This window comes from Proteus penneri, assembly GCF_003144535.1.
GTDB lineage: Bacteria > Pseudomonadota > Gammaproteobacteria > Enterobacterales > Enterobacteriaceae > Proteus > Proteus penneri.
The window spans coordinates 1-57671 of record NZ_PHFJ01000009.1 but is presented as its reverse complement, the minus strand read 5'-3'; the positions used below and the strand labels follow the sequence as shown (position 1 = coordinate 57671).

The 57671-nt window shown below is 38.5% G+C and carries 48 protein-coding genes, 1 tRNA gene and 1 pseudogene (1 of these 50 running past the window's edge); 22 read left to right on the top strand and 28 right to left on the bottom strand.

The window, feature by feature from the left end:
• The 3 genes from CUB63_RS11440 to aes form a co-directional block, all read left to right on the top strand.
• On the top strand, positions 1 to 48 hold the 3' portion of the coding sequence (locus CUB63_RS11440; protein WP_109848069.1) for a PP2C family serine/threonine-protein phosphatase. The gene continues 1449 nt to the left of window position 1, outside the view; 48 of the gene's 1497 nt are visible here — the last part of the coding sequence; its start codon lies off the left edge, out of view; its stop codon occupies positions 46 to 48.
• Positions 49 to 75: 27 nt separating this feature from the next.
• Positions 76 to 1575, top strand: coding sequence for a helix-hairpin-helix domain-containing protein (locus CUB63_RS11435; RefSeq protein WP_109848068.1), 1500 nt, complete (start codon positions 76 to 78; stop codon positions 1573 to 1575).
• A gap of 320 nt (positions 1576 to 1895) precedes the next feature.
• Positions 1896 to 2864, top strand: a complete 969-nt coding sequence (aes, locus tag CUB63_RS11430; RefSeq protein ID WP_109848067.1) for an acetyl esterase — start codon at positions 1896 to 1898, stop codon at positions 2862 to 2864.
• Here the strand turns inward: aes and CUB63_RS11425 are convergent.
• Positions 2861 to 3574 (bottom strand): NUDIX hydrolase, encoded by a 714-nt coding sequence (locus tag CUB63_RS11425; RefSeq protein ID WP_006536068.1) that lies wholly within the window; start codon positions 3572 to 3574, stop codon positions 2861 to 2863. The genes aes and CUB63_RS11425 overlap by 4 nt on opposite strands.
• Positions 3575 to 3727: 153 nt before the next feature.
• On the opposite strand from CUB63_RS11425, the gene CUB63_RS11420 reads away from it, so the two are divergent.
• Entirely contained in the window at positions 3728 to 4747 is a 1020-nt protein-coding gene (locus tag CUB63_RS11420) for an SPFH domain-containing protein (RefSeq protein ID WP_109400006.1), read from the top strand.
• Positions 4747 to 5691 (top strand): diacylglycerol kinase catalytic domain-containing protein, encoded by a 945-nt coding sequence (locus tag CUB63_RS11415; RefSeq protein ID WP_109848066.1) that lies wholly within the window; start codon positions 4747 to 4749, stop codon positions 5689 to 5691. Before CUB63_RS11420 ends, CUB63_RS11415 begins: the two co-directional genes overlap by 1 nt.
• On the opposite strand, the gene CUB63_RS11410 is transcribed toward CUB63_RS11415, so the two are convergent.
• The gene (locus CUB63_RS11410) at positions 5663 to 5872 is read right to left on the bottom strand and encodes a hypothetical protein (RefSeq protein ID WP_109848065.1); all 210 of its coding nucleotides are present in this window, start codon (positions 5870 to 5872) and stop codon (positions 5663 to 5665) included. The genes CUB63_RS11415 and CUB63_RS11410 overlap by 29 nt on opposite strands.
• Positions 5873 to 5944: 72 nt before the next feature.
• Positions 5945 to 6247 (bottom strand): phage holin family protein, encoded by a 303-nt coding sequence (locus CUB63_RS11405; RefSeq protein ID WP_072064343.1) that lies wholly within the window; start codon positions 6245 to 6247, stop codon positions 5945 to 5947.
• Between the two features lie 357 nt (positions 6248 to 6604).
• On the opposite strand from CUB63_RS11405, the gene CUB63_RS11400 reads away from it, so the two are divergent.
• The 4 genes from CUB63_RS11400 (at position 6605) to dhaM (ending at position 10338) form a co-directional block, all read left to right on the top strand.
• The gene (locus tag CUB63_RS11400) at positions 6605 to 6865 is read left to right on the top strand and encodes an Ogr/Delta-like zinc finger protein (protein WP_109848064.1); all 261 of its coding nucleotides are present in this window, start codon (positions 6605 to 6607) and stop codon (positions 6863 to 6865) included.
• Positions 6866 to 7134: 269 nt separating this feature from the next.
• Positions 7135 to 8199: a dihydroxyacetone kinase subunit DhaK gene (gene dhaK, locus CUB63_RS11395; RefSeq protein WP_109400008.1), complete on the top strand. Its 1065-nt coding sequence runs from the start codon at positions 7135 to 7137 to the stop codon at positions 8197 to 8199.
• A 29-nt stretch (positions 8200 to 8228) separates the two neighbouring features.
• A complete protein-coding gene (gene dhaL / locus CUB63_RS11390) occupies positions 8229 to 8861 on the top strand; it encodes a dihydroxyacetone kinase subunit DhaL (RefSeq protein WP_006536081.1) in 633 nt (210 codons plus the stop codon).
• Between the two features lie 28 nt (positions 8862 to 8889).
• The gene (gene dhaM, locus CUB63_RS11385) at positions 8890 to 10338 is read left to right on the top strand and encodes a dihydroxyacetone kinase phosphoryl donor subunit DhaM (protein WP_109848063.1); all 1449 of its coding nucleotides are present in this window, start codon (positions 8890 to 8892) and stop codon (positions 10336 to 10338) included.
• A gap of 185 nt (positions 10339 to 10523) precedes the next feature.
• Here dhaM and CUB63_RS11380 read toward each other — a convergent pair whose 3' ends face one another.
• The 3 genes from CUB63_RS11380 to CUB63_RS11370 are packed head-to-tail and all read right to left on the bottom strand — an operon-like array spanning position 10524 to position 15501.
• A complete protein-coding gene (locus tag CUB63_RS11380) occupies positions 10524 to 11801 on the bottom strand; it encodes a sigma-54-dependent transcriptional regulator (protein ID WP_109848062.1) in 1278 nt (425 codons plus the stop codon).
• The gene (locus CUB63_RS11375) at positions 11779 to 14154 is read right to left on the bottom strand and encodes an ATP-binding protein (RefSeq protein WP_109848061.1); all 2376 of its coding nucleotides are present in this window, start codon (positions 14152 to 14154) and stop codon (positions 11779 to 11781) included. The genes CUB63_RS11380 and CUB63_RS11375 overlap by 23 nt, the downstream gene beginning before the upstream one ends.
• Before the next feature lie 57 nt (positions 14155 to 14211).
• Positions 14212 to 15501 (bottom strand): ABC transporter substrate-binding protein, encoded by a 1290-nt coding sequence (locus tag CUB63_RS11370; protein ID WP_109848060.1) that lies wholly within the window; start codon positions 15499 to 15501, stop codon positions 14212 to 14214.
• A 312-nt stretch (positions 15502 to 15813) separates the two neighbouring features.
• Between CUB63_RS11370 and CUB63_RS11365 the strand changes: the two genes are divergently transcribed.
• Complete coding sequence (locus CUB63_RS11365) at positions 15814 to 17151, top strand: MFS transporter (RefSeq protein ID WP_072064350.1); 1338 nt, start codon at positions 15814 to 15816, stop codon at positions 17149 to 17151.
• A 65-nt stretch (positions 17152 to 17216) separates the two neighbouring features.
• Positions 17217 to 18668 (top strand): pyruvate kinase, encoded by a 1452-nt coding sequence (pyk, locus tag CUB63_RS11360; RefSeq protein WP_109848059.1) that lies wholly within the window; start codon positions 17217 to 17219, stop codon positions 18666 to 18668.
• A 105-nt stretch (positions 18669 to 18773) separates the two neighbouring features.
• On the opposite strand, the gene CUB63_RS11355 is transcribed toward pyk, so the two are convergent.
• Positions 18774 to 19190, bottom strand: coding sequence for a Rap1a family protein (locus CUB63_RS11355; protein WP_109400016.1), 417 nt, complete (start codon positions 19188 to 19190; stop codon positions 18774 to 18776).
• Between the two features lie 285 nt (positions 19191 to 19475).
• Here CUB63_RS11355 and CUB63_RS11350 point away from each other — a divergent pair, with 285 nt between their 5' ends.
• The 4 genes from CUB63_RS11350 to CUB63_RS11335 all read left to right on the top strand — a co-directional run bounded on the left by CUB63_RS11350 (position 19476) and on the right by CUB63_RS11335 (position 23612).
• Positions 19476 to 20663: an ROK family transcriptional regulator gene (locus tag CUB63_RS11350; protein ID WP_232240013.1), complete on the top strand. Its 1188-nt coding sequence runs from the start codon at positions 19476 to 19478 to the stop codon at positions 20661 to 20663.
• Positions 20664 to 20702: 39 nt separating this feature from the next.
• On the top strand, positions 20703 to 22001 hold the full coding sequence (locus CUB63_RS11345) for a hypothetical protein (protein ID WP_109848058.1): 1299 nt from the start codon (positions 20703 to 20705) through the stop codon (positions 21999 to 22001).
• A 27-nt stretch (positions 22002 to 22028) separates the two neighbouring features.
• Positions 22029 to 23189, top strand: a complete 1161-nt coding sequence (locus CUB63_RS11340; protein ID WP_072064354.1) for an MFS transporter — start codon at positions 22029 to 22031, stop codon at positions 23187 to 23189.
• A gap of 156 nt (positions 23190 to 23345) precedes the next feature.
• Entirely contained in the window at positions 23346 to 23612 is a 267-nt protein-coding gene (locus tag CUB63_RS11335) for a DksA/TraR family C4-type zinc finger protein (protein WP_109400018.1), read from the top strand.
• Between the two features lie 96 nt (positions 23613 to 23708).
• Here CUB63_RS11335 and CUB63_RS11330 read toward each other — a convergent pair whose 3' ends face one another.
• Complete coding sequence (locus tag CUB63_RS11330; RefSeq protein ID WP_109848057.1) at positions 23709 to 25445, bottom strand: pyridoxal phosphate-dependent decarboxylase family protein; 1737 nt, start codon at positions 25443 to 25445, stop codon at positions 23709 to 23711.
• Between the two features lie 694 nt (positions 25446 to 26139).
• On the opposite strand from CUB63_RS11330, the gene CUB63_RS11325 reads away from it, so the two are divergent.
• Positions 26140 to 26589 (top strand): hypothetical protein, encoded by a 450-nt coding sequence (locus CUB63_RS11325; RefSeq protein ID WP_109848056.1) that lies wholly within the window; start codon positions 26140 to 26142, stop codon positions 26587 to 26589.
• A gap of 86 nt (positions 26590 to 26675) precedes the next feature.
• On the opposite strand, the gene deoD is transcribed toward CUB63_RS11325, so the two are convergent.
• From deoD to CUB63_RS11270, 11 genes are all read right to left on the bottom strand, one after another.
• Complete coding sequence (gene deoD, locus CUB63_RS11320; protein WP_006536106.1) at positions 26676 to 27392, bottom strand: purine-nucleoside phosphorylase; 717 nt, start codon at positions 27390 to 27392, stop codon at positions 26676 to 26678.
• A gap of 77 nt (positions 27393 to 27469) precedes the next feature.
• Positions 27470 to 28696, bottom strand: a complete 1227-nt coding sequence (gene deoB, locus CUB63_RS11315) for a phosphopentomutase (RefSeq protein ID WP_072064358.1) — start codon at positions 28694 to 28696, stop codon at positions 27470 to 27472.
• Positions 28697 to 28762: 66 nt separating this feature from the next.
• The gene (deoA, locus tag CUB63_RS11310; protein ID WP_109400020.1) at positions 28763 to 30085 is read right to left on the bottom strand and encodes a thymidine phosphorylase; all 1323 of its coding nucleotides are present in this window, start codon (positions 30083 to 30085) and stop codon (positions 28763 to 28765) included.
• Between the two features lie 67 nt (positions 30086 to 30152).
• On the bottom strand, positions 30153 to 30932 hold the full coding sequence (deoC, locus tag CUB63_RS11305; RefSeq protein WP_006536109.1) for a deoxyribose-phosphate aldolase: 780 nt from the start codon (positions 30930 to 30932) through the stop codon (positions 30153 to 30155).
• 520 nt (positions 30933 to 31452) lie between these two features.
• Positions 31453 to 32751, bottom strand: coding sequence for a NupC/NupG family nucleoside CNT transporter (locus CUB63_RS11300; RefSeq protein WP_072064361.1), 1299 nt, complete (start codon positions 32749 to 32751; stop codon positions 31453 to 31455).
• 289 nt (positions 32752 to 33040) lie between these two features.
• Positions 33041 to 33823, bottom strand: a complete 783-nt coding sequence (locus CUB63_RS11295; RefSeq protein WP_109848055.1) for a TatD family hydrolase — start codon at positions 33821 to 33823, stop codon at positions 33041 to 33043.
• A 2-nt stretch (positions 33824 to 33825) separates the two neighbouring features.
• Complete coding sequence (locus CUB63_RS11290) at positions 33826 to 34881, bottom strand: patatin-like phospholipase family protein (RefSeq protein WP_109848054.1); 1056 nt, start codon at positions 34879 to 34881, stop codon at positions 33826 to 33828.
• Positions 34882 to 35010: 129 nt separating this feature from the next.
• Positions 35011 to 35355 carry a BON domain-containing protein gene (locus tag CUB63_RS11285; protein WP_006536117.1) on the bottom strand — a complete coding sequence of 115 codons (345 nt, stop codon included), beginning with the start codon at positions 35353 to 35355 and terminating at the stop codon, positions 35011 to 35013.
• A gap of 732 nt (positions 35356 to 36087) precedes the next feature.
• Positions 36088 to 37677 carry a peptide chain release factor 3 gene (prfC, locus tag CUB63_RS11280; RefSeq protein ID WP_109848053.1) on the bottom strand — a complete coding sequence of 530 codons (1590 nt, stop codon included), beginning with the start codon at positions 37675 to 37677 and terminating at the stop codon, positions 36088 to 36090.
• A gap of 665 nt (positions 37678 to 38342) precedes the next feature.
• Positions 38343 to 38789: a ribosomal protein S18-alanine N-acetyltransferase gene (gene rimI, locus CUB63_RS11275; protein ID WP_072064366.1), complete on the bottom strand. Its 447-nt coding sequence runs from the start codon at positions 38787 to 38789 to the stop codon at positions 38343 to 38345.
• Positions 38758 to 39168, bottom strand: coding sequence for a DNA polymerase III subunit psi (locus tag CUB63_RS11270; protein ID WP_072064367.1), 411 nt, complete (start codon positions 39166 to 39168; stop codon positions 38758 to 38760). Before CUB63_RS11270 ends, rimI begins: the two co-directional genes overlap by 32 nt.
• 129 nt (positions 39169 to 39297) lie before the next feature.
• Between CUB63_RS11270 and rsmC the strand changes: the two genes are divergently transcribed.
• Together rsmC and CUB63_RS11260 are read left to right on the top strand one after the other, a co-directional pair.
• A complete protein-coding gene (gene rsmC / locus CUB63_RS11265; protein WP_109848052.1) occupies positions 39298 to 40314 on the top strand; it encodes a 16S rRNA (guanine(1207)-N(2))-methyltransferase RsmC in 1017 nt (338 codons plus the stop codon).
• 113 nt (positions 40315 to 40427) lie between these two features.
• Positions 40428 to 40514, top strand: a tRNA-Leu gene (locus tag CUB63_RS11260).
• A gap of 63 nt (positions 40515 to 40577) precedes the next feature.
• Here the strand turns inward: CUB63_RS11260 and CUB63_RS11255 are convergent.
• From CUB63_RS11255 to serB, 9 genes and pseudogenes are all read right to left on the bottom strand, one after another.
• On the bottom strand, positions 40578 to 40841 hold the full coding sequence (locus tag CUB63_RS11255) for a DUF1435 family protein (protein ID WP_072064369.1): 264 nt from the start codon (positions 40839 to 40841) through the stop codon (positions 40578 to 40580).
• A 191-nt stretch (positions 40842 to 41032) separates the two neighbouring features.
• The gene (locus CUB63_RS11250) at positions 41033 to 41581 is read right to left on the bottom strand and encodes a GNAT family N-acetyltransferase (protein ID WP_109848051.1); all 549 of its coding nucleotides are present in this window, start codon (positions 41579 to 41581) and stop codon (positions 41033 to 41035) included.
• Positions 41582 to 41583: 2 nt separating this feature from the next.
• Positions 41584 to 43215 carry a Na/Pi cotransporter family protein gene (locus CUB63_RS11245; RefSeq protein WP_109848050.1) on the bottom strand — a complete coding sequence of 544 codons (1632 nt, stop codon included), beginning with the start codon at positions 43213 to 43215 and terminating at the stop codon, positions 41584 to 41586.
• Between the two features lie 417 nt (positions 43216 to 43632).
• A pseudogene (gene phoA, locus CUB63_RS11240) lies at positions 43633 to 45073 on the bottom strand (alkaline phosphatase).
• Positions 45074 to 45264: 191 nt separating this feature from the next.
• Positions 45265 to 46812 (bottom strand): alpha/beta hydrolase-fold protein, encoded by a 1548-nt coding sequence (locus tag CUB63_RS11235; protein WP_232240012.1) that lies wholly within the window; start codon positions 46810 to 46812, stop codon positions 45265 to 45267.
• A 196-nt stretch (positions 46813 to 47008) separates the two neighbouring features.
• Complete coding sequence (locus tag CUB63_RS11230) at positions 47009 to 48148, bottom strand: ElyC/SanA/YdcF family protein (protein ID WP_006536133.1); 1140 nt, start codon at positions 48146 to 48148, stop codon at positions 47009 to 47011.
• Between the two features lie 372 nt (positions 48149 to 48520).
• Complete coding sequence (gene nadR / locus CUB63_RS11225; protein WP_072064375.1) at positions 48521 to 49765, bottom strand: multifunctional transcriptional regulator/nicotinamide-nucleotide adenylyltransferase/ribosylnicotinamide kinase NadR; 1245 nt, start codon at positions 49763 to 49765, stop codon at positions 48521 to 48523.
• An 11-nt stretch (positions 49766 to 49776) separates the two neighbouring features.
• Complete coding sequence (radA, locus tag CUB63_RS11220; protein ID WP_109400030.1) at positions 49777 to 51168, bottom strand: DNA repair protein RadA; 1392 nt, start codon at positions 51166 to 51168, stop codon at positions 49777 to 49779.
• A gap of 38 nt (positions 51169 to 51206) precedes the next feature.
• Positions 51207 to 52184: a phosphoserine phosphatase gene (serB, locus tag CUB63_RS11215; protein ID WP_109400031.1), complete on the bottom strand. Its 978-nt coding sequence runs from the start codon at positions 52182 to 52184 to the stop codon at positions 51207 to 51209.
• Positions 52185 to 52293: 109 nt separating this feature from the next.
• On the opposite strand from serB, the gene CUB63_RS11210 reads away from it, so the two are divergent.
• The 4 genes from CUB63_RS11210 to CUB63_RS11195 all read left to right on the top strand — a co-directional run.
• Complete coding sequence (locus tag CUB63_RS11210) at positions 52294 to 53028, top strand: YtjB family periplasmic protein (RefSeq protein ID WP_109848048.1); 735 nt, start codon at positions 52294 to 52296, stop codon at positions 53026 to 53028.
• 225 nt (positions 53029 to 53253) lie between these two features.
• Entirely contained in the window at positions 53254 to 54795 is a 1542-nt protein-coding gene (locus CUB63_RS11205) for a YjjI family glycine radical enzyme (RefSeq protein ID WP_109848047.1), read from the top strand.
• Positions 54767 to 55633, top strand: coding sequence for a YjjW family glycine radical enzyme activase (locus CUB63_RS11200; RefSeq protein WP_109848046.1), 867 nt, complete (start codon positions 54767 to 54769; stop codon positions 55631 to 55633). The genes CUB63_RS11205 and CUB63_RS11200 overlap by 29 nt, the downstream gene beginning before the upstream one ends.
• Positions 55634 to 55785: 152 nt before the next feature.
• A partial coding sequence (locus tag CUB63_RS11195; RefSeq protein ID WP_157955982.1) for a hypothetical protein occupies positions 55786 to 57671 on the top strand: 1886 nt, incomplete at its 3' end.

Here is a 57671-nt window from a genome sequence, read left to right as displayed (position 1 = left end):
TTTTCAGCAGGCAATCACGATGACCGCACTCTGGTTGTGGCTTGGTGATCATCAAAGAGAAAATAGGTGAGTTTCATGGCAGAGATCATTACCTGTACAACGCAAAGTGGAAAAACAGTTCAGTACGTCAATGAGATTATTGGCTCTGGCTCAATGAAAGATGTCTATTTTTCCCCTGACAAAACCTATGTTGTTGCCTTTTATAAGACAAAACAAAACGCACAAGCCAAAGATAGAATCGATATGATAACAGGCTCTTATCGACATAATATCTTTGAGCAAAGTGGTGGAGAATATTGGAAAAACCTCTTTTGCTGGCCAACAGATGTTGTTGAATATCAAGGAAAAATTGGTATTGTGGTGCCCACGTATCAATCCCACTTTTTCTTTAAATATGGCTCTAAAAACAATGACTTTCTTGCCATAAAAGGCCGAGAAAAAGAAGGTAAATGGTTTGCAAGTGCAAATAACCAAAATAAATTTCTCGATCCTCGTGAAAGAGGCAATCTATTAAATTACCTGAAAGTCTGTTTATTGCTCTCTCGTGCTGTACGCCGAATGCATGCAGCAGGCTTATGCCATAGTGATTTAAGCTATAAAAACGTGCTTATCGATCCTGAACAAGGTCATGCTTGTGTCATTGATATTGACGGTTTAGTGGTTCCTGGGAAATACCCACCTGATGTTGTCGGAACACCTGATTTTATTGCACCAGAAGTGGTAAAAACCAGTCATTTACCGAAAGAAGATCCTAACCGGATCTTGCCAAGTATCACGACTGATAGACACGCCCTTGCGGTATTAATCTATATGTATCTGTTTTATCGCCACCCTTTACGTGGCGGTAAAATTCACGATCTTGATGATGAAATGCGTGATGAGACACTCTCTATGGGTGAAAAAGCGCTGTTTATTGAACACCCAACAGATCGTAGCAATGCGGTAAAACTTAATCAGGTAAAACCGTCATCGCTACCTTGGGCTGATCCCGAAAAAATCCCATACACGATTATGGGGCCTTACCTGACGCCTCTTTTTGAAAGAGCCTTTATTACAGGATTACATGATCCTTCGCAACGGCCTACCGCTGATGAATGGGAAACGGCTTTAGTCAAAACGGTAGATTTGGTTCAGCCTTGTCAGAATAAAGATTGTGAACAGCAATGGTATGTTTTTTCTGGAAAAACACAGCCGGTTTGTCCTTATTGTCATACACCATATAAAGGACAATTGCCGATTTTAAATCTCTACTCTTCCCGTAAAGCTGGTAGCTTCAGACCAGACGATCACCGCTTAATGGTTTGGAGTAATCAATCACTCTTTCCTTGGCACGTTAATCGCCTGATTGCACCTAATGAGCGCACCACAGATGAACAAAAAAAGCGTGTAGGCTATTTTGTTTATCACAATTCAACATGGTGGCTGGTTAACGAGCGTATTGATGGATTAATGGTATTGCCAGAGAAAAAGAAAATAGCGATTGGCGATAAAATTGCATTAACCGATGGATTGCAATTTGTGTTATCGACAGAAGAAGGCGGGCGGCTTGTTGTGGTGCAATTAGTCTCAAATTAATAAAGTAAGAGAATAATCCGTTTAGTTTATTACGGGTTATTCTCTTTTTATCAATTCAACCTTTGTACTCATTCTTAAGAAGAACGCTTTTCGACCGCTGATCTGAACGCTATGATTATTTTTATTCCTAACAGCATTATTTAGTTAAGAAAAACTGTGCAATCTATCAAACTTTAGCCTTTAATTTGATATCAACGCAAAATCACATTTTCAGTGAGCCCCCCCTCAATACTTTTCTAACCTTCAATATTGGATACCAAGATCCCAGTTTATTAAGCCCTAACATTTACAATACCGCATAGTGATAATTGGAGGGGCTAATGAATATTAAAAATAAAATCAATGTGCTAGAACTTATTTCGCCAGAAATGAAGCAAGTTATGCAATATTATGCAGATAATCCGCAACCTGCGCCGGAAAGTAATGACTACCCTTCTATGCGCCTTGCTTATAATCAAGACAGACGTTATTGGAATGCAGACGCACCAGAGATGTTTAATGTAAAAGATATTTCGGTTAGTACTTCTTATGGAAATGTATTAACGCGTCTTTATCAACCCAAAGAAAAAACACCCGCAACTCTCTATTATCTGCATGGTGGCGGTTTTATTTTAGGGAATTTAGATACCCACGATCGCATTATGCGACTGCTTGCCAGCTATACTGGCTGTACCGTTATTGGTATTGATTATTCACTGTCACCGCAAGCGCGCTATCCCCAAGCCATTGATGAATCCGCACAGGTTTGTCAGTATTATCATCAAAATGCAAAACACCACAATATTAATACTCAATGTATTGGTTTTGCTGGTGACTCCGCAGGTGCCATGTTATCACTTGCCACCGTGTTATGGTTGCGTGACAAACACGTTCACTGTGGCAAAGTGAGCGCAGCTTTACTTTGGTATGGATTATATGGCTTACGTGATTCCACCAGCCGCCGACTTTATGGAGGTGAATGGGATGGATTACGCCAGCAAGATCTCGAAGAATATGATAATGCGTATTTAACCGCACTTGGCAGTCGTGACGCACCTTATTATTGCTTATTTAATAACGATTTGACGCAAGATATTCCACCTTGCTTTATCGCCAGCGCACAATACGACCCACTTATTGATGATAGTGTGACGTTATTTAAAACGCTAGAAGCCCATCAATTACCTTGTGAATATAAAATGTATTCTGGCACATTACATGCCTTTTTACATTATTCACGTATGATAAAAGTGGCTGATGACGCCATCCGAGATGGCGCCGATTATTTTGTTAAACAACTCAAAAATTAAAACTCAAGATTACGAATAAAACGATAATCTGCCGACGCCTCTTTGAGTCGATATAGACTTGCAGGGCGTCCTCTCTCTGCCCGTTTTTCACCAGTATCAATCAATAAATCTGCCTGTTCGATGCGTCGTCTAAATGATTTTTTCTGGATCTCTTTCCCAATCAAAATTTCATGAACATGTTGTAACTCAGGCAAGGTAAACACCTCGGGTAATGCAAATCCGGGAACAATTGAATAGAGTGATTTTTGCTTTAATCGCTCTCTCGCTTGTGTAATTAATTCTTGATGATCAAAGGCTAAGCTTTGTTGTGTAACCTCATCAATAGGGCACCACATTACCGAATCCACAGTATCAATATGTGCTTCACAGGCTTGATGTGCAATCAACGCGGTATAACAAACCGTTACTGACCAACCTCTTGCGTCACGCTGGCTATTTCCCACTGAACAGAGTTGCTCAATATAAGGAGGGATCACACCCGTTTTCTCTTTTAATTTTCTGAGCACTGTATCTTCAAGGCATTTGTCCTGCACTTCATCAACAAACCCACCGGGTAAACCCCATTTTCCTTTTTCAGGATGCTCCCCTCTTTTCACCAACAACACTTTTAGCTGCTCTTCATGATAAGTAAACAGCACGGCATCAACGGTGATTAGTGGAGATAGGAAATCACGACGGTTATAACTGGCTAAAAAATCTTGTTCATTCATGACGGAAGCTTTATTAGAAAACGATAAGGCTATTTTAAGGTTAAACAGCAAAAAATCAAATTTTGTCATAAAGACACTAAATCAGTTGACAACGATAGTGTCGATAGGACACAATCCAATTATTGTCATAAAGACACTTAAAAAGGAAATACTATGTTTAACTTAAATTATTTTAAAGCTGACTCATCAACATTTATCATTAAATCCGTTAATGGCAAAATCCGCCAACAAGGTAAAGGCTTAAGTTTTTGGTATAACTCAGCCACAACCTCTATTGCGGCATTACCTTTAAACGCTCAAGAAGCCCCTTTTATTTTTAACTTCCAAACCGCAGACTTTCAGGGGTTACGCATTCAAGGGCAAATTTCATTTCAGGTCAAAGCGCCTGAAAAAGCGGCAGAAGTGCTCAATTTTAACTTGAGTAAAAACGGCAAGTCTTATGCCTCTGAAGATCCACTCAAACTCAGTGATCGCGTTGTACGTATTGCACAAACCTTAATTCAAGCAAAGATCCAAAGTACCCCACTTAGAGAAGCATTATTACTCAGCCAATCATTAGTCACTTTGGTGATGGAACAATTGATTGAACACTCGTCATTAGAAGCATTAGGTATTGCAATTTTAGATGTCTCTATTGCGGCAATCACACCATCACCAGAAACTTTAAAAGCACTAGAAGCCGAAGCGAGAGAATCCTTACTGAAAGAAGCCGATGATGCCATTTATGCTCGCCGTAAATTCTCAGTAGAACAAGAACGCACCATTAAAGAAGCTGAGTTAGAAACCGATTTATCCGTTCAACGTAAACGTCAAGAAATTGAAGAAGCACGCTTAGAAAATGAACGTACATTATTACGAGAACAAGCCGAGATTGAAAAAGAGCGCCTTGAAGCGAAGGTTAATGCAGAAGCAAAACGCAAAGAATTGGTCGCGTTAAGTGCTGAAAATCAGCGAACACAATCAGAAGCCGATGCTTATGCCATTGAGGCGACTATGCGTGCTTATCGTGAATTACCAGTTGAAAACCTAAAAGCCATGGCGCTAGCAAAAATGGACTCACAACAGTTAATGGCCATGGCATTTGAAACCTTAGCGCTGAATTCAGGAAAAATTGGCGAACTAAATATCACCCCTGATTTATTTAGCCAATTCATGAAAAAAGGGGGTAAATAATGCAACGTAATAACGATTTTCGCTTCGTACTGGTGATGAGAAAAAGCCGTTTACAGGAATTAATCGAGCGTTTTAATACTTGGTCACAAGCCAAATTCTATCTAGAACACAACAATGTTGAGGTAAAGGATTACCTCAATGAACACAATTTATATCAAAAACAATTAACAGAAGCTGAACTGATTTTAAAATCATTAGGGCGTTTTCAACTTTTAGAAAGAGGTTTATTACCTAGCTATCAATTTTCACCCCACGACATTGTGGTGGTGATCGGTCAAGATGGATTGGTTGCTAATACATTAAAATACCTTAATGGACAGCCCATTATTGCCATAAATCCTGATCCATCAAGATGGGATGGTAAATTATTACCCTTTGAAATAGGGCAATTAAAAGAGACAGTCATTAATACCATTAATCAAAAAATGCCATTTAAAACGGTCACATTCGCGCAAGCGACAACCAATGATGGTCAATCACTATTAGCAGTGAATGACTTATTTATTGGCCCTAAAAGTCACACCTCCGCACGGTATATTTTACAATGGAGTGGCGTTCAAGAAGCGCAATCTTCATCAGGCATTATTGTATCAACAGGACTGGGATCAACAGGTTGGTTTCAATCTATTCTTGCTGGTGCGATGGCCATTACAGGAGAAACTTCGCACCCTCTGTTACAAGGTTTTAACTGGAGTGAACGAAAATTACAATTTAGTGTAAGAGAACCGTTTCCAAGCAGAACGACCGGAGTGGCACTCACTTTCGGCACGATTGAGCCAGATTCACCGTTGCAATTAGAATCTTTGATGCCAGAAAATGGCGTAATTTTCTCTGATGGTATAGAAGATGACTATTTACAATTTAATGCGGGTTGCATTGCCCACATCGGTATCGCTGACATACAAGGCCAATTAATTAGCCCAAAAGGATGTCAGCATATTTAGATGGATGATAAAGAAAAAAGTGAAGATCAAGACAAACATCCCTGTTTGCTTGATCTTCGATTACCGTTATTAACATCCGTTGTTCTAACGCTATATTATCTCGATGCCATCCTTGAGCAATCCAACCCAAACTAAACGCCAGTATTGCAATCCATGCATATAACGCTTGTTTGTTGAACATGACCTAACACCTTAGTCATTCGAGACAAAACTGACTTTATCGACTTTTTATGATGAAAACATATTGCACTTTTTACTTGGTATCCTCTTTTTCTTTCCCTGAAAAAAATTGATTACCTCGTTTACGTAACCAGATTTCGACTAACTGATAACCCACAATACCGAGCGCTGAGCCAATCCCCATTACTGCGACAGAATCAATTCCAGGCCATAAAATAAGCAGTGCGCCAGCAACAACAGAAACCGCCGAGCCTAAAATAATTTTGCCGATAAACAATCTTAATGTCATTGTTTCATTCGCAACGAGCATCTTTCCTAATGCAATAAAAGCGCCCACTACCACTAACGATATCAATGTGCTGTCATATTCATCCATGAATACACCTCATCTCTGATCACACTTTTTTTAACCGTAAAAAGAACCCTCTCCTCCCAACATTCATCAGATAATCTGTAAAGCGTTACTTATCTCCATATGGTTTAACGTAAAATCATTATCGACAAAGTTTGTATTTCAGGCTAGTAAGTTTGTTCGGTTATTGTCGGCTATCATGCTTTAACCGACAATAACCGAACTATTCACACCAAACAATACAAATAAACTTGTTTTATATGCCTTTAAACAACCATAAAACAAATATTTATATAAAAAAACAATAAATAGGCTGGTTATAATACAATTTTAAGCTAATATAGAAGGTATCCGATAGCCCTTAGTAAAGAGAAAAATAATATGCGTGTCTTAACTATCTTTTGTCCTGAATGTGGTGAAAAAGCGCTTATAAAGAAAAGTAATCGTAAACACAAAGAGTTATCCGATCTCTATTGCGCTTGTCGTGATCCTGAATGCGGACATACCTTTGTTTTAAACCTCACGTTTAGTCACACCCTTATGCCTAGCGCAAAAAACAAGAATACGTTGTTATTAGATGTCATTAAAAATCTTTCTCCAGAGCAACGAGATAAAGCATTGACGCTTTTGCAAAACATGTAACCATCACAAACAGATACTCTTTTTCATTTATTTTTATGATCTTGCTCCCATTCTGACAGGTTATTTGACTAACTTATTCTTATAGAAAGATAAATGATGTAGATTCATTTTTAAGCTAAATAAAAATAATTCTTATGTTTTAAATAAAACAAACACGCCGATTGATACTGTGTTTGCCAATCCTTTAATAAATAATTTGTCAGCCCCCAAACCAGAACCCCTATTTCTAGTTTGAAGACTAAACACAAATTTCAAATGGAGCATTTAAGATGAAAAAGCTGATTAATCGAGTTGATGATGTGTTATCTGAACAACTACAAGGCTTTGCAAAAGCCCATCCTGAAATCAAACTTCATCCCTCCTCTTTTTATGTCACGCGAAAAGATGCTCCAGTAAAAGATAAAGTTGCGCTATTGTCCGGCGGTGGTAGCGGGCATGAACCTATGCATGCAGGTTTTGTGGGTAAAGGAATGCTTGATGGTGCATGTCCGGGTGAAATATTTACGTCACCAACGCCAGATAAAATGTATGACTGCGCCAAAGAGATTGATAGCGGTGAAGGTGTTTTAATGATCGTGAAAAACTACACCGGTGATGTACTTAACTTTGAAACAGCAACAGAACTGCTTCATGACGACGGTGTAAAAATCGCAACTGTATTAGTTGATGATGATGTAGCGGTAAAAGATAGCTTATATACCGCAGGGCGCCGTGGTGTTGCCAATACCGTTTTAATAGAAAAACTACTGGGCGCGGCAGCAGAAAGAGGCGACTCTCTAGATGAACTAGTTAAATTAGGTCACCACATTAATAACAATGGTTTTTCTATCGGTATCGCCTTAGAAGCCTGTACGGTTCCAGCCGCAGGAAAACCCTCTTTTACTTTACCTGAAAATGAAATGGAGTTTGGTGTCGGTATTCATGGTGAACCGGGTATTGACCGCCGTAAATTTACTTCTCTCAATGATACCGTTGATGCCATGTTTAATACCTTAATTGAAAATGGTCACTATCAACGAGTGATCCGCAATTGGGATCGTGAAAACGGCACTTGGATCGATGAAAAGCAGGAAAAACAGCCGTTAAAATCTGGCGATCGCGTCATTGTCTTAGTGAATAACCTTGGTGCCACACCACAATCTGAACTTTATGGTGTTTATAACCGTTTAACTCAATGCTGTGAAAAATTTGGCTTGACCATCGAACGTTCTTTAATTGGTTCTTATTGTACTTCGCTCGATATGACAGGGATCTCAATAACGTTATTAAAAGTTGATAATGAATTACTTACCTTATGGGATGCCCCTGTGAATACACCAGCGATGGTGAAATAAGTCTTTAATCACAAGAAAAGGAACAAAAAATGGCTTTAACACATGCTCAAATCATTCTTTGGTTACAACAATGCGCATCACTTTTTGAACAAAATAGTGATTATCTGACAGACTTAGATCGTGAAATTGGTGATGCTGACCACGGTTTAAATATGAACCGAGGCTTTAGAAAAGTGCAAGAAAAACTACCTGAATTTGAAGGACAAGATATTGGCACAATCCTTAAAACCACAGGTATGACATTGCTCTCAAATATTGGTGGAGCAAGTGGCCCACTATTTGGCACCTTCTTTATTCGTGCCGCCAAACCCACGGCTGCATTGCAAAACTTAGAACTTAATCAACTTGTTGAAATGGTAACAGAAGGTGTAGAAGGCATTGTAAGCCGAGGAAAAGCAGAGCCAAATGACAAAACCATGTGTGATGTTTGGTGGCCGGTGGTTGAGTCATTAAAACACTCGAGTGAACAAAATCTTTCTATCAAAGAAGCCCTCAATCAAGCACAAGTTGTCGCTGAAAAAGCGGCTGAAAATACCATTCCGATGCAGGCTCGAAAAGGGCGAGCAAGCTACTTAGGTGAGCGCAGTATCGGACATAAAGATCCCGGCAGTGCTTCTGTGGTACTGATGATACAAGCCCTTGCAAATAGTATTAATGCATAACTGACCAAGCAACCCATAAAGGTCTACCATGATAAATATTGTTATTGTTTCTCATAGTAAACATCTCGCAGATGGTGTGGCAGAACTTGCCAGTCAGATGCTTAATCCAACTCATTGCCAGCTTGCGGTTGCCGCAGGTGTCAACGATGACGAACATGCCATTGGCACTGATGCCGTTAAAATTATGACGGCGATAGAATCGCTTTCACCAGCACAATCTATTGTTGTGATGATGGATTTAGGTAGTGCAATACTAAGTGCAGAAACTGCGATTGAGTTACTTGATCCAGAGCTAGCTGAGAAAGTCACCCTCTGCTCAGCGCCTTTAGTTGAAGGAACGCTTGCTGCAGTTGTAGCCGCATCTTCAGGCGCATCACTAGAAAAAGTGATTGAAGAAGCTTCAAATTCTTTATATCCAAAGAAAATCCAACTTGGTGAAAATTTCGTTCAATCTAAAAATGATATTAATGCCACTGTCAAAATTCACGGTAAAGAGGCAAGTTGGGTTGTTCGTAATCCCCATGGTCTACACGTCAGACCGGCCGCAACGTTAGTTGAGGTACTTTCTGCTTTTCAGGCTGATTATCAATTAGTTAAAGGGGATAGGCGTATTAATCCTCTCAGTTTAAATCAGCTTTCATTAATACAAATTCGCCAAGGTGATGAGATAACGCTAATTGCCTCTGGTGAACAAGAAGAGGAGGCGATTGCAGCTTTTCTTGAACTTGCCCAAAATGGCTTTGGAGAGGAGTTATCTTCTGATTCTAATACCCTAACATTAAAAGGCATTTTAGCCCCCGTCACCCAAATTAAGGCCCCTGCTTTTATTTGGCATGAAATAGAACTTTCACCTATCGAAAACTTATCTGAACCGATTGATATTGATGCTCAAATCGGCAAACTTAAATTTGCAATAAAAAGCACGCTAAAAGCACTAAAACAGAGTGCCAATAAAGCTAGTGAAAAATTAGGTGAGCATATCGGTGCCATTTTTAACGGCCATATCATGATGTTAGATGATGATGAATTAATCACAAGTGTGATTGATCGCATCAAAGAAAAGAAGATCAGTGCCCAGCAAAGTTGGTCAGATGAAATGCAAGAAAGAACACAGTTGTATTGTGCTCTCACCGACCCTTATTTACGCGCACGTGAACTCGATCTTCGTGATCTGCGTAATCAAGTACTTTATCATTTACAAGATAAAACTCGCCCAAGCTTTACCCCTTCACAACCCGCTATCTTGGTCGCCAAAGAGATTTTTCCTTCCACATTAATTCAATTGGAATATAAAAAATTCGTGGGAATAGTGTTAGCCAAAGGCGATGTCCTTTCTCACAGTGCCATTATCGCGTCTGAAATGCATTTACCCATGTTAGTAAATTTGGGGCCTGAACTATTAAAAGTGACTGAATCTCAGATGCTAAAATTAGACACAAATAAGGGCGAGTTAAGTATTGAACCAATAATGCCATAACCCTTTTTTCAATTCATCTACACAAAAAACCCGCACAATAGTGTGCGGGTAAGTCAACGAAAAACGCTATTGATAAGAAGACAGTACTTGCTATTGCTATAAAGGGAGTTACTCCCTTTACTCAAACAGGTGTTTTGGATATCCAACCCGCCCTTAAGGACGGGCTTTACGGCATGCTGGGTAAATCAAACTTTTGGCTTATAGCTATCTTTATCGAGATCATGTTTTTTCATTCGTAAATATAGCTTCTTACGTGGAATACCCAAATAATCCGCCACATCACTCACTCGACCCACAAATAAATATAACGCATCCTCAATTAATCGACGCTCATATTCATCTATAAGATTATCCAAAGGGCCTTCTGGTGGGATAATGGCTCGATGTTGTTCACTATCAACCATTTTCACAATGCCTACCGCATAGAGTTCAGCCACATTTCGTAACTCACGAATATTTCCTGGCCAATCGTAACGCTTTAAAATATCGAGGTAATTACGATCAATCTTCGGTACTGCAATACCGAGTCGTTGCGCACTTTGTCTCAAAAATGCTCTAAATAGCGGAATAATATCAGGGCGTCTTGCACTTAACGGAGGCAATGAAAAAGTGATTTGTGAAAAATAGTAATAAAATTCAGGGATTAATCGCCCTTCGGTTACCAATTGTTGTGTATTATTTTCTAAAATCGCAATCGTTCTAAAATGGCGTTTTCCTTGACGTTCCATATCTAATAGATAAGAGCTTAGCCAACGTTGAGCTTCTGATGATAAATCATAAGGAGAACGCAAAATTAATGTTCCAACTTCATCCGCTTCAATTTGAGCAATAACCTGTTTGATATCAGATAAACTTTGACAATCAACTGTTTGGATAGCTTTATCACTGTGCGGGCTTAACTCATGTAAGAGTTGAGCGAGAAGGTGACGTCCCGTTCCCATCTCTCCTTCTATCATTAAATCTTTATCAATATCGGCAATTTGTTGTACTTGTTCTCTGATCGCGGTGATTTGCGCGCTATCTCCCACTAATCGCTCTTGTGTCGTGCTTATTATGGCATTTCTCAGAGAAAGAATGGATTGACGCTCTTTATGAGCCTTCGCCACTAACTCTAAGAAAGCAGGAGGATTAATTGGCTTTTCAATAAAATCATAAGCGCCTTTTTTTACCGCTTCTACTGCTAACGGTATATCCCCATGGCCAGTGATCATGATAACGGGGATACGAGGGTCAATTTGTTTAATGCGCTCTAACACTTCCATACCATTCATTGCTGGCATATAGATATCAAGCACAACAGCACCTTGCCATTCTGGTGTTAAAAGGCTTAATGCTTTTTCTGGTGAGTCAGTTACTCTGGCAATCATTCCCGCAAGATTAAGCAAATGACGATAAGATTCGAGAATATCTTCATCATCATCAATTAATAAAACGTCAATATCATGCATGTGTGATTGTGTCATCTGTAAACTCCAAAACAACCATGGCGCCACCCTTTAATGTAGAGGCCAAGTAAATTTCATAACCAAACCGTTGCATAATTGAACGGCAAATGGATAACCCTAACCCAAGCCCCACATCTTTTGTGGTTGTAAATGGGGTAAATAATTTGGGTAAAACCTCTGAATTGAATCCTTTTCCACTATCAGCGATCGCCACTAATTTTCTTTTGGGATCAACAGATAAAAGATCAATGGTGATCTGACTTTCACCAAGACCCGCAATAGCGTCCATCGCATTAACAAACAAATTAACTAAGACTTGTTCAATTTGTGTCGGATCTGCACAAATGGTTAATTCATCAGGAATATTATTCTTAATAATGCACTGCTCTCGTTTAGAACGAGACTCTACCAACACCATCGCGCTATCTACCAGCTCTTTTAATGGTGCTGATACAAAGCTAATTTCAGATGAAGATTTACGAGAGAAATTACGCAATGCCGTAATAATTCGATTCATTCGCGCACACAGCTTTTCGATACGTTCGATTGAATCAGGTAATTGATCATATTTTCCCATCTGCATAGTCAGTTTTGCACTGTAAAGATAGGTATTAATTGCAGAAAGTGGCTGATTAAGCTCATGTGCAAGGCTTGTCATCGCCTGACCCACAACCGCCATTTTAGCAGCCTGTACAAGCTCTTCTTGTGTCTGAATTAAATGTTTTTGTGCCTGTTCACGACGCAACATCTCTTCATTTAATTGCTGGTTTTTATCCTGTAAATCTTGTGTTTTTAATGCCACCAGCCGTTGAAGCTCTAATCGGCTTAACTCTTGGCGCGTAATATCTGTGATAGTCACAATATATTTGTGTTCATCTTTATGTGGATATTCTCGAATATTAAATTGTAAGAAATGAGGCTCACCCGCTTTTACCATTCGAATAATACATTCACTCTGCCCTAATAAATAGAGCTGGCCACTTGAGCTAAATTGAGTTTTTAGCATCGTGCTGGCTTCGCCACTAAACAGCAACCAAAGCGGTTTGCTATTTTGCTCTTTTCCTGTACCTAAGAGTGTTGCCGCACTTGGATTAACCGTTTCTATCCTGCCATCGTGGTGACAGGTAATTAAACTCGCATCCGTGTTATTAATAAGATTTAACGCATTACTAGCTTCAACTTCTTTCATTTGACGCCAAAATCGACGAAGTCGCCGACTTAATAGACCAATTTCATCTTGTCCTTCAATCAGTACAGGCTCGGTTAAATTACCGTTAGCGACATGCGCTAAGTCATCACTGAGTTTATTCAATCTTGCGATAAGTCTTCTATCGATTAAGATTTTCATCACAATAATACTCAGCAAAAGTGATGCAATAATGATGACAACAATAACGATTTTCCCCGTTGCCATCAGTTTACGAGTATTATCATTAAGCTTATTTAGCGCTTCACTGGTAGCAAAAACATTGCTTCTTACAGCACTATCAAATTGTGATAATTTTTCATTCAGTTCAGGAGTTAATGCTTTGAGCTTTTTTTCGTTTTCTACATCATCAATCAATGTCTGGTAGATATCACCGTCATAACGCGTAATGGCAATAATCTCTTGTAATATCTGGCGGTGAGCAATAGTTGATGGATAGCTTTTTAGCTTTTGATTTAAGGCGATTATTTCATCAATCTTAACACTGATATAATGAAAAGCGACATCAATATCACGGCTATAGCGTTGATGAGCAATTTCTTCAACTAAACTAATTAACTCATTTTCCGTAGTAAATAATTCTTGTAATAATGTGGATTCAAGTAAAAGTTGTAGGCTGTTTTCCTGTACATTTTTCTCATTAATCATTTGGCTAACATGCCACTCAATTTCATTAAGTAGCGGTTTAATATCTTCACCAACAGCGTCATGCATCCATGCTAATTGACCTAATAATTGAGCAAGCCTATTTTCCAATTCTCGACGCTTATCCAGTAACACATCTTGCTGATCAATTAATGCCGACAGTTCGTCAACAAGTTGAGTATAAAAATCACGCTGTGGCTTTTGCTCAATAGGAAACTCACGCAAATTATCGAGTAACTGATGAATTTCCTGCTGTTGTTGCTCTGAAACTGATTTTCTCTGTGTCTGTTCTCGCTCTTTTAATAGCATTTGTAAATTGGTGCTATAACGTTCCATATTATAGCTAGTGGTTAACATCGGTAGAGACTCCCCCACTGACGCATTAATCTGTGTCGCCAATTTTCCCCACATAAAAAAGATCACCACACCAATTAATAGGGTGAGTAAAGAACTAAAGATAAACGCCATATACAAACGTCTACCTAATTTACCAAATTGTTTAGGCACTAATAATTTCATCCGTAAGACCTTTCATAAAAACAGCGCTTCCTGCTGTATATCTGAACCACAAGGCGGTTAGGGTGATTTGTTTTCTCTTAATAAAGCGCGTGCTTGTTCAAGTTTTTCTGCTTCTAATGTACGCCATTGATACAGCACAGCTAACGCTTGATCGGAATACTCTCGCTGATCGGCTTCCTTCATAAATAACGCTTGTAATGTCGGTGAATTAGCCTCTTTCTCACTAATAAGCACTGAACTTGCTATTTTTCGTGCTTTACTGATCGCATCAAGACGTTCTGACGTTTTATTTTCCTGTCTTTCAGCTTCATGGATATCACTCCAAACTTGGCGCATTAACGGAAAATTATGGGTGATCATTTGATCAAATAACGCATTAACCACTTCACTACGACGATAAGCCTCATTGCTGTTTAAAATAAATTCTGTGTTATTAGCCAGTTCATCGTTATTACGTAAGATCTCTTTGCTTAACGGGATCTTTGCCATATCACTTTTATAGATGATCTCTTGTCCTTCATCCGATAAAAGAAAGGCAATAAATTTGGCCGCGGTGTTTCTTTTACTGCTTTCCGCCACAATAGCGACATAAGCCGGCAAAATAATCGACTTATCAAAATAGCTAAACTCAACAAAATCAAAGCGTTTTTGATGGTTAAAAGCGTAGTTATCAATAATTGGCCCAGCGCCGACAATACCTCTAGCGATAGCATCACTAACACGTGAACTGCGTGCAGAAATGGAAGAAAGATTCCCACTGGTTTCCAGTAAAATCTGCCATCCTCGCTCCCAGCCATACTCTTGTAACACATTTTCCACCATCAATTGCATCGTGCCAGAGTTCGCTGGTGTAGTCATGGTTAAGTGCCCTTGATAAATAGGATCACTTAAATCAATCCAGCTTTTTGGTGCAGGAAGCCCCCATTTTTGCAAGTATTGTGTATTGCTCATAATACCAATACCAGAATAACCAACCGTGGTTATCTTATCGTTTAAGATATCACTATGACGAGTTAACCATTTTGGCGTTTCATAATTGACAGGTAACCGCGCCAGCAACCCTTCTCTATCTAAATGATGAAAAAAGTTAGCCGATGACGACATCACAATATCAACAGGCTGTGTGGGATATTGTTTCATCATACGTGTTGCTATCGCGACACGACGATAAACCACTTGCACTTTGGTATCAGGATAACGTGCGCTAAAAGCTTCTGTGAGTGGTCTCATTGGTGTATCTGAAAGCGTCGTCAATATAACAAGCGGCTGCTCATCACTACGCACAGGTGTGATAAACAGCCAACTAAACAATAAATAGACGAGACTAAGTGTTATTTTTATTCTCATGACATACCCCTGATTTTGTTTTGAATAAACATAAAAATGTGTCGAACTTCAAACTTCTGATATTTAGCAATATTTATTATTTTGAGCTAATGAGTCCCTAATGACCCATTTACAACAATGATACGACGATATCTTCACTCATTTTTAAACCAACACCTAATAGCGATGTTACAAATTTGACTCACCGATTCAGCAGAATGTGTCATCGATGACTCAAATTCCCTCTTTTGCACCAAGATGACCTAAATGAATAGCATCAGCTCTGAAAACCAAAATCAGCTTCAGACATGAATAATATTCGGAGTCATCTCTATGCTAAGTTTCTTTAAAACCAGAAAGGATCTGCCGCTAATAGAAGCGTCAAGTGAAAAGATCCGCGCAATATATAAAAAGCACCAATGGCAGGTCTTCTTTGGTCTTGTTCTTGGTTATGCCATGTTCTATGTGGTTCGTATGGCACTCGGTGTGGTGAAAAAACCTATGCTGGATGCAGGTATCGTAACCACCGCTGAACTCGGTTTAATGGGTTCTGCGTTCTTCTTTACCTATGCATTTGGTAAGTTCTCTAACGGCTTCTTATCAGATTATGCCAATATTGGACGCTTTATGTCCATATCGTTAATTGCCTCTTCCTTTGTTTGTATCTTCATGGGAATGTCAACGGCGAGCCTGTTCTTTATCCTGTTATGGGGTATTAACGGTTGGTTCCAATCTGTCGGTTCAGCACCTTCTTGTGTCTCTATCTTCCAATGGTTCTCACCAAAACAGCGCGGTACCGTTTATTCCATCTGGGGTGGCTCGCGTAATATTGGTGAAGCAATTACCTGGATCTTGACTGCAACCATAGTGAGCTTCTTCGGCTGGCGTGCAGGTTTTATCGGTGCCGGTATCGCGGGTATTGCGGCAGGTATCATCTTACTGATGATCTTAAAAGACCGTCCTCGTACTTATGGCTTACCTGATCCAGCAACCGCGTATGGCGAAGAGTCAGAAGCCGTTAAATCAAGTGACCCGAAAGAAACACGTCGCGCTCAATTATTCATATTAAAACAACCAACAGTATGGATCATTGCAGCAGCTTGTGCAGCTATGTATATCTCTCGCTACGCAATCAGCTCATGGGCCGTTCTTTACCTGCAAGGTTCAAAAGGTTATTCACTGATTGATGCTGGTTTTGCGATGTCAACTTACCCTATTGCCGGTTTCTTTGGTGCAATCTTAGCGGGTATGGCTTCAGACAAACTGTTTAACGCTAACCGTCATATTCCTACACTGATTTATGGTCTGGCTAACATCGCTGGTTTCGCACTGATGTTCTGGGGTCCTCAAAGCCGTGTAATGGATGCTGTTGCATTAAGTATGGTTGGTTTTGCAATGGGGGGTCTGGTTGTGTTCTTAGCGGGCTTAACCGCTTGTGACTTAATGCCGAAAAACGCAGTTGGTGCAGTAAAAGGCTTTATCGGACTGTTTGCTTACATTGCCGCATCTGCGCAAGAGTTAATTTCAGCATCACTGATTAAAGTTACTCAAGTTGGCGATATCACTCACTACGACTTCACCACAGTACAGTACTTCTGGATTGGTTCTGCCATCGCCTCCATGATTTTAGCGACGCTAGTCTGGAATGCGAAAAAAGTGACCATGGATTAATGAATTAATTAAGTTGTCATCAAGGGATACCGTTGGGTATCCCTCTTTAAAAAGAGAATGTCATTATGCGTAAGACAAAAATTGTTGCGACTCTTGGCCCAGCTAGCTGCACAGAACAGATGATCGAAAAACTGATTTTGGCAGGTGCTAACGTATTTCGTTTAAACTTTTCACATGGTACTAGCGAACAGCATCAGACTACAGCCGCAACTATCCGTCAGGTCGCAGAAAAACATCGTGTATTTATCGGGATCTTAGCTGACCTTCAAGGCCCGAAAATTCGTATCGCTAACTTTAAGAATGATTCCGTTAAATTAACGCAAGGCGATAGCTTTATCCTAAATGCAGATCTTGATCCAACATTAGGGGATGAGCAACAAGTTGGCTTGGATTATCCTCAACTTGTTCAGGAAGTCACACCAGGGAATATTCTGCTACTCGACGACGGTAATATCCAATTACAAGTCAGCGCAGTAAATAATAATCAAATTGAAACAAAAGTGACTGTAGGTGGAAAACTCTCTAACCGTAAAGGTATTAACTTACTCGGCGGCGGTTTATCAGCACCTGCGTTAACAGAAAAAGACAAACAAGACATACACACAGCCGCCGCGATTGGAGCTGATTATATTGCAGTGTCATTCCCACGTAATGGTGCTGATATTGAATATGCGCGCAGTTTAGTGATTGCGGCAGGAAGCCATGCCAAAATCGTTGCTAAAGTCGAGCGTGCTGAAGTGGTTTCTTGTGAAGCCAATATGGATGACATTATTAAAGCGTCAGACGTCATTATGGTGGCACGAGGTGACTTAGCGGTTGAAATCGGTGATGCCAGCTTACCGGGCGCTCAGAAGCAATTAATCGCACGTTGTCGTGCATTAGGCTGCCCTGTGATCACGGCAACCCAAATGATGGAGTCAATGATTGAAAGCCCAATGCCAACCCGTGCCGAAGTCATGGATATTGCGAATGCTGTTGGTGATGGTACTGATGCGGTAATGCTATCAGCCGAAACGGCGGCAGGAAAATATCCAGTCGAGGCGGTTAGTGCAATGGCGCGTGTTGCTGAAGGAGCCGAACGCTCTTTTGCAGCTAATGCTGAAAACCCATGGCAATCTCCGTCTTATTACTCACAAACAGGTCGTTGGATTGCTCTGGCAGCTGCGACAAGCGCCTTCCATGATGACAAGCATTTAAGTGTTGCAGCATTAACAGAAAATGGTAAATCAGTGACCTTATTGTCACGTTTTATGCCAAACAACAACGTATATGCATTAACAGATAATCCCGCACTTGCGGGTCAATTAACGGTATTACGTGGTGTAACACCTGTGGCTTATCAACGTCAAAATAATAATGACTGTGATGAAAACATCATGCAAAAACTGCAAACAGAGGGATTATTAACAGACATGAATTCACTCTTGATCACTCGTTTATCAACCTTTGAAAAAACCGGTGAAAGCGACTGTTGTCATCTTGTTCCTGTAAAACAAGTTGAAGCAACAACTGCTTGAGTGTCTTCCATCAAGGGGCTTATGAGAGAGGCAACCTGAAGTAAATAATAAAAAAAAGAGCACACCAAAATCATTTTAGCCACAGGGAATGTGGCTATTTTTCGTCTAGATACTGCTATCAGCATGGCAAGGATAAGCATCTTGTAATGCGAGAATATAAATTAACTCCAACGGCGTTTCTTGTTGTTTATTCTTCACTTCAGGATTTTTATCTAAATAAGCATCAATATGCTTAACCATAAAATCGCCATTTTGCTCTATTTTAGGCGGTGGGCAATAAAGAGGACGAAAATTATCGTTATCTTGATTCTCAATTTTTACAGCAACCGCATAAAAATTAAATCCATTTGCGATACCGTTTAGATAAGCTTGAGTCACCGATTTTAATTGTTTATTAGCAGGATGCTCGAGGGCTAATAATCGTTTTACCTCTAGATAACCGCTTAATGTCACTGCCTGTGAATACAGTGGGAATAACAATAGCATCCCTATAACCCCTTTTAATAACATTCCTTTTTTCATGCTGATTTTCTCTTTAATTCAATAGATATTGATTTCATTCTAGTCGTTTTACTGCGTTAAGAATATGTGCAATGAATATATACATTGAAGATCTTTTAAAGGCTCCCATTGTGCAAATCAAACACATCAAATTGTGATCACAAACCCATTTAGGATGGTTTCCAAACTAATTAGCAGTTTTTCACTTTACAAAGTAAATAAAACGGTGCATAACTATCAATCACAGACGATTTTATATAAAAAAAACATCTTTTAGTTTTGTTTCTAAACAAATGGAGTAGTAACGTGACACCGAACGTACCCAATACATTACGGCAAATGAATGCCTCGCTTGTATTAAATGTCATTCGTCATCAAGGTCCTTTGTCACGGGCTCAGATAGCCAAAATTAGTGGAATTACAAAAGCGACGGTGTCTGAAATTATTAACGATCTCCTTGAAGAAAAAATCGTTTATGAAAGCGGTGTTAGTTCGCCAGCAGGACAAGGTAGAAAAGGTATTTTAGTTAACTTCGATCCTCAACACAGTTTAGGTGTCAGCATTGATTTAGGCGGAACCAAAATCGCCTATGCTGTTTTTAACTTAGATGCCGAATTGTTGTATGAATATCAAGAGCCTACCTTTGATACTGACGATCGTGAGCACTTTATTACGCAATTTGCACAAAGTATTGAAAATGTGATCGAAAAAAGCGGCGTAGACCGTCAAAAGATCAATGTTATCGGTGTCGCCACACCAGGGATCATCGATATCAAAAATGGTGTTGTGCTAGAAGGTTCCCCTAACTTACCTCAATGGGATAATTTACCTTTAGCACAACAGCTTACAGAAAAACTCAATGTACCCGTTGTACTCGAAAATGATATTCGTGCAGCACTTGTGGGTGAAATGTGGAAAGGCCACTGCCGTCATACGCACAGTTGTGCGCTAATTGGCATCGGCACAGGATTAGGCTCCGCCTTGCTAATGGATGGAAAAGTTATTCGTGGCGCAAACAATGCAGCCGGTGAAATCGGCTATATGATGTTTGCTCGTGACCATCTCTTTCGAAATTGGCGCAATAAAGGATGCTTTGAGAGTTTCTGTTCCGGTTCAGGTTTAAGTGAACGCATGGCGAGCTTACGAGGGGAAAATCTTAGTGCGATTGAGATTATTCAAGCATCACAACAAGGCGATCCTCTGGCTCAATCCTTAGTTGAAGAAATGGCAGATTATCTTGCTATTGGCATTATGAACTTAGTCGCCATTGCAAATCTGGAAAAAGTGGTATTAACAGGCGGGATCACTCGCTCTGCTGATACCTTTTTACCGCGTGTTCAGGCAAATCTAGATAGACATTTATTTGCTAACACCAAAGTGAATATCGAGCTGTCTGAATTATGGGAAAAAGGCCCGCTTTATGGCATTGCCATTCTTGCCTTGGCTACGGTTTATCCATCAATTCAATTTATGCCCGAGATCCAATTGAGATAACCCTAATAAAAAAGCACCTAAACGAGATGGGAGCAACTCATGGCAGGAATACATCTTCACCCACATGATATTTTAGACGAAGGCATGCCCGCTATACTTCAACGCCTTGATGGCATGAAGCATGTCGAGCATTTATTTGTCGAAATTAATACCATTTTTGAACGTAACCCTTACCCTGTTGGTGATTTACCTCATAACCCTATCCATAATGTAGTTATGGGAACAGGTACACTACACATCAACACTCATACTGATTTCCCTCGTCTAAGCCAACGTGTTGATCCAACTATTTTAGCGGGTGCCGATCCGCTAATGACGATAAAAAAAGCCACTGATGGCGGAAAATATAAAGTCATTCCATGGGCAAATATTCTTAATGGCGATTTCACTGGGGATATAGAAAACAATCAGGTTATCGATTTTAAAGGCCGTCCACAGGCACACTGGCTCTGCCCTAACGCTCCTGATGTCGCTCAATTGTGGCAAAAGACATTCACAGCATTAAAACAAAACTACGGTTATGACACCTTTTTAATTGATCGAATTCGTTTCCCTGATTGGGCAGGTAAAGAAGTTAATCCAGCTGGATTATTTACCTGTTTTTGCCCTCACTGTGAAAAGAAAATGGTACAGCAAGGTTTACCTGTTAATGAAATCAAACAGCGTCTGGCGGCTTTAGCTGACTCATTAAAACAAGCGGATTTCGAAACACCTGTTGCCGCATTAAAAGAAGATCCTTTGTTAAAAGCGTGGCAAGTATTTCGCCAACAAAGTGTGACTCAATTAGTTGAAAAATTACTGTCTGATGCCAAACAAACTGCGGGTGGTATTACGTTATGGCTTGATCTATGGCCACCAGCTTATAGTTGGATCTTAGGTCAGAACTACCATGAATTAACGCGTTATTCTTCAACACTCAAACATTTCCCTTATCATAAATTAGGGGGAGGAGCAGATGTTCAAGGGTTAATTAATCATTTTGCCCATGATAGCGAAAGCCAAGAGCGTGCATTTACTGCGTTCAAACGCTTATTTGAATTACCTTATGACATTTCATACGAAACCTTTAAACAGCAAGGTTTTCCTATTCACTTTGTTGCAGAACAAAATAATAAAGTTCGCCAGCTTTCACAGCCAAATACCTTTATTTATAGCGGTATTCAAATGTGGAATTTACCTGCCTCTCAATTAATTGAAGCCGTTATTGCAGCAGAAGAAAGTGCTTGTGATGACTTACTTTATTATTGCTATGGATGGGCTACTCAAGAATTATTTGATGCAATTGGCGAACACAATACACCTAACAATAACGCCTATAACAACACGATTAAAGAATAATACACCGCGGAAAATCAGGATAAAATTATGGCTAAACAACAAAAATGGAAAGTCTTTTTCCTTCTGTTTGTCACGATGTTTTTACTCGGTGGCATTCAAAATACAAAAGGGCTTATTCTTGAACAAGTTCAACATGATATTTCATTAAATATGAGCCAAGTTGGCTCATTAATTACCTTTTTCCAAATCGGTTTTTTAATTGCCAGTTTATTAACAGGCTATTTTACCGATAAGAAAGGGTTAAAAGTCATGATGTTTATTGGCTCATTAATGATGGCGGTTGGTTTAACAGGAACCAGCCTTGCTTTTAATGTGATGCTATTTTTTGGCTTTTATCTGGTAATTGGTTTAGGTATTGGCTCGATGCTTGTCTCTATCGTGACCGTTATTCCGACTTTCTATAAAGAGAAAGCTGGCATGATGTTTAACGTCTCTAATGCAATGTTTGGCGTAGGGATGATTGTCACTCCGCTAATTTTACAATATCTATTTTCACACTCTATTTCATGGCGTACTTTTTATGTGGGTGTTGCCGTTATTGTTGCGGTCATTATTCTCGTATTGAGTACATTAAAAATAGAAAACAGCGCACAAGTTGATATGAAATTCAGTGACTTTTTAGAGTTACTGACACAAAAATCGCTATTATTAGTTATCTTATTTATTACGTTGTACGTTGCTGCTGAAGCCGCTTTCTTAAACTTCTTCCCTATTTTCTATACCTCTATGGATATTGGAAATATGAGTAGCGCACAAAAAGCAGAAACAGCCGCTTATGTGATTTCCAGTTTTGCTTTCTTATTTACTATTGGTCGTTTTATTGGTGGTTTTATTAACCTTGCATTGGGTGATCGCAAAACGCTTATTCTATTTTCATTATTTTCTCTAATCGCCATTATTGTAAGCCGTATCTTTGTACAAGATGTTGTTTATCTGTTTATGGTATTTGGTTTTGCATTATCAGTGCTGTTTCCAACAGCCGCCGCCGTTGCCACAAAATTAACCAGCAAAAGTGGCTCGGTGATGGGATTGATTTATGTTGCTTCTGGATTGGGTGGTGCGTTAGCAGGTTCATTAATTGGTCAGGTTTCAGAAAGCTATAATGTTTCTGTTGGCTTTAACCTGATTATTGTATTCGTCGCCCTCTTCTTTATTATTTCTCTATTTATTAGAGAACAAAAACAATAATAACAACCGTTATGCCTCTGAAATTTGCCCCTCCATATGAGGGGTTTTTTATTTCTATCGTGATAAATTAAGGTACATTTTCCTTTTGTTTTGTTGATTTTTTCGCCATCGCCCTAATAATAGTATTTATATTCACTGTTAAAATAGGAGAATATGATGGCAAGTGGATGGGCTAATGATAGTGCTGTTCAAGAGCAAATAGATGCCACCATTGATGATGCAATTGCCAGAGCTCGTAACCAAATGGCGCAAGGTGAAAGTGCAGAGTTTTGTGATGAATGCGGTGAGCCAATCTCTCTGGCTCGGCAAAAAGCCGTTCCTGGTGTACGTTATTGTTTAAACTGCCAAGAGGCATTTGATAAAAAAAATAATGCCTTTAGTGGGTATAATCGCCGTGGTAGTAAAGATAGCCAACTCAGATAATCTGCAATTATTATCATATAAAATAAAAACTGTACTTTAATATGGATTTCCTCGATTAAAGTACAGTTTGTTTTATTTAATCAGACAATAATTTAGTTAGATTTTCGCAACCTTTTTTGAGCTCATGTTTTGACTCATTTCGGTTAAAATCTTCATAAAATTATCAATATGAGCACGTTCAGTATTTGGATTCATAAATACCGCTTTTTCACCTGGAAGATAAATATAACGGTTATTTTTCGCATATTTCGAGCAAGCAATAGAATCTACCCAATTAGTAAATAATCCTTCTTTACCACGTTGTAAGAAAAGTTTTCTATGCCACTGCGTATTATGAACCATAAAGTCATATGCTTCTTTATCTGTAGAGCACGTTAACTCTAAATCAAAAGCAACATTAGGATCTTTGACTAAATTTGGATCATACAGTTTAAAACCAACACTTGGGCCTTGGTTTTGCGGTACGATCACTTTCGCATTCCCCATCTCTAACAACTGATGGCGCATGTAGTTGGCGTTTTGCAAACAGTGAGCAATAATGGTTTGGTAACCTTCAATACCCATATAGTGCATTGCAGAATAAGCACCAAAGATACCCACACCACTACGTGTACATTCAATAGTAGATTGTAAGTGAGTCTGCCCTTCTAATTCATGTTCAAAATAGGTGAAGTTTTCTGGATCGTTTTCCAGTGCCACGAAGTCATTGCCATTTTTCACCAATACTAAACTTGAGGTATAAGGCACATAGCCCCATTTATGGAAGTCGATGGTAATGGAATCGGCATATTTCAGATGTTTAAATTTCTCAACGTTCTGACGTAAACCTTCTAAGGTGACATCATTAATTGCCAGCGGATTACTGCTAAAATCATATTCTAAGAAGAAGATAATCGGCCAACCAACAGCTGCATCAACGTGAACATGGGGCTTAACAGGGATCTCGAATTCTTCACATAAGCGATCACGTAATTCACAAACCCCTTTCACATCATCCACACCAAAGGTGTCTGTTGTTCCTGTGGTTAACATGATAGTGGGTACTTTGCATTTAACAGTAAAGCACGCCCTTAATTCTCGCTCTAAGTGTTCTAAATTAATGGTGTTATCTTCAGACACTTTAATACGGATAGTTTTGTTATCAACATCAACACCTAATAAGGCTAGGTTAGTCATATTTGAATAGTGACCACCTTGGGAGTTAATGATGCGATAATCTTGATCTGCGGCCATGCCTAAATGTTTAGAATTAGGCATAGATTTGCGTAATCCAAAGAGATAACCATATAAGTTACACATGGTGCCACCTTGAGTGAACACACCTGAGGCAACTTCAGGATCGTAACCAACCAATTTAGCGACTTTTTTTATCGTCACTTTCTCTAACGCATCAGCAACACCAGAATATTCACAATACACCATGTTAGGGTTGCCCATTAACCCTAAGATTGAACCATAAACCCCCGGATCACTTGGCATTGCAATTACGTTTTCAACAGCTAATGGATTTTCCCAGTTTTTACACAGTGTTGAAACTAACATCAGTAGTTCATTAGGATCATTTTCTGGGTAATTAATGTTTTGTTGGATTTGCGTATCCGTCATTAGACGTTCAAATAGTTGTTGCCCATTTGAGTAACGTTGTAATTGGTCATTATCGTTAGAAGTTGTTTTTCTAAACTGTGTAATCGATTGGATTGTTTTATCCTGAAATATCGGCCAATACTTCGGATCTCGGCTGAAAAAGTGAGCAATAACGTCGTGGTATTTCTTCTCAAATTCCGCATTCAGAATGTTAGCAGAAGATAGACCTAATAAATCTTGATTTTTCACTATATTCTCCAAATAGAAACCGACAGAAATTTAAATTGATTGCATAACAATACTATACATTTTCTAATTAATTTAGTTAGTGCTTCATGTGAGCCCATAGGCTCTACTCACAGCCACACAAAACAAAATATTTTATTTAATATCAATGCAATAGAAATCTTCGGAAAGTTAAATTTACAGGTGTTATTATTTCATATATATGCTTATGTGACTGACATCACAATGAAAATTAAGCTATAAACAAAAATAATCACCCGCAATACTATTAACTATTTGAAATATAATCAAAATACAATAATAACCAGCTAACCATATGATATTATTGGAGTCTCTATTTAATTAATTGTATTAATCTGTTATTTCCGCAATTAGTACAGCTAAAATTACATTAAGTTTAGTTACCACCAATAAAATCAAACGAAATCACTATAATATTTTTCATAATCAGCTAATTAATTATAATTTTAACTATTATTAGGTACAAAGTATGGATTAAGGCTAAAACAGAAGGTAGTCACTAATGAAAATATAAAAAAGAAAATAATCATAGAGAATAATTCTACAAATAACGAAAATATTGGTTGAAAACAAAATACAGTCACCCTGCTAAATAATCAGAATATTTACTCTACATATTTTGCTTCTTTTGCCGATACTTAAAGTAATAAAGTAGGTAATTAACGGAGAAGACAATATGAAAGCACGTATCGCTATTGCTGCTGTATTCGTATTATTATCCGCAAGTGTCTATGCTGAAGAATTTACCTGCCAACTTGAAAATGGTAAGTATGTCAGCGTGTTCGTTGAACATGGAAAGCCACCTGTTTATCGCTATGGCACACTTGCAAAAACAGAGATCACACTACCTGTTCCTCAGCAACCCAATAATAATGTCTTTTATGGGCATCAAATGTTTGTTGCTGGCGCATCGACTTATATTCGATTTAAGAATGGAAATTACAGCTACATTGTTTATGACGGTGAAGGTAGAGGATGGAACTTTAACGGTATAATTGTTTATAAAGACAATAACATTATCAGTAAAAAAGAGTGCAAACAGCCATTAACACCCAGCTTAGATAATTTAAAAAATTACTCAATTAAAATGGACCCTTATTTAGAAACCTATATTTATGCTCCTTAATTTCTAATTTAATTAAACATATATACATAAAAAAACCCAATTCTTAAATTGGGTTTTTAGTATCTTTAAGCAACGAGATGTATTGATTAGTCTTCTAATAACAGAACAGATTCTAATGCAATTTCAATCATTTCGTTAAAGGTAGTTTGACGCTCTTCTGCTGTAGTTTGTGTACCTTTTTTGATGTGGTCAGATACGGTACAGATGGTCAATGCTTTTGCGCCGTATTCAGCTGCAACACCGTAGATACCTGCAGCTTCCATTTCAACACCTAAGATGCCGTATTTTTCCATTACATCAAACATTTCTGGATCTGGAGAGTAGAACAGATCAGCAGAGAAGATATTACCAACGCGAACTTTAATGTCTTTCGCTTTTGCTGCATCAACAGCATTCTGAACTAATTGATAATCAGCAATAGCGGCAAAATCTTGGCCTTTGAAACGCAGGCGGTTAACTTTAGAGTCTGTACATGCGCCCATACCAATAACAACATCACGCAGTTCAACATCTGGTAATACTGCACCACATGAACCCACACGGATGATAACTTTCACGCCGAAATCTGTAATTAATTCTTTTGCGTAAATTGAGCAGGAAGGAATACCCATACCGTGGCCCATAACAGAAACTTTACGGCCTTTATACGTACCTGTAAAACCTAACATACCACGAACATTGTTTACTTGACGGACGTCTTGTAAAAAAGTTTCAGCGATGTATTTAGCACGAAGCGGGTCGCCCGGCATTAAAACGACATCAGCAAAATCGCCCATTTCTGCGTTAATATGAGGGGTAGCCATAATTCTTCCTTTTAATTGATCTTTTTACTATTCAAATATCATTCGGTAGGCATATTACTATACCTACCGAAGTTAAATTAAAACATTGCCTTACCATAGTCGACCGGAGATAAACCGAAGTATTTCACAACAGTCTGACCGATATCAGCGAAAGTTTCACGGTGCCCCAATGAACCCGGTTTAACTTTTGGACCATAAACAAGAACAGGAATGTGTTCACGAGTATGATCAGAACCAGGCCAAGTTGGGTCGCAACCATGGTCTGCTGTTAAGATAAGAATGTCATCTTCTTTAACCAGTTCCATTAATTCTGGTAAACGACGGTCGAATAACTCAAGTGCTTCACCATAACCCACAACATCACGACGGTGGCCGTAAGAGGAGTCAAAATCAACAAAGTTGGTGAATACAATTGTGTTATCGCCCGCAAGTTTCATTTCTTCAAGTGTTGCATCAAACAGTGCATCAATACCTGTTGCTTTCACTTTTTTAGTGATACCTACGTTTGCGTAGATATCAGCAATTTTACCAATAGAAACAACATGGCCTTGTTTTTCATCAACCAGTTTTTTCAACATTGTTGGTGCTGGTGGCTCTACGGCTAAATCATGACGATTACCTGTACGGGCGAAGTTACCCGGCTTGTCACCGATAAATGGACGCGCAATAACACGACCAATGTTGTAATCACCTTTGTTTAGTTCATCACGAGCAATTTCACACAGCTCATATAATTTATCTAAACCATAAGTTTCTTCATGACATGCAATTTGGAATACAGAGTCGGCTGAGGTATAGAAAATCGGCTTACCCGTTTTCATATGCTCTTCACCCAGTTCATCCAAAATCACTGTACCAGATGCGTGACAGTTACCTAAGTATCCTGGTAATTTTGCACGTTTAACGATGTTTTCTAGCAGTTCTTGTGGGAATGAGTTTTTCAGCTCTTTGAAGTATCCCCAATCAAACAGAACAGGCACGCCCGCAATTTCCCAGTGGCCTGACGGAGTATCTTTACCAGAAGAGATTTCACTGGCATAACCATAAGCACCGATAATATCTGCATTTTTATCTAAACCGACAGGGAATTTGCCTGTTGATTCTTCCGCAGCTTTACCTAGACCTAAGCGGCAAAGATTAGGTAAATGGAGAGGACCTTTACGACCGTCTCTATCTGCTTTACCGTCAGCAAACGCTTGTGCGATATGCCCTAAAGTGTCTGAACCTTGGTCACCGAATTTCTCCGCATCACCGGCAGCACCGATACCGAAGGAATCTAATACCATGATATGTACACGTTTCATAATTCTCTCTCCTGTGTCATTCTCCGTAGACCACGGATATGTCACTGATAAATCGTAATTGAGTTCTTATTCGCTGATTTGGCGGTACACCATTGGTGAAGCTTCGCGTTTGCTGTCACCAATTACCATCGCTTTACGGACTTCAGCCGCAGCTTCTTGCCATGATTTTTCACTGTTCGCATGGATCATCGCTAACGGAGTGTCTGTATTGATTTCAGCACCAAGCGCTACGATGTCGCTTAATCCCACACTATAATCAATTGCATCAGTGGCTTTACGACGACCACCACCTAATGTCACAACAGACATACCTAATGCACGTGTATCCATTTCTGTGATAAACCCAGCTTTCTCAGCAAATACAGGTTTACTTAATACCGCAATTGGCAGGTATTTATTGTAGTTTTCAACAAAATCAGATGGGCCTTTCTGTGCTGCAACCATTCGACCAAAGACTTCTGCCGCTTTACCGTTATCCAACACATCTTGTAGTTTTTGACGAGCTTGTTGACGATCATCCGCTAAACGGCCTGATACTAACATTTCAACACACAGCGCCATAGTGACTTCAAATAGACGAGGGTTACGGTATTCACCTGTTAAGAATTGAACTGCTTCACGAACTTCAACCGCATTACCTGCGCTTGAAGCTAGAACTTCATTCATATCCGTTAACAGTGCCGTAGTTTGACAGCCTGCGCCATTTGCTACTTGGACAATTGACTCAGCCAGCTCTTCAGACTTCTGATAAGTCGGCATAAAGGCACCAGAGCCCACTTTAACATCCATCACTAATGCATCTAAACCTTCAGCTAATTTTTTACCTAGAATAGAGGCTGTGATAAGCGGGATTGAATCAACTGTAGCAGTAATATCACGGGTAGCATAAAAGCGTTTATCAGCAGGTGCTAATGAATTAGTCTGTCCGATAATAGCAACACCCACGTTACGAATAATATCGCGGAATTTCTCATCATCAGGGAAGATATCGAAACCTGGAATTGCTTCGAGTTTATCTAATGTTCCACCTGTATGACCTAATCCACGACCTGAAATCATAGGAACATAACCGCCACACGCGGCAACCATTGGCCCTAACATCAGAGATGTAACATCACCTACACCACCTGTTGAGTGTTTATCAACAATTGGGCCGTTTAAATTTAGGCTTTTCCAGTTCAGTACTGTACCGGAATCACGCATAGCTAATGTCAGAGCAACACGCTCAGGCATCGTCATATCGTGGAAATAAATAGTCATTGCTAATGCAGCAATTTGGCCTTCAGAAACAGTATTATCTCTGACGCCATTAATGAAAAAACGAATTTCTTCCTCTGTTAAAGGATGACCATCACGTTTTTTACGAATAATCTCTTGGGCAAGAAACACTGCAACCTCCTGGTTTTATAGCATTGATAACGCCCACAATAAAATGTGGACGTATTACACGAATGGATTAGTAACCACTAGACGATTTTTGCTCGCCATGACCTAAAGTGGCTAGTAAATTACCTAACAAGCTTGATGCGCCAAAACGGAAGTGACGAGCATCAACCCAGTTGTCACCCATAATGCGTTTAGCCAATGCAAGGTATTGGGCAGCTTCTTCAGCGGTACGTACACCACCAGCCGGTTTAAAACCAACTTCTTTGCCAACGCCCATATCGTGGATCACTTGGATCATTAACTCAGCGCTTTCCAGTGTTGCATTTACAGGTACTTTACCTGTGGAGGTTTTAATAAAGTCTGCACCTGCTTTGATGGAAATTTCAGATGCTTTACGGATAAGCGCTGGATCTTTCAGCTCACCCGTTTCAATAATGACTTTCAGTAAAGCGCCTGCTTTTGCACAAGCTTCTTTACATGCTTTAACGATATCAAAACCGATTTGCTCGTTACCAGCCATAAATGCACGGTAAGGGAAAACTACGTCAACCTCATCTGCGCCATAAGCTAATGCCGCGTTGGTTTCTGCTAATGCGATATCTAAATCATCATTACCATGAGGGAAGTTAGTTACGGTTGCGATACGAACGTCAGGAGTACCTTGTTCGCGTAACACTTTACGTGCTAACGGAATAAAACGTGGGTAGATACAAATAGCAGCAGTATTGCCTTCTGGGCTTTTAGCTTGATGACATAATGCTGTCACTTTTGCATCAGTATCATCATCATTTAATGTAGTTAAATCCATCAAAGACAGCGCAAGGCGCGCTGCAGCGGTTAAATCTGTCATAAAACTCTCCAACGATGTTTCTCAAGCCCTTTTGGGCGTACGCTTAAGGTTAGCGATTAAATTTGTTGGCGAGCGGACTTGGTTCCTTGAAGATGTTGTTGCAGCTTAATACCACAACGACAGCTGAGCTCCCTCTCACCGCGCTATGCTCACTTCGGCGACCCGTCATTGAGCTTTCGCCATTCCATGAAGTTTCAGCACATCTTATTTGAACACGCTAAGGAACAATTAGATGTGCTTTTCGTCACACTAATTAAATGCAACTTGCAATATATAACATAAAAATGTGATAAATATCACAGTTAAGTCGTTTTCTGGTTTAATGTTACTCGAATAGCGCCTTTAAGTCGTCTTTATAACGCAAAAAAAACGTAAGCAATATAAAATGATATCGTTATTAACCCTATTCAATACAAATTGCGAAATATCTCTCACAATAAAAGTAGTTAACATTACAGCAGAAAACAAACATAAAAGAGCAGATAGGCAAAACCCATCTGCTCTCTACAATAAAAATTAATTAAGCAACAACGGCCATTGCTGTTAATGCAAAGAAGAATCCTGCAATCGTTGCACTCATTAAGTTAGAGAGTGTACCTGCAAGTACTGCTTTCATACCTAAACGAGCCACATCTTGACGACGATTTGGTGCCATTCCACCTAAACCACCTAACAAAACAGCTACGGAAGAAAGGTTAGCAAAACCACACAGTGCAAAGGAAATGATTACCTTTGTTTGTTCTGATAACACCATGAGTCCAGAGCCCGCAACAAGTGCATCCTCTTTGAGATATTTACTAAATTCAGAGTAAGCATAGAACTCATTGATAACAATTTTTTGTCCAATAAATGAGCCTGCAATGGTCGCTTCACTCCAAGGCACGCCAATTAGGAAGGCAATAGGTGCAAACACCCAACCAAACACGAGTTCTAATGAGAAATTCTCATAACCAAACCAGCCACCAATACCACCGAGGATACCATTAACTAATGCAATCAATGCAACGAAAGCAAGTAACATGGCACCGACGTTAAGGGCAAGCTGTAAACCTGAAGAGGCACCTGCAGCTGCAGCATCGATAATATTAGCGGGTTTTTCGTCATCTGCCATTTTATCAAGCGCATCTTTTTGATCATCTGGTGTTTCTGTTTCAGGGATCAATAATTTAGCAAAGAGTAAACCACCAGGAGCCGCCATAAAGGAAGCCGTAATCAGGTACTCCAACGGTACGCCCATGCTAGCGTATCCAGCAAGCACAGAACCCGCAACAGAGGCTAAACCACCACACATAACAGCAAAGAGCTCAGAGGTTGTCATTCTTGCAATATAAGGGCGAACAACAAGCGGTGCTTCTGTTTGTCCAACAAAAATATTTGCAGTTGCAGACATCGATTCTGTTCGTGATGTACCTAGTACTTTTTGTAAACCACCACCAAGAATTTTGATGACGATTTGCATAATGCCAAGGTAATACAACACTGCAATTAGTGAAGAGAAAAACACAATAACAGGCAGTACGCGTAGGGCGAATACGAAACCGCCACCACCAAATAATTCGAACATTTTATCTGATACTAAGCCCGCAAAGAGGAAGCTCATCCCATTATTGCCGTAATCAATAACATTCTTAACGCCATCAGAAATCGCAAGAAGTACCTCGCGACCACCGTCGGAATAAAGAACAAATGCACCTAAGCCAATCTGAATAAGGAATGCGCCACCAACTGTACGTAGTCTAATTGCACGTCGATTGCTGGAAAACAGAACGGCTATCAATATTAATGTTGCCATTCCGACCAAGCTCATAATGAGTTGCATTGAAGGATCCCTGTTCACATAAAAATTTAATGGATTATCAATAATGCCCTTGCCAGAGCTTATTGACTCTTTTTTGCCAGATAATTATACCTAGTCTAAGAAAAGAACCCTCAACATCCATCACAAATAGGGTCTGAAAAAAGTAACAAAAAAGTCACAAATGAGAAGTTGATCACACAAAAAGAGGGGAAAACCGCATTATTGAATAGGCAGAATAGAGAGAAAACATCATCCGATTAACAAACCATGTATTCAATTTTAACCAGTAAAGTTAAATTCAATTCAACAACTAGATATTATCTTTTAACCGAAATAATTGTAGGCTATTAAAATAGAGTTGCTGTGCAATTACCTCAGAGGGTTCTTGACGTAGTTCACAGAGTTGAGAAAAAACATATTGAATTCGTTCTGGGCGATTGGGTTCACCTTGAAAACCGCTCACAGGCATATCGGGCGCATCTGTTTCTAGTAATAGCGATTCAAGCGGCAATGAAGCCATTGCTCGACGGGTCTTTTGTGCTCGCTCATAAGTAATGGTTCCACCAACGCCAATAAAATAGCCTTGTTGAATAAACTTTTCAGCTTGTTGCTGGCTTCCTGCAAAACCGTGTACAACTCCTTTACGAGGAACATCATAACGACGTAACAAGGCACTTAACTTATCGTGAGTTTTTCGTGAGTGTAAAATAACGGGTAAATCAAACTTAGCCGCTAATTTAAGTTGTGCAATTAAAAAGCGCTCCTGCTTTTCTGGTTGCGGGTTATCCATATAGTCATCAAGCCCGATTTCTCCGATAGCAACACAACGAGGTTCTATTTTTAATTTCTGTTCTAATTCAATGAGATGTTGTTCTGTATGCGCTTCAATATATAAAGGATGTAATCCTAATGCACTATATAATTGAGGATATTCATTTGATAACTCAGTCACCACATCAAAATTCCAGCGAGCAACTGCAGGAATAATGATTTTTTTTACTTGCGCTTGATGTGCTAAAGATAAGCTATTTGCAATATCATTATAAAAAACTGGAAAATCAAAATGACAGTGAGTATCAATAAATTTATTCATTCTTAAACCTGCCTTACATCAGGGTGCACACTTCTTGTTCCTTGTTGAATAATTGAAGCATCCTCCGCTTTATCCGCCTTTGCTTCTTGCTCAAATAGGCTAAAGATTTTTTTATCATGCTGTTTGAATTTTTTCTTAGAAAAATGCTGACCTATTGTCGCTAAAAAATAGCGTCCACAACGTCTACCCACATGATAATCATGATTTAATGCACTTAAACGACTTCCTAATGCACTCGATTGTAACGTCGTTGGTGGATAGATTTCGATAACAACAACATCTTCTGGAGGCGATTGAATAAATTTAAGTGTTTCGGTATAGGTTTCGATATGGACTTGAGCCATCGCCATAAAACGTTGTAAACGGCTATTTTCAAACCATTTTCCCATACGATCGACCCATTCTGTTGTGTATTGATATTCAGAAGGTACCGTGCGCACAACAACAATAGTACGACAACCACGTCGATAAGCTTCTCTCACTGGAATAGCATCGCTGATACCACCATCATGATAAACAACATCATGAAATAAGACCCCATTACGATAAAAAGCAGGGATAGCACTGGACGCTTTGATTATCTCAAGCCAAGTCAGTTCATCGGGTTGAAAATAATTGGCCTGAAAATTATCAGAACGACTTGCCACCATATAAAATTCGCGCCCCGTATCAAACCGCCGTAGTGCTGTTGGTATATCAAGAGGCATTTCTTTGGCTGTCGTGTCTATATACCAATCAAGATCGAGTAAATTGCCGCCACGGACAAAACGAATGGGATTGAAGAATTGATTATTGGTTGTATAGCGATTAATAATTTTACGTGCATATCCACGCTGACCACAGGCAAAAGCAGACAAATTTTGTGCTCCCGCAGACACCCCAAGTAAAACATCAAAGGGATCAAATCGTGATCGCATAAATTCATCAAGGACACCCGCAGTAAAGATCCCGCGTTGACCTCCGCCCTCACAAACTAAAGCAACTTTACCTTGTGGTAGTGAGGATTGAAATTCGAGTGCAGTAATATTATTTAATGTGACAGGTATATACTTCCCCATAATGTCTCCTTAATACAACTTAACAAAGGATACCCGCACATTTTTTTGACGTCATTCTTTTTCCGTACTCATTCAAATAAATTAGACAATATATTCTTAGAGTGTAACGAATATAAAAGAAAATCACGTTTATGATTTGATATTTACATCTGAGTCTACGCTTTTAACACCTTCAATTTTTTCAATAACTTGTAAGATTTTTTCTTCTTGCGCTTTACTATCAACAAAACCGGAAAGAAAGACATGCCCAAACTCAGTACGAATAGAAATATTCTCACTATTAATATCTTGCATTGGCAATAGCGTATCTTGAATTTTATTAGAAATAGAAGTATCACTTAAGTAGTGACCCGTATTATTCCCACTTTTATTAATCTCGCTATACCACGATGTTTCAGCTGACGCGCCCATACTGACAAAAGCTAAGCCGATTGACATTAATAACGCCAATTTTAGCGTCTTATATTGTTTCATTGCTCTCCCCCTAATCACAATAACTGAGATAGGAAATATACGTGTGTTTTAATGTCTGTCTTTTTATTAAGCACTACAAAAATTTAACAATCTAAGCTATTACACTAATAAGCTATCCGAGTTAAATAAAGTAAAAAATAGCAAATAAAGACTAATCCTAATAATTTTATTCTAAAAATGAAAAATAAATCTATAAAAAATTTTACATATATTTATAAATAAGTGTAAAAACAGGCATCATGTTAACAGAGAAAAAAAAGAGTAATTCCAAATGAAGAAGGGTTTTTCGGTAGGATATTAGGGATATACAGAGGATATTTAACAAAGAAAATCGAGTCTCTCACAGCGATGGGTTTATTAAGTATAAAGACTCAACAAAGCGAAGCAACAAATAAGGCTATATTAAAAATATAGCCTTTTCATTAAGTTAAATGCTCAAAGTATGAACACACTCTTACTCTAAATAATTCAAGCGACAACTTTAAGTATAAGCATGAGAATACTATTACTCTAAATCGTTCAAGCGACAACTTTAAGTATAAGCATGAGAATACTATTACTCTAAATAGTTCAAGCGGCAACTTTAAGCATCAGCACGAACATGCTATTACTCTAAATAATTCAAGCTGCAACTAGGCGACAAGTGAATGAGTCGCTAGGAGCATACATAAGTATGTGACTAGTGCGAATGAACGTAGTCAACAACGTTGCAGCTTGAAGTATGACGAGTAATTAGTGCTCACGGGTCTGATGGAACTCAACATCAGGATAACGCTCACGTGTTAAATTCAAATTGACCATCGTTGGTGCGATATAAGTTAAGTTATCGCTGCCATCAAGTGCCAAGTTTTGTTCATTTTTACGTTTAAACTCTTCGAGTTTTTTCTCGTTATTACATTCAACCCAGCGTGCCGTTGAAACGTTAACGGATTCATAAATCGCCTCAACGTTATATTCACTCTTAAGTCTTGCAACAACCACATCAAACTGAAGTACACCGACCGCGCCGACGATTAAATCGTTATTTGCCAGTGGTCTAAAGACTTGTACAGCACCTTCTTCTGATAACTGCACCAATCCTTTAAGTAACTGTTTCTGTTTTAATGGATCACGTAAACGAATACGGCGGAACAATTCTGGCGCAAAGTTTGGAATACCCGTGAATTTCAGAATTTCACCTTGAGTAAAAGTATCACCAATCTGAATGGTACCGTGGTTATGAAGACCAATAATATCGCCAGGATAAGCATGTTCAACGTGAGAACGATCGCCTGCCATAAAGGTTAATGCATCAGAAATCACCACATCTTTTTTAATTCGAACTTGGTGTAACTTCATACCTTTATCATACATACCAGATACAACACGTAGAAATGCAACACGGTCACGGTGCTTAGGATCCATATTGGCTTGGATCTTGAAGACGAAACCGGTGAACGTTTCTTCAGAAGCAGTGACTTCTCGCATATCAGTTTGACGAGGCATTGGTGCTGGCGCCCATTTTACAAGGCCATCAAGCATATGGTTAACACCAAAGTTACCTAATGCAGTACCAAAGAACACAGGGGTTAATTCGCCTGCTAAGAATGCCTCATGATCAAATTCGTGAGAAGCACCTAATACTAACTCTAATTCATCACGTAATTGACTTGCTAAATCGTCACCTATCGCTTCATCAAGCTCTGGGTTATCTAACCCTTTGATAACACGAGAATCCTGAATAGTGTGACCTTGACCGCTTTGATAAAGATAAGTTTCATCTTTCAGAATATGATAAACCCCTTTGAAGAGTTTTCCGCAACCAATAGGCCAAGTAACCGGACTACACGCGATTTTTAATTCTGTTTCAACTTCATCCATGACTTCCATTGGATCACGAATATCACGGTCAAGTTTATTCATAAAAGTCAGAATTGGGGTATCACGTAAACGTGTGACTTCCATTAATTTACGAGTACGATCTTCGACCCCTTTAGAAGAGTCAATGACCATTAAACAGCAGTCAACTGCAGTTAAAGTACGATAAGTATCTTCAGAAAAGTCTTCGTGCCCTGGGGTATCTAATAAGTTAACTAGACAATCCGCATAAGGGAACTGCATAACTGAGGTTGTAATAGAAATACCACGTTGTTTTTCCATTTCCATCCAGTCAGACTTTGCATGCTGATTTGAGCCACGGCCTTTTACGGTTCCTGCACGTTGAATTGCTTGTCCGAATAACAACACTTTTTCAGTGATGGTTGTTTTACCCGCATCAGGGTGGGAAATAATGGCAAAAGTTCTACGACGAGCAACTTCTTGCTGAAAAATAGGATTAGACATCAATGGTGATCTTCTGGTTGATAGACGAGAGAATGTAAGACACTGATATATTGCTATAAGTAATAATTAACGTGACTATAAAAACATTCAACCCGTAAGTTAATCTTAATTGGCGCTTATTTTCGCCTATCTTGTCTGTATAAACAATCAATGGTTACTATTTTATCTACTTGAGGGAGTGATGCCTAGTGTTTGAAAAAATTAATCGTATCTACTGCCTTATAGAGCAACATTGTTTTCATTGATACGCTCAGCATACCTATGTTTGCTAAAAATTCTACAAGCTACCTTTATGAGCTAACAATAAAGCAAAGCGTTAGCCTATTTATTTTCGGTTCAGGATTGAATAGAAGGATCTAAATAAACATACCTTCATTTAGATTTAATTTTGTCTATATTTAGAGACTAATCACTTTATTTAAAATAAAAGCAAATACTCAACTACTTCTTTTAAATATTATTCACCTTTTTAACACCGTTATAATCACCTGACGTTTTAAAATTTAACGATGACAAAAGTGAAATTAACTTGATAAATTTACATTAAGTAAAAATAAAGATAAATTTCAAATAAAAATAATGAAAAAATAAAATTATCATTCTTCAAATAAAACAAAAAACGCCTAATAGAAGGCGTTTTAAATTTAACTTAAATAAAGATTTAATTAGAAAGAAATAGGATAAGCCATGATAATCGCATCTTCATTTCCTGTCTTCGTTGGGTAATAGTTTTTGCGTTTTGAAACGAAATTAAATCCTATAGATTCATAGAGATTGAATGCTTTTTCATTAGATTCTCGCACCTCTAACCATAAGGTAGTAATATTTTTTTTCTCAAGTGTTTCAATCAGTTCCAATAAAAGTGCTTTACCGTAACCTTTCCCCTGATAATCAGGATGGATTGCGATATTAAAAAGTGTTGCCTCATCTAATATTAATTGCGTAATTGCAAAACCTACAATAATATTATCAATGCAAATTTTCAGATTAAAATAATGACTACCTTGGTTACTATAAAATGTTTCTTCACTCCAAGGGAATGAATGACTTAATTTTTCAATTTCCCATGCTAAAGGTAAATCAGCAGGGTTTAAGAGTGAAATGGTCTTCATATTGATAAATTTGTTTCCAAAGATCGCGTTTTGCATCAGCATCAAAATATAACTGATGTAATGAAGGGCTTCTCAGAGAAGTATATTCAGAGGGAAGTATGAGATCAGTGCCTAATAACCAGCAGGGAAGATTGAATGATTCTGTGAGCATGCTCACATCATCTGTTGTAATACAATAGATTTCGTCTTTATCTATCCCCATGGCGCTAAAAATATCAGAGAAAAGCCCGTTATTTAGATCAACGGTATCATCAGTAATGATAAGTAAACGTGTTGTATCCGGAAATTGAACAGAATGCTCGCCTTTTAACACAGCAGGCTTATGAAGTACCCACTGACGAATTCCAAGTTGGGATAACATTCTGTCTTTACGGCTCATTATGTTTACCTATCAAGTGTAGAACAACGGTACATAGTATCAGAGGGCATAAACTACGCCAATAAATAGCGTCGGTTTCTTTATATCTGATATCATGCGTCTCATGTTTTTTAAGGAGTAATAATCATAATGTCCTCACTGTCCCCTGCTAGCGAAGTTATTCTTCGTCACCTAGATCATTTCGCAGACAGGCATGTACTTATTGCAGGTGATCTTCAAGATACTTTTGCGGCGCAAATTCAGGCAAAAAGTGTCAGAGCATATACCAACCAATATCACCAGTGGCTACCATTACTAAAATCAATGGGGGATAATGCACTCTTCGGTTTAGTTGCAGATCAATCCTTTGTGAAATATTGCAATACCTTGATCTATTTTTGGCCTAAAAATAAAAACGAAGCCACTTTCCAACTGCGTAGCCTTTGCTCTAACTTACAAGTGGGTACTGAAATTTTTATCGTCGGTGAAAACCGTAGCGGTGTTAAAAGTGCCACTGAATTAATGAACGGTATCGCTAAACTTAAAAAAATAGATTCTGCACGCCGTTGTAGCTTATTTTTTGGTACTCAAACATATCAAACACTGTTTGACCGTAATAACTGGTGGCAAACCTATCGCCATGACGACTTAACCGTAATGGCATTACCGGGTGTCTTTAGCCAAAATGCATTAGATGAAGGTAGCCGTTTATTACTTTCAACTTTTGATGATGCAATGGTTGGCGATTTACTGGATATGGCATGTGGTTGTGGCGTTCTTGCTACAGTTTTAGGCAAGAAAAACCCAATGTTGAAACTCACCTTGCGTGATGTAAATGCAGCGGCAATTTCTTCCAGTATTGCGACATTAAATGTGAATGAATTAGAAGGCCGAGTGATTGCAAGTAATGTCTATTCTGCCGTTGAAGAAACTTATGATTGGATAATCTCAAACCCGCCTTTCCATGATGGTTTAGGTACAAGCTATACTGCTGCTGAAGATATTATTCGCCTTGCACCAAATTATCTGAAAAAAGGCGGTAAATTACGCATTGTAGCGAATTCGTTTATCCCTTATCCAGATATCCTGGATCATGTATTTGGCTCTCATGAAGTGCTTGCATCAACAGGTAAATTCAAAGTTTACCAAGCCACCAAGAAAGACTAATCACAAGCCCTGTTATTTATGACAGGGCTTTATTTTTCATCACCAAGATATTTATTAATAAAAAATAATTGACGCCAAAAATAATTGGCATAGAATTCGCATTCTGTCTGACTGCGAGGATGGCGGAATTGGTAGACGCGCTAGCTTCAGGTGTTAGTGTTCTTACGGACGTGGGGGTTCAAGTCCCCCTCTTCGCACCACTCAATTAACCTTCCTTTTCCTTTGATAACCCCAGTTAATAATCCTTTATTGCTCTCTATTCATTATCCAGAATATGTGACTAACAGTGTCATTAAGCTATAAGTCAACACAACACCAGCCGGGATCATCACCCACATCTGCAATTTCTTATGGAATAACATCAATGTTGATAGCAGCATTGAAACAACTAAAACTAACGTAAATGCAGATGTTCCAGCAATCGAGTGCATAATGACGGTAAGCAAAGAAGAAACAGCTAACATTTCCCATAAACTGATACGAGATGTCCAAGAAGCGACTGAAGATAAACGTGTTAATTTAGCCATAATAACTCACCATTAATGATAATGATTTTCATTATTATATACAACACCTATACTAAATCAACTTGTATAAAGAAAAAAAACGCTCTATATCCTTATTTTTTAAAAGGTTAAAGCATTTTCTAAAACATAAAAAACGCCCTCTCATTCTCACGAAAAGGCGTTTGATTTTATAATATTATTAATAAACGAAATTAAGCGTTATTTGACTTTATAAAATAAAAGACCATATGAATATCTTCTGGCTCTCTTTCATAAAGTTCAGGATCAGGAATATCAATTAAACGACACCCTAAATGCTGATAAAAATTCACACTGTTTTCAGAAGGTGTTGATGAAATATATAATCCATCCGCACCGTTTTCCTTCGCATATTCCACACAATAATCAAATAATATTCGCGCTAAGCCTTGCCCACGTTGCGGGTGGCTGACATGTAAAAAAGAGAGTTGAAGTAGACTACCATTTTTACCGCGCTTTTTCGGATCAACACTTGCCGCAGCAACCAATCGATCATGTTCAAAAACACCCCAGAAAGGCGCGCCTCGATCAAAGCTTTCAAGTAAAACTGGGGTGTAATGTTCTGCCTCACCTTCTGGCCAACCTTTCATATCAAAGCGTTGCTTTGATAAAAGTAACTTTCCTTCTTTCAATACATATAGCTTTTCAATAAGCTCCGTTCTATCAATTCCCCATACCTGCGGAATTTCATTTCTTGTTAATTGACGAATATTATTTTTCATTATTAATGATTAACCTGTTCTGATGATGATTCACTTTTTTCTAATGCGTGATAAGCCACCGCACAGAATAAGGAATTCAACCGTTTCATATCACCAAGCAAACTGGTATGCAAAGAACTGGTTTCAATGCTTTGCATATTATGCAAATGAAGACGTTCTACATGTGCAAACGAGTAACGTTGGTTGAGTAAACGGAAACGATGTTTTGCTCGACGTAACTTACGAGCATGTTCCATGTTGCCGGAAACAAATACCGACATCGCCAGATTCAGATTACTTTGCAGACGCTCAAGGAGTGTCTGTAATTCACGACGTCCTTCCTCCGATAAAAATAAGTGATGATTTAAACCTTTACTCACCACTTCAGCCGACATACGCGCAATGATAGCGGATGATTGTTGTAAATTCATCGCTGTATCAATAATTTCAGCCCAACGTCGGGAATCTTCCGTACCTAGATCATGCTGTTGAATTTGCGCCATGTACAATTTAATGCTGCTATGGAGCAACTCCACCTCTTCTTCTAACTGACTAATTTCCCTTTTCTGCTGACGATCACCTTCCATTAATGCAGTAAAACGTTGCAACATTTGTTCTACAACATCACCTAATCGTAGTGATTCTCTCACCGCATTAGCGATAGCTAAAGATGGAGTATCAATAGCAGATTGATCCAAATAACGAGGCGCAACTTCCGATCCTGTGGCTGGTAATTCCGGAATAAGTCGCTGACATAATTTTGCCATTATGCCGACAAAAGGGATCATCAATACACAGCGTGCAAGGTTATAAATAACATGAAAATAGATAACGACTTCAGCCGATGAAAATCCATATTGCTGGATTTTATTTGCAATGATGGTTATCCAAGGTAAAACCAATAATGCACCAATTAATTTAAAGAAGAGGCTTCCTAATACGACTTGGCGTGAAACAATATTTTGTCCCCGACTACTCATTAACGCAAGTAAGCCACTGCCAATATTAGAGCCAATCACAATGCATAAGCTGATATACAAAGGCATTAGCCCAGTTGCGCTCAATGTCGCGGTCAATAACACGGCCGCAAGGCTTGAATAACTCACCATGGCAAACAGAGCGCCCACTAAGAGAGCTAAAACAGTGTCTCCACTTAATGATGTAAAGATAGCTTGTACCGCACTGGCATGAGTGATTGGCTCTGCTGAGGTGACTATCAATTGCAAAGCTAAAATAATTAAGCCAAGGCCAATTCCCACTCGCCCAAGTTGCCCGACGCGCTCTTTTTTACGACTTAAAAAAGTAATCACCCCGACAAGAATAAGAAGTGGAGATAACCAAGAGAGATCAAACGTCAGCACTCGTGCCATAAGTGCCGTACCTACATCCGCACCTAACATAATAACAAGTGCAGGAGTAATCGAAATAAGTCCTTGCGTCACAAAAGAGATAACCAAAAGTGCCGTCGCATTACTGCTTTGGACTAATGCCGTTACCCCAACACCTGCAAGGAAAGCGTTGGATTTTTTATTAATACTTTTACCTAAAATTCGGCGTAAATCAGAGCCAAAGACGCGCATAATGCCTGTACGAACAATATGTGTTCCCCAGACAAGAAGCGCGACTGATGAGAGTAAATGAAGCAGTGTCAGCATAGAAATAATAACCTTATTTTTATCGTTGTTTGTTTGACTCTGTTCTCCTTCAATCTCATAAAAAGAGAAAGACCATGAGCAGATACATCTGAGAAAAGATTTTTATTGGTAATGCCTTAATAACACATAAGGTGACTAGGCAAAAAGATATTGCAACTTAAGTGCAATAATCAATGGAGAAATTGAGAATATTACATAGATTAATTTGTGAATTCTGTTAATTATAACAGAAAATGTGTCACTTTCAAAATCACCCTATAAATAACCCATTGATTTATTATCATTTTATTTTAAATAGGCTCAATTTTTAATAAAAAAACGCGACCAGAGGGTATCTCTCTAAGTCGCGCGAAAATACAACAATTTAGTAAGGCAATTCGACTACAAGTTCAGACAGACTATAAATTCAACTAGAATTTACTTCAGACCCATAGCATCACGCATTGTGAAGAACAAGTCTGTTTGGTCAGTTAACCCAACCACATTCGCAGCATGCGGGCCATAAGCAGCAACACGTAATTGCGCACCAGTATGCTCTTGAGATCCTTCTTCTGAGTTACCGTAATTCACCACCATAACCGCACCATCTTTAGTGATAAGTGCTTGTGTTAAGCCACTTGATTTCACATCAGCTTCAATAATCTGGCTTGAATGCGCATGGTCAGCGGTGACAATAATCAAAGTGTCGCCGTTTTGTTTAGCGAAATCTAAACCGATTTGTACTGCTTCATCTAACGCAACAGTTTCACCGATTTGTCCGCAAGGATTAGCATTATGATCTTGCTTATCAATAGAAGCACTTTCGACTTGTAAGAAGAAACCGTTTTCATTAGTTTTCAGTAAATCGATCGCTTTTTTAGTCATTTGTGCCAGTGTTGGCGCATTTGGATCGAGTTTAGAGTTAGGTTTGCACTCTAATGGTGGATTATTCAAATTACCATGATACGTGGCTTTTGGTCCTTCCCACGCCACAGCCATATTACCTTCATGGAATAAACCTAATACCGGCTTATCCTGATTTGCCAAAGTAATTGCATCTAACGATTTTGCATCTTTGACGATTTGATAACCACGTTCGATAGCTTGTTGCTCTAACGTTTTACCTTTGTATTCTCCCGCTGCGGCAGTTTGAGCAAAACTTTTTGCACCGCCCCCCTAATGTAACGTCTGCACGAGTCACTAATAGTTGCTCAGAGATAGAACCTTTGCCGCCATTTTCTAATGCATTAGTTGAGCATTTTTCTAAGGTTTCAACTGGACCATAGCATTTACGTCCAGTGACATGAGAAAACAGTGCGGCAGGTGTCGCATCTTGAATTTCAGATGTAGTCACGTTTCCTGTTGCCTTTCCGTTGGCTTTTGCTAATTCCAAAATGGTTTGGTGATCCTTACCAAATACATCAATCCCTAATGCACCATTATAAGTTTTCACACCAGAAGCCCATGCTGTTGCTGAGGCTGCCGAATCTGTTACATAGTTAGGTTTTTGTGTTTTTCTATCTAATGAATAGTGTGTGTATTGACCCGTTATCGGTAACGCATCGATACCTTTAAAAAAGCCACCTGCACCTTCAGCGTAGTTACGTGCAACAGTGATTTCAGAATCCCCCATACCATCACCAATAAAGAGGATCACATTTTTCGCTTGGTTATTATTTAAAGCTGCTTTTAATGCCTCAGTTTGATCTTGAGTCATACGGCGAGCACCGCCAAATTCCGTGATATTACCTTTTGCTGCGCGATCTTGTGCCAAAATTGCATCGGCAGCAACGGGAGCTGCAAAAGAAGAGAAACTCGCACCAGCCAATAGCGTTGTGACAATAACGGATAAAATAGAACGTTGGTAACGATGAGACATAGCTTTTTCCTTGCACTCTAAAGTAAAAAACAGGGTTAATGTTTTAAGTCAGGAAAAGCTTACGGCAGTTAAATGACAGAGAAATGAAGGGTAAAAGCGATTTCGATGACAACTTTATGACACCTTGATGACAAACAAAAAGCTTATACTGCGAATACGTGTATAAGCTTTTGTTATATTAAAACATATTGTTAAGGCGTGATCTTAAACTCGTCATTCTCTTGAGTTAATGCTTTTGCCCCTAAATACAGGGTTTCACACCAAGAAATATAATCATGCCCACTGGCCATTTCGAGTGATTGAACAGGATAGCCTTTTTGCTCTAAAACCTGTTTCAAGTGGCGATTATTATTTAAAATCCCGCCTTTATCACCACGACTTTCAAATAGCCCTGCTTCTAAGAAAAACTGTAATGGCTTTTTATCTGCTTGCTCAAATTGTCGAATAAGCCATTCAGGCTCTTCATTTTCAGGTGCCCACCAATAAGATCCGGACATACTCAGTACTTTACCAAAGCGATCTGGGCGATTAAATGCAACCCATGAAGACGCTAATCCACCATAACTTGAGCCTGATACAATCGTTTCTTCTGCTGATATGTGAATACCTTTCTCTTTTTCTAGCCAAACAAATAATTCATCTGCCAAGAAACGGTAAAAATCAGGATTTGGTGGTAATTCAACACTACGGCGATCGCTATCAATACTATCAACAAATAGGATCATCATCGGTGCCAATTTCCCTTCCTCTATCTGTTTATCAAAAAACTTATCAATACCATATTGGCGACGATAAATTTGACCATCAAATAATACGAGGATCCGTGGTGTTTCCATTTTTTGGGCTGGCCGGTAAAGTGCTATTTCACGATCATTATTTAAGATCTCACTGTGAAAGCGAACAATCTCTGTCTTACCCTTCATGGTTCTATCAAGAATATCAGGCAACTGGCATTCACGCTTACTGCCTAGCGACAATAAAGAAAAGTGATTATAGATATCCTCAGATTGACTTGGTGAATTTTGGGAATTAAATGGATCAGCTTGTGCCGTGGTTAAAATCGCGCGGCGTTGCTCAAAAGGCGCTGAATTTTCAATAACAGGTACATCAGGCGCTAATTTATATTGCATTAATGTGTCGTTAGGCACGATATAACTACGATACCAAATATCACTATTGGCTAAACGTGTTAACGGATCATGATTACCATCGGGTGATCCCAATAAATAAACATTCTTTTTGGCGCCTTGCCATAGAAAAGTGACTCGCTTTTTACCACTATCATAAGGCTCAATCAGAGGAGTCCCTTCCTGACGTATTTGTTGCCAAAACGCCTGAATATTTTTTTGATCAAGTTGTTTAGCGAGCGTTTGTAAACGAGGGCTAGTTAGTGCAATACCGGCATCTTTATCTAAAGGTTGATAAGGTTGTGTTGTTAGCATGAGTTGCCATGACTTCCCCTTCTCACCTTGTGCAACCAATTGATAACTAGACGTTTTAGGCAATAAAAAACGGATTTTTTGTTGTCCATCAGCGGGAACATCTTTCAATAAGCTACGAATATGAGTGCCATCTTGTGTCTCTAACCGTAGATTTTGTATGCCTTTTACGTTTAATTCAACATAACGTTCGTGCTCTAAATGAGTAGCAAAACACACTGTATTGTTATCAAACTGGCCTGTTATTTCATTACCTTCTGTTACAGATAAACAATTAGCAAAACTAGGAAAGGATGCCATTAGTGCACATATCATCAAAGGAATTCTCACTATATTATTCTCGTTATGAACTATTGTGAGAAACAATAGTAATGATAATTGTTATCATTACAATAAGTAAAAAGGTAAAATTGCTACATATCATCAAAACTATTTTTCGCATCAAATAAAAAAGCTCAAATAAATTATTTGAGCTTTTTTATAATGCAATATTAAATCAACGCTCTTCTAATGGATAACTACGGAAACTCCATAATCCTAACGCTTTTAAGCCATCACGATAAATACCCTGTATATCTGATTTACTGGCTTTTTGTAATTCCGCTAATGGCTTATCAGGTGCGACAACTGTTAGGTAAGAGATATCACTTGGGCCACTTTGCCAACTCGCGATAGTGAAAATCGCATCAGCACGACGAACATGACTACCAGAGCTAATAATCACTGCTGTTTTAATACGATGCTTGGTTAAAGCATAACGACTAAATAACGCATTTTCGACAGTTGTACGTGCGTAGTTTTCTTGGAAAATACGTTCCGGTGCAATACCGTTTTTCACCAACCAATCCGCCATTAATTTGCCTTCCGTTTGATGTGCTTTCGGCACACCTCCCGTAACGACAATCATGGCATCAGGTAATTGTTTAGCCACTTCTAAGGTTTTATTTAAGCGTTCAATTAAAATCTTATTCATTGTGCCATCGGGATTTAAGGCATAACCCAATGTCACAATCGCGTTGTTATCTTTGGTTTTATTTAGTTTTGCCAAATCTGCCGGTGTCAATTTATCACTTAAAGGCATTTTACTGACGCGGTCAATCTCTGCGAAAAAGCGATTAATCTCTTCAGCTTTAGCTGGATTTAATGATTTCAATTTATTGAAATACGCTTCACTTTCTTTGTCTTTTCCTTCAAAACGAGTCCATGAAGTGACATAAATTAGCGCATCAATATCATCAGGAGCGGCTTCTAAAATTTGTTTATAAATAGTAATCGCGCGAGGAACATCATTGTTATAGATATAAGCACTCGCGGTGCTAAATAATAAATCGAGGCGGTAAGGTTCTAATTTATAAGCTTGTTGCAGTTTTTGCGCCACAATTTCCATATTGGATGGCAATTTCCCCGTGAACCCTGCATCTGACACTCGTGCCGGAGATTTAAAGGCATCTAACGCATCTTGGATCAAGCTATCAACGGTTTGACGCTGAGAAACATATTGCTGATAACTATTATCTGGCTGATGCACTTTTTGGTAAGACAATGCAGTTGATGAAACGGTAAAACCTAAAGCAGCAATCGCTAACGAAATGACCGTTTTCTTAATACGATGTGAAACACGGGAAGGTTGCGCCATTATCTTGTCCTTTTACGAAAAATAGTCTGCTTCTTCACCTGAGCGAATGAAGATAGAGAGTGTGACTCCTCACACCTAATGGTAAAAGAAATACACACCGATAAATCTATACCTAATATTTATAATAAAGATCTCCGCATTAATTTTCAGTAACCTTTCTCACCTTATTGAAAAATAATAGCATTATTAGGTAAATAGCTTATTTGACAGATTTCTTTATGTATTTTTATCTTTTAGTAAGTAATTTTGTTCTGATAGCTCATCAGTGATAAAGAATAAAAACACTTTATTCTTTAGTAGAAAGTGAGAAGCTTGCATTTAAGTTAATTCTTTAATGTAAAAACGCCACTAATGGCGTTTTTAATCATAACGTTACTCAATATGTTTTGATTGCATCATTAATAATTCTCTGACTAATTCGACGCAACTTAAGAAGCGCTCGTCATAATCAGGTGAGTTAACTTTAATATACTCAATATTGTTTTTATCTAACATTTCCATCAGTAAAGTTTGGAAACGACGACGATCTTTATCACTGCCTAAACTACGCAAACCATCAGCTACCCATGGCGTGTTATTTTCTAGCAAGATAACTAAATCAAAACGGTATTCATCAATCAAAGCTTGAACAAAGGGGTGCTCTTTACCTTCATAACGTAAACAAAATGCCTGCGTTGTGACAAAGTCCGTATCAACAAAAGCTACTTTATTGGCATATTTAACAGCAAAATCAATATATTGAGCATGTCCCAATGCGATTTTATCGTAGTCCGAATATTGTAATGCCATCTCGTCGCCACCTAAATGAGAGAAAACATAATCGCGACCATACTCCCATGCACTGGTTGTATTGAAGATATTGGCAAGCTTATTGACTAGTGTTGATTTACCGCTAGATTCACCGCCTAAAATAGCCACGGTACGCACAAAGAAGGGTTTAACTTCTGTTGGAATATATTCCCAATATTTAAAAGGTGCTTGGCGGATTTGGCTACCACTAATATTCATAAAGGAACGTTCAGGATCAATCAATACCGTTTCAATACCCAAGAAAGCATTATATTGTTCTGAATCTTCTCGTTCACTGGTATAGATAAAATCAGGGGTTATCTGCTTTTCGTGCAAAAACGCTTTGATCCCTTCACTCCACATTTCCCAACCATGGGGTTGTGGTTCAATACCGTGCTCATCAAACTCATGAATACGAATATTTTTTTGATATTTAAAGGTTTGTAATAACCAACGTAATCTGTCACTGACTGTTGGTTGTTGTGACATCGCACTATTGATAAATAAGTTTTTATCACGAGGCTCGTCATGACACAAAATGACATGTAATTCATCCACTTGACTACAAGCGCGTTGAATTAAATAAATATGCCCTGTATGGAGTGGATAAAATTTGCCGAAAATCACACCGATGGTTTTCTTTTTCACTGGGTATTCTAACCCTAAGAATTGGTGTAACGCTGACATTTTTTGCGCACTGGGGCTCTTGATTTTATTATTAATCAATTGGCTAAGATAGCCTTTCGTCATATCACTTTCATCAGCAACTTGTTGTAATGTATATCCATTTTTTCTGATAGCCTGTTTGATATAATCAAAAGGTCCCATAATTAGCTCCTTTAGAAATCTTCTAAATCATCAAGAACAGATAATGCATCTGACAGCTTCTTCACACCATACACTTTCATATCAGGAGGATTTTTTTTCGGCATATTCGCACTCGGTACAATCGCCCGTTTAAATCCATGTTTTGCAGCTTCTGCAATACGCTCTTGTCCACTCGGTACAGGCCGAATTTCTCCCGCAAGGCCAACTTCACCAAATATCACTAAATCACGCGGTAAAGGACGATTACGAAAACTTGATACTAATGATAATAACAAGGCTAAATCAGCACTGGTTTCTGTGACTTTAACCCCTCCCACCACATTGACAAAAACGTCTTGATCAGACATTTGTAATCCGCCATGGCGATGTAAAACGGCAAGTAGAATAGCAAGACGATTTTGCTCTAATCCTACCGCCACACGGCGAGGATTTGATAGCATTGAGTGATCAACTAAGGCTTGTATCTCCACCAGCAAAGGCCTTGTTCCTTCCCATACCACCATCACAGAACTGCCTGATGTGATTTCATCTCCTCGGCTTAAAAAGATAGCAGAAGGATTACTCACTTCTCGTAATCCTTGCTCCGTCATGGCAAAAACACCTAATTCGTTAACGGCACCAAAACGGTTTTTATGACTACGTAAAGTACGGAAACGGGAGTCTGTCTCACCATCCAACATAACAGAACAGTCAATACAGTGTTCCAGTACTTTAGGCCCTGCCAATGTGCCATCTTTTGTCACATGACCTACCATAATAATGGCAACATCATTGGTTTTAGCGAAACGAGTTAAATAAGCAGCCGTTTCACGCACTTGAGCAACACTGCCCGGTGATGATTGAATATCCGCCATATGCATCACTTGAATAGAGTCAATCACCATCAATTTAGGCTTTTCTTGTGACGCAATTAAACAGATTTGCTCAATGCTGGTTTCTGACAACATATTCAGTTCTGCTGTCGGTAAACCTAATCGATGAGCGCGCATAGCAACTTGTTGTAGCGACTCTTCACCCGTGACATACAACGTTTTCATTTCAGTAGCTAAACGGCACATAGTCTGTAGTAATAAAGTACTCTTACCTGCGCCGGGACTTCCCCCGATTAAAATAGCACTTCCGGGAACAACGCCACCACCTAATACACGGTCAAACTCTTTAAATCCTGTTGAGAATCGGGGTAATGCTTCAAGGCTAATTTCCGATAGCTTTTGAACACGGCTAGCACCTTTTGCATCACCCGCAAAGCCACTGAAACGCTCGTTACGGGAAGAAGAGGTTGCGGCAAGGCGCACTTCTGTAATTGTATTCCACGCATGGCAAGCCGAGCATTGCCCTTGCCAACGAGGATAATCTGCACCACATTCATTACATACAAAGGCTCTTTTTGCTGCTTTTGCCACACTTTTCTCCCAACAATAACGATTTTAGAAAAACGCACTTAGCGCTCTTCGTGTTTTAAACCACCACTTAAAATACACATTACACCCATTAAATCAGCATGACGAATAGCGACTTTTGCTTGAGCATACACTTTCGGTTTTGCATGATATGCAATGCCAAGCCCCGCTTTTCTCAGCATTTTAAGATCGTTTGCACCATCACCAATGGCAATTGTTTGCTCTATTGGGATCTCTAAATCTTTCGCTAAACGCGCAAGCACTTGTGCCTTGTATTTCGCATCAACAATCGTGCCTTTGACTTTACCTGTCAGTTTGCCATCTTTAATTTCAAGATGATTAGCAACAGCAGCCACTAAGCGTAATTTTTGTTTTAAATTATCGGCGAAATACGTAAAGCCACCCGATGCAATAGCAATATGCCAGTCCATCGCTTGAAGTTTACGCACTAAGCTCGTTAACCCCGGCATAAGAGGTAAATCATCCATTACTTTTTGCAAGATAGAAGCATCAGCACCTTTCAGTTCAGCAACACGGAGTTTTAAGCTTTCACTAAAATCCATTTCACCTTGCATAGCGCGTTCTGTTATTGCCGCAACTTTATCACCCACTCCTGCAAGTTTGGCGATTTCATCAATACACTCAATTTGAATAGCCGTTGAATCCATATCCATCACTAAAAGTCCAGGAGAACGCAAGCGAGGGATTTCACCTAGTGGAACGACATCCAGACCACATTCATCAGATAAACGGCGAATTCTACGGGTTAGGCTGCCGGCAATACGTACCACTTGGTAATCATCAATACGCCATGAAGAAACCACCACAATTGCCACGCCTAATTTATGTTGAAACTCGCTAATTCTTTTTTTATCGAGTTCTCGTCCATAAAGTAACCACCCACTATCGCCAGCACGATAATCCAGTGGCATGACTTCTTCACCACTGAGTGATAGTGGCAGACCTGGCCATTTACGGATTTCATCCGGTAAATAGCAATAGGTCAGACTATTTGACATACTTATTCTCCTGTTTTCCCCTGTCTGAACAAAATAATCGTTATTCAGCCTATTCTATCTCTGACTCATCTGGCAACATGCACATACTTGCTTACGCAAAAGGATGAACATGCTTAAAGACAAACTAAAATTCAAACTACAAAAAACGGCGATTATACTGATTTGTATCGCACTATTGGCATTTCTTATGCAAGGCGCGTCTTATTTTAGCCGTGCTAATCAACACGCCCGTATTACTCAGTTTGAAGAGCTTGCAAAAACGCTGGCAGAACAAGTTGCGTTCTCTTTATCCACTTATTTGGATGACAGTAGCAAAGATAACGTAAATCCCCTCATTATGGCTAATTTAAATCATCTCACTCACAATAGTCGGGTACTTGATGCCAGCCTTTATTTAGAAGATGGAACACAAATAGCGCATAGTGGTGAAAATGTCACTGTTAAAGAACGATTAGCACTAGAAGGACAGAAGAGTGGCGGTTCTTTTAATCACCAACTTGTTGTTCCTGTACCGGGTAAAGATAAACCGAAGGGATTTTTAAGGCTGACATTAGATACTCACCAGTTGATCACTGAATCAAGCCAAGTCGATAACACCACTAATTTATTGCGAGTCATGCTATTAGTTGCACTTGCGATTGGATTTTTGCTTTCTCATAACCTTCTTCAGCTAACTCCCGTTCATTGGCAACAGTCTCCTTATTTATTAACAGCTAATTTACCGCCTCGTACTGAAAAAGGGGAAGATAAAGAAAGCGTGGATGAAAATGATGAAGAAAATGAATTAAAAGAGGGTGTCAAAGAGGAAAATAACGACACTGACAATAAAATAGATAAAATATAAATTCTTATTTTTTAGCAAACTATTCAGTGAGTTTAGTGAATAATTAACTAAGCTCACTTTTTTCTATTTACTTATTTAGATATATCTAATTTATGCGTATTTTTGTGCTATTTCCTTAATCTTTAAGGGGGTTTTGTTTAAAGTCACGGTAAATTCTGACCAAGTCATTAACCTAAAAAGATAAGTTTTAAATCTTTTTCTGGCTCTTTGAGTACTGAGGTGGTTATGACTGAACAATCTGTTATCCAACGTTGTCGACAAATCGTAGAAAACCCAACCCTTTCCCCGGAACAAAAACGTCATTTTCTGGCGTTAGAAGCTGAGAATATGTTGCCTTATCCGTCTCTACCTGAAGATGCAGCTAAAGCGCTTAATGAACGGGTTATCTGTGATATGTATGAAGGTCATGCCCCTTATAAACCACGTTATGTCCTGCCTGATTACGCGAAGTTTTTAGCACAGGGATCTCGCTATTTAGAACTCGAACCTGCGCAAGATTTTGACGACGCCTTAAACATGCTGACTATCCTTTATCACCATGTTCCTTCTGTAACCTCTATGCCTGTTTATTTAGGGCGTATTGATAAAATTTTACTGCCTTATGTCGGCGAGCTAACCGAAGAGCAGCTTTACCCTAAATTAAAACGCTTCTGGCGTTATCTCGATAGAACACTACCCGATGCTTTTATGCACGCCAATATTGGCCCTGAAGACTCAGTTCTTACACGTTTAATTCTTAAAGTGGATGTTGAACTTCAGCAAGTCGCACCTAATCTCACCTTTATTTATGATGCGAATTCAACACCAACAGACCTTCTTCACCAAGCCATCACCAATATTTGCCACAGCAGTAAACCTCATATTGCTAACAGTATTTTGCAAGATGCGGTATTTGGAAAAGATGAATACGGAATTGTCAGTTGTTATAACTCTCTACCGCAAAGTGGTGGCGGTAGCACTTTAGTACGGATTAACCTTAAAGAAGTCGCTAAACGTAGCCAAGATAGCCAAGATTTTCTAACTCAGGTTTTGCCATTTTATATGCAGAAACAGATAGAGATTATTGATGTACGTTGTGAATATCTCTATGAAAAATCGAACTTCTTTCAACAAAGTTTCTTAGTCGAAGAAGGTTTGATCTCACCTAATCGCTTCGCGCCCATGTTTGGTATTTATGGCATGGCAGAAGCCGTAGCACTTCTACTTGAAAAAGAAGGCAAGCAAGCTGCTTATGGTGATAATGAATCTGCCAACAAACTTAGCTATATGATCAGCGAAAAACTGGCACAATTTGTCGCTGATACACCTGTTAAATATGGTTGGAAGCATCGAGCCATGTTACATGCACAATCAGGTATTAGTTCTGATATTGGCACAACTCCTGCGACTCGCATTCCTTATGGTAAAGAGCCAGATCCTGTTACCCATTTAATGACGGTTGCTCCTCACCATCAATTTTATACCTCAGGGATCAGCGATATTTTAACCGTTGATGAAACCATCAAACAAAATCCTGATGCGTTAATGCAACTCTGCTTAGGGGCATTTTCCTCCGGATTAAGAGAATTTACTGCCAACGTAGGGGGTAATGATTTAGTGCGTGTTACTGGTTATATGGTGCGTTTATCTGATTTAAAAAAATACAAAGAAGAAGGCTCCCGCCTTAATACCACTTGGTTAGGTGATGAAGCCACAGCAAACTGTCATATCGCTGAACGTAAACCTAGAGTTATCAGTCATGAACAGCAGATGCGTTTCGATAAATAAGATACTCCCCTTCTCTTGTGTAGATGGGCCAGGCAATCGTCTGGCCATCTTCCTGCAAGGGTGTAATTTGCGGTGTAAAAATTGTCACAATCCCTACACTATGGGGATCTGTGACAGTTGCGGTGACTGCATTGCGACTTGCCCACAGCAAGCGCTTTCATTACAAAATGGTAAGATAAGTTGGAATAGTACAAGCTGTGAACAGTGTGATACCTGTATTCAACAATGCCCACGACAATCAAGCCCGATGACATTAACCTATACTGTTGATGAACTAATGGCTCTTACACGCAAATATGCAGCATTTATTAATGGTGTCACCATCAGTGGTGGTGAATCTACGTTACAACTGCCTTTTTTGATTGATTATTTTAAAGCAATCAAAGAAGCACCCGATCTGAAACACCTCTCCTGTTTAATTGATAGTAATGGCACATTATCAATTAATGGTTGGCAGAAAATTGCCCCCTATATGGATGGTGCTATGATCGATTTAAAAAGTTGGCATGAAGAATCACATATTTATTTAACCGGTCGAGGTAATCAACGTATTAAAGAATCAATTAAATGGCTCGCGAACAATAATTTACTTACAGAATTACGCCTTTTATATATTCCAGAAAAAACAGATTACTTAGAAAATATTGGATTACTTTCTCAGTTTATTAATTCACTAGGAGAATCGATATTAGTAAGAATTAATGCCTTTCATCAACATGGGGTATATGGTAAGGCGAGTAATTGGAGAACAGCACAAAAACAACACATTGATTTATTTAAAAAAGAATTAAATAAAAGAGGCATTTTCAATATTAAAACACCAAATATATATTCATAATCAAAATAAATAAAAAATTAAAATAACAACTAATAATTATAATAAACATAATTAGCAATGTATTTTAAAATAAAATCCATTTATATTGACATAAAAAGAATATCAAATTAGTCTTCAAAAAAAACCTGCCAGTATATATGGAATAATAATTTATGCTTATAAGTAAACCAAATATAAAACTATCAATTATTGCTTCAATAATAATTAACTCGTCATATAGCTATGCCGTAGACTCTCCAAAAGAATTAATCGAAACTGAAAAAAACAAATTCAAATTCGAATTTATTGATCGCCTTTCACTTAAAGATTATTCAAGTAACAAACATATTCATGGTAGAATGGAAACAAGAGATATCCCCGTAATCTTAACTTCTAAATACCAAAATACAATAATAGTTTCTGATGATAATAAAATTAATATAAGTCACGACTTAGGCAAAAGCTTTAATCCATTAGAAATAAACGGTTTTAATAATATTAAAGCGATCTCTCTTTCTGAGAATGGTCGTTACTTAACAGCTCATGGTGAACATAAAAATAATAATAGTGATATATTTTTTGTATATGATATTTATTTAAAAGAAACAACTCTATTTAACAATAAAAATAACATTAGTTACGTTATTAATGATGATTATTATCTTACGACAGAAGATGGCTTATTTAGCCTTTACTCGGAAGATAAAGACCTTTACTCACACCTTTACCCAATAAATGAAAAAAATTTTTTTATCTTTGATAATAAAAATAAAAAAACAGTTCTGCTTAGTGATATAGATAATACTGAATTAAAAAATCACATTGAAAAAAATAGATTTATTGCCTTTAATGATTTAAGTATATTCAATAATTACTCCTCAGACCAAAATCCCAATATTACGGGTATCTCGTATAGTGGAAAGTATATTTATGGTACACAACAAAGAGATAATCAAGATTCAATTAATGTTAGATTAGCTTTCATTTATGACAAAGAAAAAAACACGATTGAGTTGCTTTCAAACTCAGAGTATGGCTCATCAAAAATAAATCATTTTTCTAAAAAAAATGATATTGCCGTAGGCTGGGTAGAATCACTTGTTAAGCGCAGAGAGGAACGTAATGAGAGATTAATTCGGCAAGCTTTCATTTACAATCCAAACATTCAAAATAACGATAAATTTAAAATCCCTAGAATTAATAGTAGCATTAATTACTATAATTCAGAAGCAACAGCTATTTCAGAAAAAGGTGATTTTTTTGTTGGATGGACCGAATACGGTGATGGTGATTTAAGGGAAATAAAAGAATTACGTTTATCACAACACCCTAGAAATGCTTTTGCATACTTTATTCAAGATAATTATTCTATTTTATTACCAAATTTTAAAATTAGAAATCACGATAACAACGAAGAATCAGAAGCACACTCTATTTCTAAAGATGGTAATACTATTTTTGGGATCTCTAAAAAACAGGATGATAAGTGGTATGCGGTCGCATGGCATTTAGATAAAAAGAAAATCAACACAATAGAACAAGAAAAAGAAAAAATTAATATATTCTTAGATACTATTTTAGCGAAAAAGGATATTAAATCTGCAAAAGATCATTTTAATACAACAGAAATAAGACTAAATACAGCCCAAACGGAATATGATCGTTTTGTAGTTAATTTAAAAATTCAACTACAAGAAACAACTAAAAAATATAATGAAGCCATAGAAAATAAAAAGAAAATAGAGGAAATCATAGATAACGGAGGTGTAGAAGCTTGGAATAAACATTCCAATAAACTCCATGAATATACATCTGACATAGATTTTTATAAAACAAAACAAGATAATTTTGAAAGGGATATATCAACATCAGATAACAGCCCAATAGGGCTTAAATTACAGATTGTTAGCTATGAACACAAAAAAAATCAACAAATACTGGCTGAATTACAAAAAGATAAGCAAACCGCTAATATCGAACCGAATACAAGAGATAATATCACTGAGCAAGCGCGCTTAGACAAAGAGCAAGCCGATAAAGCTAAAGCTGAGCAAGCGCG

Bases quoted from the DNA above. Each gene is read 5' to 3' on its own strand.
- CUB63_RS11200 (WP_109848046.1), top strand. From the start codon at position 54,767: ATGAACAGCAGATGCGTTTCGATAAATAAGATACTCCCCTTCTCTTGT.
- CUB63_RS11300 (WP_072064361.1), bottom strand. From the start codon at position 32,751: ATGCAACTCATTATGAGCTTGGTCGGAATGGCAACATTAATATTGATA.
- CUB63_RS11325 (WP_109848056.1), top strand. From the start codon at position 26,140: ATGAAAGCACGTATCGCTATTGCTGCTGTATTCGTATTATTATCCGCA.
- dhaM (WP_109848063.1), top strand. From the start codon at position 8,890: ATGATAAATATTGTTATTGTTTCTCATAGTAAACATCTCGCAGATGGT.
- CUB63_RS11270 (WP_072064367.1), bottom strand. From the start codon at position 39,168: ATGAGCCGTAAAGACAGAATGTTATCCCAACTTGGAATTCGTCAGTGG.
- dhaL (WP_006536081.1), top strand. From the start codon at position 8,229: ATGGCTTTAACACATGCTCAAATCATTCTTTGGTTACAACAATGCGCA.
- CUB63_RS11340 (WP_072064354.1), top strand. From the start codon at position 22,029: ATGGCTAAACAACAAAAATGGAAAGTCTTTTTCCTTCTGTTTGTCACG.
- aes (WP_109848067.1), top strand. From the start codon at position 1,896: ATGAATATTAAAAATAAAATCAATGTGCTAGAACTTATTTCGCCAGAA.
- rsmC (WP_109848052.1), top strand. From the start codon at position 39,298: ATGTCCTCACTGTCCCCTGCTAGCGAAGTTATTCTTCGTCACCTAGAT.
- deoC (WP_006536109.1), bottom strand. From the start codon at position 30,932: ATGACAGATTTAACCGCTGCAGCGCGCCTTGCGCTGTCTTTGATGGAT.
- deoD (WP_006536106.1), bottom strand. From the start codon at position 27,392: ATGGCTACCCCTCATATTAACGCAGAAATGGGCGATTTTGCTGATGTC.
- CUB63_RS11205 (WP_109848047.1), top strand. From the start codon at position 53,254: ATGACTGAACAATCTGTTATCCAACGTTGTCGACAAATCGTAGAAAAC.
- prfC (WP_109848053.1), bottom strand. From the start codon at position 37,677: ATGTCTAATCCTATTTTTCAGCAAGAAGTTGCTCGTCGTAGAACTTTT.
- CUB63_RS11210 (WP_109848048.1), top strand. From the start codon at position 52,294: ATGCTTAAAGACAAACTAAAATTCAAACTACAAAAAACGGCGATTATA.
- serB (WP_109400031.1), bottom strand. From the start codon at position 52,184: ATGTCAAATAGTCTGACCTATTGCTATTTACCGGATGAAATCCGTAAA.
- CUB63_RS11405 (WP_072064343.1), bottom strand. From the start codon at position 6,247: ATGGATGAATATGACAGCACATTGATATCGTTAGTGGTAGTGGGCGCT.
- CUB63_RS11380 (WP_109848062.1), bottom strand. From the start codon at position 11,801: ATGACACAATCACACATGCATGATATTGACGTTTTATTAATTGATGAT.
- CUB63_RS11295 (WP_109848055.1), bottom strand. From the start codon at position 33,823: ATGAATAAATTTATTGATACTCACTGTCATTTTGATTTTCCAGTTTTT.
- nadR (WP_072064375.1), bottom strand. From the start codon at position 49,765: ATGGGACCTTTTGATTATATCAAACAGGCTATCAGAAAAAATGGATAT.
- CUB63_RS11435 (WP_109848068.1), top strand. From the start codon at position 76: ATGGCAGAGATCATTACCTGTACAACGCAAAGTGGAAAAACAGTTCAG.
- CUB63_RS11230 (WP_006536133.1), bottom strand. From the start codon at position 48,148: ATGGCGCAACCTTCCCGTGTTTCACATCGTATTAAGAAAACGGTCATT.
- CUB63_RS11400 (WP_109848064.1), top strand. From the start codon at position 6,605: ATGCGTGTCTTAACTATCTTTTGTCCTGAATGTGGTGAAAAAGCGCTT.
- CUB63_RS11245 (WP_109848050.1), bottom strand. From the start codon at position 43,215: ATGCTGACACTGCTTCATTTACTCTCATCAGTCGCGCTTCTTGTCTGG.
- CUB63_RS11285 (WP_006536117.1), bottom strand. From the start codon at position 35,355: ATGAAACAATATAAGACGCTAAAATTGGCGTTATTAATGTCAATCGGC.
- CUB63_RS11255 (WP_072064369.1), bottom strand. From the start codon at position 40,841: ATGGCTAAATTAACACGTTTATCTTCAGTCGCTTCTTGGACATCTCGT.
- CUB63_RS11415 (WP_109848066.1), top strand. From the start codon at position 4,747: ATGCAACGTAATAACGATTTTCGCTTCGTACTGGTGATGAGAAAAAGC.
- deoB (WP_072064358.1), bottom strand. From the start codon at position 28,696: ATGAAACGTGTACATATCATGGTATTAGATTCCTTCGGTATCGGTGCT.
- CUB63_RS11345 (WP_109848058.1), top strand. From the start codon at position 20,703: ATGGCAGGAATACATCTTCACCCACATGATATTTTAGACGAAGGCATG.
- pyk (WP_109848059.1), top strand. From the start codon at position 17,217: ATGCGTAAGACAAAAATTGTTGCGACTCTTGGCCCAGCTAGCTGCACA.
- CUB63_RS11290 (WP_109848054.1), bottom strand. From the start codon at position 34,881: ATGGGGAAGTATATACCTGTCACATTAAATAATATTACTGCACTCGAA.
- CUB63_RS11370 (WP_109848060.1), bottom strand. From the start codon at position 15,501: ATGAGAATAAAAATAACACTTAGTCTCGTCTATTTATTGTTTAGTTGG.
- rimI (WP_072064366.1), bottom strand. From the start codon at position 38,789: ATGAAGACCATTTCACTCTTAAACCCTGCTGATTTACCTTTAGCATGG.
- CUB63_RS11410 (WP_109848065.1), bottom strand. From the start codon at position 5,872: ATGTTCAACAAACAAGCGTTATATGCATGGATTGCAATACTGGCGTTT.
- CUB63_RS11425 (WP_006536068.1), bottom strand. From the start codon at position 3,574: ATGAATGAACAAGATTTTTTAGCCAGTTATAACCGTCGTGATTTCCTA.
- CUB63_RS11420 (WP_109400006.1), top strand. From the start codon at position 3,728: ATGTTTAACTTAAATTATTTTAAAGCTGACTCATCAACATTTATCATT.
- CUB63_RS11335 (WP_109400018.1), top strand. From the start codon at position 23,346: ATGGCAAGTGGATGGGCTAATGATAGTGCTGTTCAAGAGCAAATAGAT.
- CUB63_RS11250 (WP_109848051.1), bottom strand. From the start codon at position 41,581: ATGAAAAATAATATTCGTCAATTAACAAGAAATGAAATTCCGCAGGTA.
- CUB63_RS11365 (WP_072064350.1), top strand. From the start codon at position 15,814: ATGCTAAGTTTCTTTAAAACCAGAAAGGATCTGCCGCTAATAGAAGCG.
- CUB63_RS11235 (WP_232240012.1), bottom strand. From the start codon at position 46,812: ATGGCATCCTTTCCTAGTTTTGCTAATTGTTTATCTGTAACAGAAGGT.
- CUB63_RS11375 (WP_109848061.1), bottom strand. From the start codon at position 14,154: ATGAAATTATTAGTGCCTAAACAATTTGGTAAATTAGGTAGACGTTTG.
- dhaK (WP_109400008.1), top strand. From the start codon at position 7,135: ATGAAAAAGCTGATTAATCGAGTTGATGATGTGTTATCTGAACAACTA.
- CUB63_RS11355 (WP_109400016.1), bottom strand. From the start codon at position 19,190: ATGAAAAAAGGAATGTTATTAAAAGGGGTTATAGGGATGCTATTGTTA.